Genomic DNA, 57,671 nt, shown 5'->3' with positions numbered 1-57,671 from the left:
TATAGAATTAGGAGCACTTCAAAGAGAAGCCCGAGATTTAAAATTGCCAATAATTGTGCTTTTTGAAGGTTTTGAAGCCGCTGGCAAGGGAACGCTTATAAACAAATTATTGCTTCCACTCGACCCAAGGGGTTATGACGTAATAAAAAGGTTTGAATGTCCGTCTGAAACCGATAACAGACCATATTTTTACAAATTTTGGAAAACTATTCCAAAAAGGGGAGATATAAGTATAGTAAATGAAAGTTGGTATAAAGCTTTGTTGGCAGATAAAGTTTTAAAAAGGACATCGTCTGATGAAGTAGAATACCTTTTAGATGAGACAGTATCCTTTGAAAGTCAACTCGTAGCTGATGGTTATTTAATAGTAAAATTTTTCTTGTATATTTCTAAAGAAGAACAAAATAACAGAATAAAAAAATTGGAAAAAAACAAAGACGAGTCTTGGAGAGTAACCGATGAAGTTCTTAAACTGCACAAAAAATATGAAAAGTTCCTTGATGCAGCTGAAATAGTTTTTGAAAAAACTGATACTGCCTTCGCACCATGGACAATAATTGAAGCTACAGATAAACACTACGCAACAGTTAAAATCTTTAAATCTCTTATTGAAGCAATAAAATTTAAAATTGAAACAGTTAAAAGTGGAAGAAGAGAGCCTATTTTATTTGAAAGCTTTTATCCAACAAATAACTCAAGTGCTCTTTCTAATATAGATCTGAATAAATCTTTAACTTACGAGGAATACATTGCAAAGCTTCACCCCCTTCAAAAGGAAATTCATGATCTTCAATTTAGACTATGGAAGGAAGGAGTTCCTGTAATTGTTGCCTTTGAAGGTTGGGATGCAGCAGGTAAAGGAGGAAGTATAAAAAGACTTACTGAAGCAATGGATCCAAGAGGTTATACGGTGGTGCCAATAGGCGCTCCAAACGATTACGAATTAGCGCACCATTATTTATGGAGATTCTGGCAAAATGTTCCAGAGAAAGGCAATATAACCATATTTGATAGAACATGGTATGGCAGGGTATTGGTTGAAAGGGTAGAAAAACTTTGTAGCGATTTTGATTGGCAAAGAGCTTATAGTGAAATAAAACAAATGGAGAAACAATTTACTAATTTTGGTATAATTTTGCTAAAGTTTTGGCTTCATATAGATAAACAAACCCAACTAGAAAGATTCGAAGAAAGAGAAAAAAACCCCTTTAAACACTGGAAAATAACTGAGGATGACTGGAGAAATAGGAGCAAGTGGGATGACTATCTCCCCGCTGTAGAAGAAATGCTCATTAGAACAAGTACAAAAGAATCCCCCTGGAATATAATAGAAGCAAATGACAAGCACTTTGCTAGAATAAAGGTCCTAGAAACCTTTCTTATCAAGGTAAAAGAAGGCTTAAAATAAATATCTTAACTTATTTCTAAAAACTAAGAAGAGGCTTTTTTATCTTCTTCTATTCCAACCTTTGCGAACTCTTCTAATCTCTTTTCCACATGATAATAAACAGTATTTTCAAGGAAGTTACCATCATTATCTCTTTGATCGACCTCTAATCCTGTAAGAATTTTTAGCCCCTCTTCAACTCTTGAAATCGCAAATATTTTAAACCTTCCATTTTTTACAGCTTCTATAACTTCATCTCTAAGAATAAGGTTGTTTACGTTTCTTTCTGGTATTATTACCATCGCATCGTTTACGTTTCTTGCATTACATAGATCAAAGAAACCCTCTATCTTTTCGTTTACCCCGCCAATCGGCTGAACTTCTCCCCATTGATCCATTGAACCGGTTATAGCGATATTTTGTTTTAACGGTATATTAGCAAGAGCGCTAATCAGAGCATAAAATTCAGCACAAGTTGCGGAGTCCCCCTCAATGCCAGAGTACAATTGCTCAAACGTGATAGACGCAGAAAAGGATAAAGGTCTTTTTTGTCCAAAAAGATGCCCAAGATAACCGGACAAAATAAACACAGCTTTATCGTGAATTTGTCCGCTCATCTTAACTTCTCTTTCTATGTTTAAAACCCCCCTTTTACCTGCATAGACTTGTGCAGTAATTCTGGCCGGTTTACCAAACATATGACCACCCAAAGACATCACAGCTAGACCATTAACCTGGCCGACCATCGCGCCCGAAGTCCTAACAATAATAGTATCTTCCAGAATGGCTTCCTGGATTCTCTCCTCGATTCTTCCATTTCTAAAAACTTTATTCTTTATCGCGTCTTTCACGTGTGCACTGGTAATTTCAGAACTGCCAGACTTAATTGCAAAATAATTTGCTTCTGTAAGGAGATTTCTTATCATACTTGTTCTTAGGGAAAATTTGTTTTTCTGACCAGCAATCCTAGCCGATTCTTTAATTACATAATTAATACCTGACTCGCTTAAGGGCAAAAGACTATCACTCTTTGATATCTCTTTTATTAAAGACACATATTGGGCTAACTTTGAATTAGAATTTATTATGTCATCAAAATCAACCTTAACATTGAAAAGTTCCCTAAATTCATCGTCATATTGACTAAGGATTTCATAAAGAAAGCTTGAACCAATTAGAATTACTTTAAGATCAAGATCTATCGGCTCAGGCCTAAGTGCGCCCGAACTAACTACTCTATATGGCTCCCAAGGATCTTCAATCCTAATTTTCCTTTCTTTAAGAGCTCTTTTAAGGGCATCATAGCTAAATAAATTCTTAAGTAAATCCTGCGCATCCAAGACAAGAAAGCCATGGTTTGCCTTATTTATAGCACCAGGTTTAATTTGAGTAAAATCAGTAACAGCTGCTCCATAAACAAACTTATATTCTATTTTGCCAAAGAGGTTACCATAACTAGCATTAGATAGATAAATAACTGGTGCGCCTTCAATTTCAGAATTATCAACAAAGAGGTTTACTAGATATTTATCAAAAGACGGTTCTGGTGGCCTCATTAAGAAAGGTATATTGGCATTTTGTTCAACACTAGCTCTCAATTCTTGAACCCTGTCTAAAAGATCTGATCTTACTTCTTCTAAATAAAGAAGCACATCTTCTTTGTCAGAAAATTCATCTTTAATAGGTTTTAAGATACTGTCCACAAAGGATGCAGCAAAATTTTTGTCTAGTAATATAGTTTTTTCTCTTAAATTTTTCTCTTCTTCTCTTATTTGGCGTAGTGCTTCATTCATCCTTTCGTTAAGCATTTCACCTGTTGTCTGTATCTTTTCTTTATCTTCATCAGGAAGTGCCCTGTATTCCTCCTCTGTAAAGGGGGCTTTTGTAGTCGGTGAAACCGCAAAAAGTTCTATCACTCCATTTTCAAGAGTTCGAATTGCAAAATTAAACTTTGACACTTCTTCTTCGAATTCATTAAAGATCCGAGCCCTTTTTCTTTGAAACTCTTCTATTAGCTTTCTTCTTGCCACTTCATATTCTTTGGATTCAAATTTTTTGGGGAAATCAGACCTTAGACTTACCACAAAATCGTTCATGTACTTTTTTAAAACTCTGCCCTTTCCAGCTGGCAAATATAAAACCTTTGGCATATCCGGATTCTTGAAATTAAATACATAAACTACGTCATCAGGTTTTTTGAAATCTTTAGCCCTACTCTTTAGTATAGACAGAACCGCATCCCTTTTATTCATTCCTTCATGCCCAACAACAAATATGTTATATCTAAAATCTTTTATAGACAACCCAAAATCAAGCGCCTCAATAGCTCTTTCTTGGCCTAAAAACTTTATGTCTTCAACTCTATCTGAATCAATTAAATCCAATTTAATTTCTGGAACTGTTAAATCCGATGCTGAAAGTTCTCTCATCTTTTATGCCCCTTCGTCAGAAATAGTTCCTATCTTCCAATAGTGATAAACGCTCCCTACAAGATCTGCACCTGGAACTAATGCTTTATCCCCAGGTTTCCAGCTTGCAGGACACACTTCATTATTTTCACGAACATACTGCAAAGCTTGTATCTGTCTAATTATTTCTGAAACGTTTCTTCCTACAACTGATGACAATATGGTTACAGCCTGTATAATATTATCTGGGTCTACTATAAATGCTCCTCTCAAGTTAACTCTGGTATTCTCGTCATAAACCCCAAATTTTTTACCAATAGTTCCATTCTGATCGCTGATCATTGGATATGGGAAGCTAGTATTTATCATTTTACTTAGTTCTGCATCATCCCATGCTTTATGAACATATGGGCTATCAACACTGATAACAAAAACATCAACTCCAAGCTCATCAAAATCACATTTCTTTGATGCTAGCTCAGCAAGTTCGGTAGGACATACAAACGTAAAATCTCCTGGATAAAAGTAAATTAATTTCCAGGGCCTCTTAAAATTTTTTAGATCTATCATTTCTATCTTGCCTTCAAGATAAGCCATTGCAGAAATTTCCGGAGTTGCTGACCCTACAATAGACATTTCAAACCTCCAAGTTATTATTGTTAGAAAATTTTAAATATATAAGATGATTTTAACAAAAAAAAACAAATTTGTAATAAATATAAAATAGGTTTATGTTAGAATAGTTTAGGTTAACTAATTTTTTATAATTTTGAAGGTAAATAAAGGGAGGTTATTTTGAACAAACTTAAGTTGCTAAGTTTTATATTTTTATTAGCAATTCTTCTTATCTTTTTTCCAAGCAATGCATCAGCAAAAAAACTCTTCCCTATACCACCGATAAGAGTAGCAGTCTTGCCTATAATAAACAAAACCGATGAACAGCCGTTTTTTTTAGAATTGGTGAATGAAAGATTTAATGATTTTCTCAAAAATTCAAATGTAGAAATAGTTCCAGAGAAGGAAGTAATAGAATATTTAAAAAAAGGTGGTTATGATCTGAAAAAAAAAGAGTTCCCAAGTAAAGATATTCTAAAATATTTGGCAATAATGACAAACGCAGATGACGTTATTGGACTTTCACTGGAAAGTGTTACCAGACAACCTCCCATACCCCTTGACGTAACTTATAGCTTGTCTGCTCAAGTAAGCGTTAAAACTATAGAGTACGAGAGATATAAAGATGACATACTCATTTACGATTTTACAGAAAAAGGCTTAAGTTCAAACATACCTTACGAAGGGGTTTCAATGAAAAAGGCAATAGTAGATGCTACCAATAAAGTAATGGATGATGCCTTGAAATCATACGTATTCTCAGGATTTTCAAATCTTTGATTATTTAAAAAGTTAATTTATTATTAAATTTTAAAGGGGTCTGAGGGTGGAAAATTTATTTGAAATAATATTAAAATTAACCATAGCAATTGTAGTTGGTGGTATATTCGGCATTGAAAGGGAATTTAGAGGAAGAGCTGCTGGAATTAGAACAAATATCCTTGTCTGTATCTCCGGAACCCTAGTTATGCTCTTGTCATCAGGATACTTTAACAATACAACCGATTTGGCTGTAAGAATCCAGCTAGATCCAGGAAGAATTGCTGCAGGAGCAGTTACAGGTATAGGATTTTTAGGCGCAGGAGTAATTCTTAAAACCAAAGGAGAGGTACAAGGACTTACTACAGCCGCTCTGATTTTTCTCAACATGATCATTGGCCTGTGCATTGGATCGGGGTTATATTATTTGGCTGCTCTAGGCACTATATTTTCTCTTATACCTCTAACCATACTTAGAAAACTAAGTAGCCTAATAAAAAGAGAAATAAGAATTTTACAATTATCTATTAAATCATGCGATAAGGAAGAGACTCAGGCAAAAATTTCCAAGATTCTTGCCGAAAATAAAATTATTGTTCTATCACATGATATATCCTGCAACCTTGAAAAAGAAGAGCTAAAGGTATCACTTCTGATCGAAGCAGTTTCAGAAAAACCATTCTTAAAACTATTCGATGAGCTTAGAGAAATAAAACTTATCAAAACTCTAAGTATTTCATCTAAGGAGTGAAGAAAGTCTTCAGTACAAAGTCAAGGATATACTTTAAAGAAAGAAATAACACAGAAAAAGAAAGTATAAATTTAATTAAGTGTGAGGGAACATGTCTTTGACACCTTGCCCCAAGATAAGTCCCCAAAATACCGCCCAAACCAAATAAAAAACCTAAAAGGATATCTGGCTCTGACCCTGAGCTGCCAAGTGGGTTCAACGAGTAATAAAAGACGCCTAAGATTGAAGTTATCCATGTAGCCAAAAGGGCAGGCCCAGCAACTACATAGACCGGAAGCTTAAAAACTGCCACACAAAATGGAGCTATAATAGATCCTCCACCTATACCGTATGCACCACCTATAATCCCAACAAAAAAAGATAACCAAAACATCCAAAAATTTGAAAAATTATAAGTCTTTTCTTGAAATTCAAAAGAAGATCTGAATATATTTGAGCTAAGAAGTTTCAATTGAAAGCCCTTTGTATAATCATCCTTCTTTGATCTAATTAAACTATGTAATAAACGAAGACCTATATAAAGCAAGACGACGCCTACAAATGCCTTGAAGACGACAGGATCATAAAGATATTTTACCCTTATAAAGTATCCCATGAAAACTCCAGGCAATGTTCCGATTGTAAGAACAGTTGCCAGTGGCAAAAACATTCTGCCCTCTTTGAAGTATCTGTAAACCCCGCCAGGAATTGCAACTACGTTATAAATAAAATTAGTTCCAGACACACCTGGAGAAGTATAGTTTAAAAAACTAACCTGGAATGGCAAAATCAAAAAAGCACCCGAAACGCCTCCCATAGAAGTAAAAAATGATATAACAAAAGCAACCAAAGGTGGCACAAACACATTCACGCTAATACCAGATATGGGGAAATATACGTTCAACATGTTAATCCTCCAAAAAAATAAAAGATGTATAATATTATATTATAAATTATAAACATGCCTTTCATTTTAGGAGGCCATTCATGAAAAAGGAATTATTAGATTCTTTTTTAAAAAGATTAAATGGCTCTATAAAAGTTGTCTTTTGGGATGGGGAAGAAAAAACCTATAACAGCGATCCTAAAATTACTATCAAATTTTTAAAGGAACCCCCAATAGTCTCTTTAGACGATCCCCTCTTAACATTAGGTGATCTTTACATAGAAGAATACTTTGATATTGATGGCACTATTGAAGACCTAATGTATCTAATGGAAACAAATAAAGATATTTTTAGACCTCAGAAAAAGAATCCCTTTATGAGTACTCTTAAATCAACTTTGGGAAGGGGCAATTCAAAGGATAGGGATATAAAAAATATTCAGAGTCACTACGACTTAGGAAATGACTTTTTCTCCTTATGGCTTGACTCGTCAATGTGCTATTCGTGCGCATATTTCAAAACTCCATCAGATTCACTAGAGCAGGCCCAAAAAAACAAGATATCCCATTCTCTTAAGAAATTGAACCTCCAAAAGGGTGAAAAGTTGCTTGACATTGGATGCGGATGGGGCGAGCTGCTTTTTGAAGCTGCAACAAAATATGACGTGCATGCTACGGGAATAACTTTAAGCAAGGAACAATATGAACACATTAAAGAGCAAATAAAGCTCAGAGACCTTGATAATAAAGTAGAAGTAAGGCTAGAAAGTTATGAAGAACTTAATCCAAAAAAGGATTCTTTTGACAAAATCGTAAGCATAGGAATGTTTGAACACGTTGGGCAAAAAAGAATACCTGAATTTATAAAAAAGACATCAAATGTACTAAAAAGATCAGGAATTTTTATGTTACATACAATTACAGGCTTAGAAGAGGGCGGACAGCATTCTTGGATGAACAAGCATATATTTCCAGGTGGCTATATACCAACAGTCAGAGAAATCATAAATGTCTTACCTGATTATGACTTTAGAGTTTTACATGTAGAAAGTTTGAGAAGGCATTATGCGAGAACACTTGAATATTGGTCAAAAAATTACGACGCTCACAAGGATGAAATAGAAAAGAAATTTGGAAGAACTTTCCTTAGAATGTGGGACATATACCTGAAGGGCTGCGCGGCCTCTTTCAAACTTGGATTTATTGACATTCATCAATTTACGCTTTCTTTAGGTATAAATAACGAATATCCTGAAACCTTTGAGTTTTTATACAAGGATTGAAGGCAATAGGTTATTTATTTCAGAAAGATGTTACTTTTAAGCAGCGAGCAAGGATGCTCGCGTTACTATGAAGAGCACTCCACAAGCAAGATGCTTGTGTTACTTTATTATTTAAAGGATGGTATAAGCTTTTTGGCAAGATCTACGACTCTACATGCATAACCGTGCTCATTGTCATACCATGCGAATACTTTGTAGATATCTCCTGTTTTGTTTAACATTAACCCGTCAACGATTGAAGAATAAGATGTGCCAATATAATCTGAAGATACCAATGGGACTTCAGTATACTTTAAAATTCCCTTAAGTGGTTCACAGGATTCAGCTTCTTTATAAGCTGATTTTATCTCATCAATTGAAGGTTGTTTCTCCAAAATTACGCTAAGGTCTACCATTGATCCTGTTGGTACAGGCACTCTAAGGGCTACGCCGTCCATCTTTCCGTTTAGTTCTGGTATAACCTTCCCGATTGATTTTGCTGCTCCAGTGGATGTAGGAACTATATTTATCGCAGCAGAACGTGCTCTTCTAAAATCTTTTTTGTGAGTGCCATCTAAAAGTCTTTGATCCATAGTATAGGCGTGAACTGTAGTCATAAATCCTGAAACTATCCCAAACTTGTCAAACAATACTTTTACAGCTGGGGCAAGACAGTTAGTTGTACATGAAGCAGCAGAAATAATATTGTGCTTTTTTAGATCAAGTATGTGATCATTTACCCCAACAACGATAAAGGCATCTACGTCTTTGCCCGGAGCAGTAATTAGAACTTTTTTGGCTCCTGCTGTTATGTGATTTTCTGCCAACTCTCTTTTTGTAAGCTCACCTGTGGATTCTATTACTAAATCAACATCTAGATCCTTCCATGGAAGTTTTGTTATATCCTTCCTTTCTTCAAGGATTTTTATTTTTTTACCCTCAATTATCAAATGATCTTCATCAAAGCTTACTTCTTTATCCCAAGTTCTATAAGTAGAATCGTATTGAAGAAGATGTGCTAATTGTGGGATCTTTCTAGAACTATTAATTGCAACTATTTCAATTTCTGGTTGTGAGAAAGCAAGCCTAACAAACAAACGCCCGATCCTTCCAAAACCATTAACTGCTACTTTCATGATTTCCCTCCTAAAATTAGATTGTTAATTTTCTTATCTGTCTAAAAACTGAAGAAACCTGATTTTTTGACATCCCAAGATGTTCTCCAATTTCTTTCATAGAGAGCAAAGGATAGTTTTTTTTTAAGTCAATCATTTTTCTCCACTTTATTGGCAGATTATAATAATTTTCTGACTTCTCAAGGATATCTATAGATCTTAAAATCTCCATGGAAGCCTTTATTTGCCTCTTTATATTAGCAGTTTCATAGTTTACTTCTCTGTTTATTTCACTATTTGCCTCCTTTTTTATGGCTTCAGCTTCCAAATGGGCACAAAAATTGTGCACGTGTATATAGGCTAAAAAAGAAGCTATTTCTCTGAAATTTTTTAAAAAGAGACAGTAACTATTTGTTTTTCTTATTTTAAAGTTAAAGCCAATTTCTTCTAGGAGAGTATATAAAAAACCAAATATTTCTTTGTTTGTAATTATTTCTAGATGATAACCATTTTTTGTAATTAAATATCCTGAATTTAAAAATAATCCTCTTAAAAAACTTTGTATAGATTTCTGCGATGGGAAAGTTTCTGGGGGGTTTGGCGTTAAGATCTTTTCTAGTTGTACTATTGTACTCCTTTGATTTTCTTGTGATTTTTTCGTTTTCTTAGGGTTTTCATTGTTGAGCCTAGCGTTTTGAAATAGCTGTGCCTTTATATTTAAGAAATGTGCTAAAGTAATTATTCTCTTTGTGACTTTGAAATCTTTACATTTTACAAGAATAAAGCCTTCTTCTACCTTTGAGTGAGAAAGCATTATCCCTTTTAATTCATATTTTGATGACCTTTTATTTTCAATAGGTAATGAAGCTATTTCACTTCTTATTATTTCGTTTTCATCTATTTTTAATTTCAGCATTTTCTCCACCCATCAAAAATATTATATCATTTACTAAATTCAAAAAGATAAACTTCAATATGTAATGTGCTGGTAAACTTTAAAAATAATCTTTATTTTGTCATCTTAATTTACTGCCCTTACTACCCCTAAAGATGTTGTCGAATATAATTTTTGCTAACTTTTTATGGTCGTGTCTTATATGGTTTTCTTCGTATAGTAGGTCTTCCAAAACAATTTTTAATTTAAATTTTTCAAGTTCAGACAAATCGTTTATTACAATTTCGGAACCCTTTTCTTCATAGTAGTCTATAAGCTTCTCTGGCTTTTTGTTATTTAAAAGAACAATATCAAATGGCAAAAACCCAAGCGTTTCTAAGAAAGCTTTAACGTGATCGGAAGCTTTATATCCTCCTGTTTCTCCCGGTTGGGTCATGATATTACAAACATAAATTTTTATTGCGCTAGAATTTCTTATTGCTTCTAAAAGGTCTTTCATTAGCAAATTAGGTAAGATACTTGTAAATAGACTGCCTGGTCCAATAACTATTGCATCTGCTTCATTTATCTTTCTTATTGCTTCAGGGTAAGCGCTTGGAGGAGTTGGATCTAGGAATATGTTTTCAATGGGATAAATACTCTTTGAGATATTTGATTCTCCTTCAACAATCGAACCATCCTTTAGTTTGGCGCAAAGTTTGGTATTAAAAAGGGTTGAAGGCATAACATGTCCTCTTGCTGAGATTATCTTTTCAACCATATTAATTGCTTTTAAAAAATCTCCTGTTATTTCTGTAGCGGCAGCTAATAATATATTTCCTACAGGATGTCCTTCAAGGCCAGGTATGCCTTTGAATCTATATTGTAAAACAGCTCCAAGCAAGTCTTCTTGAAGTGAAAGTGCAGCCAAACAGTTTCTTATATCACCTGGAGGAAGAAAACCTAATTCTTTCCTTATGAATCCTGAAGATCCACCATCGTCAAAAGGTGTGACTATTGCAGTAAGATTAATTGGATAATATTTTAAGCCCCTAAGTACTGTAGATTGACCTGTTCCACCTCCTATTACTACTACTTGTGGTCTTTTTTTTAATTGTCTTTCTAGCCATAAGAGCTCTACGACATCTCTTCTTGAACCTATTTGCATAGGTTTAACAATTTGTTTTACCAATCCTCTAATAGAATATATTAGAGCTATAAAGCCTATTAAAAATAAAATAAGAGCAATTATCTGAATTGGTATTTTTGACGATATATCATGAATAAAGTAAGATAAACCTTTTATAAAGGCTCTTGTTATTGGAATTGCCTCTAATGATAATATTAAGCTTGTTACTATTAAGAGCAAGGAAAGCGCTCCTAGGAAAATCCATCTTTTTATTTTTAAGCCAGGCGTTAACCATCTAAGCCATTTTAAAGGTCTAAAGCTCATTTTTAGTTGTTTCTCCCAATTTTTAAATCTCTATGCCATTCAAAAATTTTAAAGCCTAAATTTCTATACTTTCTTGCTAATTCTCGGACTATTGTAACTGATCTATGTTCTCCACCCGTGCAACCAATTGCAATCGTTACGTTGCTTTTTCCCTCTTCCATACACTTTGGCAGAAAAAACAAGAGATACTGATCTAAAACCTTAAGAAAATTTTTTGTTACTTCTTGTGAAAGTATAAAATCTTCCACTGGCGCATCCATGCCTGTTAGATTTTTTAGGTGTTCTTCGTAAAATGGATTGGGCAAAAATCTTACATCGATAATCATATCTGCATCCATAGGTATACCATACTTAAATCCAAAAGAAAGCAGGGTTGTGTTAAAAGTTTGTTCTCCTTCAGTAGTAAAATAGGTTCTCAACCTTTCTTTTAACTGATTAACTTTCATATATGAGGTATCTATGACTATATCAGACATTTCTCTAATTGGAGAGAGTAGTTCCCTCTCCTTTATAATTCCAGCAGAAAGATAACCGCCTTCTTGAGATAGAGGATGACGCCTTCTTGTTTCTGAAAATCTTCTAATTAGAACTTCGTCACTAGCTTCGAGAAAGAGTGTAGTAATGTTGATTGGTTGTTCCTTTATCTTTTTCAAAATATTTTGTAGATCTGGAAAGAGGGTCTTCCCTCTGATATCTATAACTACTGCCATGCGAGAAATTGGGAACTTTGGGGAGAAAGAAAATCTTGTAAGTTCAGGCAGTAGAAATGGCGGCAAATTATCTATACAAAAAAAACCAAGGTCTTCTAAAACATGTAATGCTTGAGATTTACCTGCTCCTGATAGACCAGTTAAGATTATGAGCCATGGTCCAGCATTCATAGGGAGACCCTCTCCTTTAAAATTTCACTAATGACGTTAATACTTAGGATTATATCATTTTCATTTATTTCTTCTTTTTTTGGAGAATTTCCCTTTTTGTAACCTAATAAAGCCATCCCTGTTTCTTGGCTTACCAGACTCATCCACCTTGAATTAGAAAGAATTCCGGTGTCAATTGTTATAGGTTTAATATTGTATTTTATAAAGGCTTTCTTTGAAATTTCGATTAATTTATCAGAAAAGATGTGAGGTGAGCTAGACGTTTGATTTAAAATATCTATTTGACAATTTTCTTCTCTAGAAATTTTACCTATAAAGGATTTAAGATTGTTTAGGAGTTCGCTTCTTAGTTTTAGATCTGGCGATCTTAGATCGAGATTAAAATTTATCCTATTTGGGAAGACTCCCATAACTTTTGGTTCCATGTTAACTTCATATATACCCCCGAACAAATTATTTTCTTTCATTATCTTATAAAGCTGATTAGAAATCTTTGTAAAAGCATTTAAAGGCCCCTTTATTAGTTCAAATGGAGTGCAACAGGTATATTGTATTTGGCCTATAATAGATATCTTTAAAATAACTGGACCTTGTTGGTGTTTCACCATGCAAATTGGTATATTGTATTTGCTTAAAAAACCAGAGAAATCGCTCTCAAGTTCTAAAAAGGTATGTATATCATCTCTAAAGAATGTAGGGAAGCTGCTTGAAAGGCCAAGACTTCTTTTTATAATTTCATCCTGTAATAAAACGCCATTTTTGTCGGAAAGATATAAGTCTCTTTCATTTAATTCTCCTACAGCTCCCCTTGAACCAATACAACCTCTAGAAAACCTTGTTGGGGAAGTGCCTCTAAAGATTATTAACCCAACTGTCCTTTTAAGATAAAGGTTCTCCTCGACTAATTTATTAATAGCGCCAATTGCTACTACCATAGGAAGTGAGGAAGAGTATTTACCGCTAAATGGCATGGTGTCAAGATGAATACCAAGCAAAACTTTTTGAGCTAAGGGATCCTGATTATACGTTGCTATGAGATTTCCAATATTATCAGTTTTAACTTCGAAATTCTTTGGAAGTAACTTTAAAACGAAATCGATAGCTTTGTCTTCTTCTTCTGAATATACAGATCGAAAGACTTCATCTTTCTGCGAGCTAATCTCTGAAAATTCTTCAATTATTTTTTTAATGTCTATTGTTCTTGCCTCCTTATATTTTTATTCTTAATTTTAAAAACTTGTTTTAAAGGTAACAAAATAAAACTATATGTGATATATTATTTTTCTTAAATATTCTTGGCATTCTTGATCGCTTAATTTTAGATTGTTTTCCTTTGTAACATAAAATGCATCTTCAGCCCTACCTTCCCAAGTAGAAATTTTTGCAGTTTGAATGTAAAGTCCCAAAGCAGATAAAGTTTGTGTAAGTCTGTATAAAAGTCCATGCCTATCTTCAGCAACTATCTCTATAATTGTCGATTTAGGAGATATATTATTTAAGCAATTGACGTTAAAGAGTTTTACTGGGAATTCTATGTCTTTGTTTTTTTGCTTTAAGAGGTTGTATATATCCCTCTTTAAACTTAAAATATCTTGTAGATCTTTTTGAACAGAATGCGCTAGGAATTCAGGTATTGGTCTATTCTTATAAGTTGCCCAAATTTCGTTAATTACTACAGGAGGGTCAGTTGAGAACTTATATAATTCAGCAGTGTGTATGTCTAGATTGTGCGCGTAAAATACCGCTGCAATTTTCCATAAGAGCCCCTCAATTTCGTATGTAGCGATTGTTGTCTTGGAAAAATCCTTATTGATTGAATCTTCAAAATATACTTGAGGTGATTCGGTTTTTAATTTGGAAATAAGTTCTAGATGAAATGCAATAGTATCTTGTGGTATGTTCATCAAATAAGTGGCTGGTATATTATCAATAAATAAGTTGATTTCTTCTTTGTTAAGAAAGCTCTTTTTTATATTCTTCTTGAATATGTCACCAAAATTTGCTTTTGAAGTTGGCTTTATTAATTTTGATTGACTCTTTTTAAAAAGTTCATTTAGTTGATAAATTGATATTGGACTTGGTTTCTTTTTTGATAAGGAGTATAAATCTGCATAAGAGATAAGGTATAAATTTTTTAGTCTTTCTGCATCTGACACTAATTGGACAAACTCTTCGATGGTTTCGTGCCTGTGAAGATCTCTTAATCTGGAAATTCTGACCATTTGAAGATGATTTGCAATAATGAAAAAGACATTGTTTATGGTATTTTTATCTAATCTAGTCTTTTTTGCCCAATTAACAAATATTTTTGCACTTTCTATTTCATGATTAAGTGAATTTTTCAGTTTTGCTATATCGTGAAATAAAGCTGCTAGATACAAAATAAGAGGATCTGATAGAGAATTAAATATTTCTGCTATTTCCTGTCCAAAATCCCCTTTTTCAAACATTTCTAAAGTTTCAATCATTACCATTGTATGTTCACCGATGGTAAACTCGTGCATAGGATCTTCGGGTAAGGTAAGAAACATCTCTTTTGAATCAGGTATTAGTATTTCAAACAAACCAAGAGATTGTATCTTTCTTAAAATGGAGGCCTTATTTTTTCCGTTTTTTAGAATTTTTAGAAAAATATTCATAGTTTCATCGTTAGGTTTTAATTTATGTCGCTGTTTGATAAGCTCTTCTTCAAGATTTATTGCTAAATCGAGATCGTAGAGAGACTTGTACTCAAATGCCCTAAGAAAATCAAATTTAAAAATTTGAATAGGCGCATCATACTGGTATGTAATATTATTGCCTTTTATCGAAAAACAACTTGAAATTTGAAATCCTTCTTGGAGTATTTTTTTTATTCCCCTACTTGAAATTTCCGATATATTTTCAAGACAATAAATTAACTCTTTCATAAATTCTACAGAATTTTTATAACCTAAAAACTCTGCTAATCTTGGTTGATAAATCTTTGAGAGAAAATCTTGTCTTTTCCTAGCCATTATGTGCAATAGGATTCTTATTTTTCTAAGAAAACGATATGCTAACTCAAGTCTGTTTATGTCGTCTTTTTCCAAAACATACGTGTTTTCAACATCTTGAGCAATTGAACAGTTTGATAAGGCAAACCTACTTTGAAAAATCCATTTAAATGTATGGTAGTCCCTAAGTCCACCCCTACACTCTTTTAAATTAGGATTTAAAAGATATGGATTATCGCCGAACTTTTGGTAGGCTATTTCTCTTTCGGATAATTTTGCAAAAATGAATTCTACTAGATTTAGTCTATTCCAGAAATTTCTTTTAAACTCTTGAAATATATTATTGTTGCCCGATATGAAGTTAGAGTCCAGAAAGCTGGTTCTTGTAATATGATCAATGTGTTTTATCTCTGTAGTTCTAAAACTGTATCCAATTTCTAAGTCTATACCGAAAAATATGTCTGATAACAGTCTATAACCTCTTTTTAAAACGCTGTCTAAGAATGGGCTTTCTTCGTTTGAAGATAAAAATACTAAATCAATATCAGAATAGGGTGCCATTTCACACCTGCCAAAACCCCCAACGGCAGCTATACATATATCCTCTTCTGGTAGGCCTTCTTCTCTTGATTCCATTATGCAGATCTTCAGTATGTCTGAACAAACTTCTCTGTAAAGCTTGTTTAGGTAGTTTTCTACTTCAAGAGGATCAAGAAAGCCAGAAATTGTTCTTTCAAATAATATCTTTCGACCGTATAAAAGTCGGTCGCGTAAATGATATATTACGAAACTTTCTCTCTCTTTTTTATCTTTTTCATAATAAAAATCTAATTCCATTTGTTATATTTTATAATGGATTTAATAAAAAAAGATAGTTTTAAGTAAATCAATGCTAATAATGTTAGATCTTCAAGTTCGTCTTTGTTTTAGGTTGTTATTTGCAAATTTTTTGAACTATTATGAGTGACTAAAGAAATTAGATATAATATAATTAAAATAAAGTTTATAAATAAATTACAAAATTGGAGTTTGGCAAATAGTGAGCTTTGAAGATCAGTTAGAAACCCTTAGAGATGAGACCCAAAGAGAATATGCCAAGCTAGAAGAAGAGCTTGAAGCTTTAGAACTTGAAATTGAAAAGAGTATTGTGAAGCTCTATAATTCTATTTTTGGTGAAGTTGAAGACGATACTTATAATGATTTGTAAGTTTTAAAGAAGAGAATTTTATTTTGATATAATACAGATAATTGTTAAATTATTGTTACGCTCTTTCAAAATTTAAGGAGGTGAACCGTAGTGTTTTATCAAATTGTAGATTCATCTAGTCAAATAGGTAATTATGTCTTTGCTACTGAATTGCTTTCTTCTTTATTGAAAATTTACTACGGTGAACAGGATGGGGTTTTAACCTTTGATCCAGAACTTTTTATGGAAGAGAACAATTTTAGTGTACAAGATTCTGTTTATCTGCAAAATTGCAATGTGTATTCAGCAGATGATTTATCCCATGCTATCGCTAGAACCTCAAGGGTTTTAACTTTTAAGGTTATATATAAACTTTTAAGAGAAATAGAAAAAAATTCTGCTTGAATCTAAAGGAGGCATTATTGTGGCAGATATAAGAGTTTATGCGTTAAGTACGTGTCCGTATTGTAAAAAGGCCAAGGCTCTCTTAAAGGAGCTTGGTGCCAATTTTGAGGCTATTGATGTAGATTTGTTGCCAAAGGATGAACAAAATAAGATACTTGAAACAGTAAAAAAACTTGCTGATAAGTGTAATCCAAAGGTTAATCCTGGTTTTCCTACAATTGTTAAAGGCGAAACAATTATAGTAGGATTTAACGAAACTAAAATTAAAGAATTGGTATAAGTTATGGTACCTGTAACACCAGAAAAGCTTTTTGAAATATTGACAAAGTATGCGCATTCGAAAGGACAGGAGTTAAATAACGATAGAGAACATACTATGTCTATAATAAGGGGAATTTTAGAAAACGAAAAAAGAAACGGTTATAGGGGTTGTCCTTGTAGATTGAACTCTGGTGACAGAGAGAAGGATAAGGACATTATATGTCCATGCGTATATAAAGATAAAGATGTTGAAGAATATGGTTCATGCTATTGCGGCTTGTACGTTAGTCATGAGTGGAACCAAAATCCAGACAAAAGGGTAACTGTGCCAGAAAGGAGACCATTTGATAAACTTTTTGGATAGGAGCTTTATTTTTCTTGCTCTCTTTTTTGAAGGAAATTAAAAAATTCCATTCCTTCATTGATGGCTTCGCCGATTATTTTGTAGATGTCACCCATTAGCTGTTGAAATCTATATTGCGACTCAACTATTCTTCTGCCCTCAGGGATTGCTATTACTAGTTCGTGAAGCCTTTTTAAACTTTCTTTTTTCTCTTTATCCTCTTCTTTACCTGAAAGGATTTCTATTTCTATTTGAGTTCTTAAGGTAAAGAAATTCTTAATCATTTTATAAAGATTTTCGTCTTTTTTAACTAACTCAATTGATTTAAGCAGTTCATTATATTCTTGTGAATCCTTGATTGATTTGGCTAATTCGTGAGCTTTGTCATAAGGGTTTATCATCTTTTTGCCTCCAACTCCAAAAATCTTTCTAGTAATATTTTAGCATCTTTTGCTTGAGTTCCTGGAGTTTCTACTATTACTCTTCCTTTTATAGAATTTTTAATTAGACTCAATAAAAATGGTTCAATTGGTGGTCCAAAACCTTCGTTTAAAGATCTGTGTCTTATCTCTCCCTTGTTGTTGAATTCTATTTGGCTAAAATGTATATGAAATTCCCTATAACTCCTTAATTTTTTAAAAATTTCTGTAAAATTACTTTCGTGCGTAAATCCTCCTCTATTAACAGCGTATAGATGGGCAAAATCTAATGCCGGTAAAAGGACATCAGGGTTTGTTTCACATATTTCTATTATTTCATCAATACTTCCTAAACTAAGTTTTTTACCGTGGGTTTCTGGACAAAGCTTTATATTGTTTATTAGTTTTAAGTTGTTAAGGATAAGTTTTTTTAAGAAATTTTTAGATCTTTCTAATAAGAGCCTTCTTTCTTCACCTTTTGAACTACCTAGATGAAATACTATTCTATCTGCATTCATTAAATTTCCAAATTGTATAGTTTTTAGTAGGTATTCTTCGCTTTTTTTTAATATATCAGGATTACAACTTGCTGTATTTATGTAGTATGGTGCGTGAATACTGAGTTTTATACCCTCTTTTTTAAAGGATTCTCCTATTTTTATTGCTGTTTGTTCTTTTAATCTTATTCCGTGAGTAAGCGGATATTCAAATGCATAAAGTCCCATTTTCGATATATACCTTGCAGAATCTAGGGTTGACCTAAATCCAGATCTATAAAAGAATTCTTCGTTTCCAGCAGGGCCAAAGATTAGATTCATGTTAATTTATCAAATTTTTGTAAAATTACAACTCCTGAAACAATTAAACTTCCGCCAATGATCTGAAGAACGCTTAACCCCTCTTTAAGCCAAAAAAATGCAATGATTGAAGCTATGAACGGTTCCAAACAAGCTGTAATGCCTGCATTTGTAGGTGTTATTATCGAAACTCCTTTGAAGTATAAGAAGTAAGGGATTATTGTTGAAAATATTGAAAAATAGATTAATATAAACCATGTTAAAGTAGTTAGATTAAAAATTTTAGTATCAAATGGAGTAATGATATTAATGAAAACTGCTGCAAAGCCAGTAGAATAAAATATAAGTGTTAAAGGACTATATTTTTTTAAGGATTTTCTTCCATGAACACTTATAAATGCCATGCCTAATGCAGCAAGTATTCCAAAAAAGAATCCCTGAAATTTTAGAGATGTTTCAGTCATATTAACTACAAAACACGCGCCTCCAATTAAAGAAAGAACTATTGCAATTATTTTTGATATTGAAATGGGGTATCTTTCAAAGAAGTATAAATATAAAGCCATTAAAACAGGAGAGGTGTATTGAAGGAATACAGCTGTAGATACATTTGTGTACTTTATTGCTAATAGATAAAACAATTGCATAGTAGACATGCCAAATATACCCAAAATTAGAAAATATGAGATGTCAGATTTGTCTATAAATATATGTTTTTTGTTAAACACAGAAAGATATATAAGAAGCAAAATAAAGGACATTACAAGTCTTATCTTTACAAACAAAAGAGGGTCTATAGAACTATTAAATGCAAATTTTGCAACACAACCGCCAAAGCCCCATAAAGTAGCAGCACCTATGGTTAAGAAATAACCTATCAAATTTTTTTTCTCTAAATTAATTTTCAATTTAATTTTAAAATTTTAGCACAAAAACTATTTTACTAGTCTTTTAAATTAAAGTTATGCGATACGATTGTGTGATTTTTTAAAATAGTTACTTGTATCAAATGATAAATTAACTTTTTTGACAAGAAAATCAATGTATTAAAAATTGATTAATATTGATATATAATTATAGAAACAAAAAAAAACAAGGTGGTGCGGGATGGAAGAAAGTTTAACTAATGATTCTAAATATCAGCAAAGATTTCGTTATTTAGGTTTTTCTGTTGAAGATCTGCAGAGGATGGCAAAGTTTAGGCCTTATTTTGAAAAAAGGGCAGATAGTTTTGTTAAGAAGTTTTATGATCACATAACAAGTTTTTCAAATCTTAAAGAAATAATTGATAAAAATTCAACTATAGAAAGATTAAGTAAAACTATGAAAGATTATTTTATATCTCTTACTAGTCCTGTAATAGATGAAGAGTATTTTCAAAGAAGACTTTTTGTCGGCAAGAGACACCAGCTCATAGGTCTTTACCCTTCATGGTATCTGGGAGCATACAGACTGTATTTTGAGGAGATTTCCTCTATTGTTCATGAGGTAGAGAAAGATGAGGTTGAATTTGTAAAATCTTTTAGTGCATTTGTTAAGAGAATAATACTTGATATTCAATTAATCATCGATAATTATTTTGCTGAGCAGCTTGAACACATAATTAAAACTCAAGAACAGGTAGGAGAGGCAGTAAAAGTTGTAGAAAGCATTGCGGGCAGAACTAATATTCTTTCTTTGAATGCTAGTATTGAAGCAGCTCGAGCAGGTGAGGCTGGAAGAACTTTTGCAGTGGTTGCTAAGGAGGTAAGAAAACTTGCAGAGGATTCTTCAAGGTCTTCAAAAAAGATAATGGAGATGATTGACAAAAATATGCGTGAAATTAGACAAATAAAGTACCAAGAGGAGACGTCTTAGTTAGGGCTCTATTATATAAGTTCCTTTAATGGCTTCTAATATTGAAAACATATTAGATATCTTGCCTACTGCAAGCTTGTCCTTTACGTTGAAGAAATTTAGACAGGTGCCGCATACTAATATTTCAGAGCCCTTTTCATTTAACATTTTAATTTCTTTGAGACATTCAGAGTCTTTTAGAGTTAGGTAAACGCCAGCATTCATAAACGCGATGGTTTTTGGATGATCTTCAAAGTATAAAAGTGCATCAAAAAAGGCATTCATAAGATTTTTACCAAGTTCATCGTTTCCATGCCCTAGTTTGTTTGTCTTTACAAATACGCTCCATGGGACTTTGTCGGTAAGATATTCTAGTTTTGGTTCAGATAGATTTTCAATTTCTTCTTTACTTATTTTGCAGTAATATAAATTGTCTTTCTCTTCTACCTCAAAATGCATATTTTTATCTTTAGCAAGATTTTGAAGATTATCTCTTGAAGTTATGTTGTCAACAATAACAATAAGTTCTTTGTGTTCCTTTAACGCCTGCTTTGTTAAGACTACTGGTTTTGGACAAACCATTCCTCTACAATCGAGTTTAAACATATTTTCTCCTCTTCCTAAAATAATTTCATTTAGTTTATTATATCAAAGATTTTTTATTCAACTAAAGCTAGAATATGCGCCGTCGATCCTAAATTAAGATCTATTGCAAATATTTAAATTTTGTGGTTTAATTCATTTCAAGGGTTTTGGCTAAAACCTGATTGATAAAGAGGGGCAAGCCGCTCCTAATCAAAGATAGTACGGATAGCAAAGTGCAAGATGAGAAAGAAAATCTTGTAGCTTGTAAACAGGAGGACGTGAAAGAGATGTCGGGGTGTGGCGCAGCGGGAGCGCACCTGCTTTGGGAGCAGGGGGTCAGAGGTTCAAATCCTCTCACCCCGACCATGTTTTTTAATCGTAAGGAGATAGTAAAAATGTATTATTTATTGGGGAGGCATTTATGGCAGATATTAGAGTAAGCGCTAACTCAGCCGCAAAGTCTGTGGCAGGGGCTATTGCTGGAGCTATGAGGGAGAAAGGCAGGGTTGAAGTTCAAGCTATTGGCGCGGGTGCTGTAAACCAAGCTATAAAGGCGATAATAATAGCAAGGGGTTATCTTGCGCCAGGAGGAGTTGATGTCATTTGTATTCCATCCTTCACATATGTAAATGTGGATGGTGAGGAAAGAACTGCAATAAAACTAATTGTCGAGCCAAGATATTAGCTATATATTTTGAAAGGACGTGTTAAAAAATAGAACTTTCTAGTAATCAAGTATTGCTTGTAGTTTTGGGTTTTTCGATTTTTAACATAGTTATAATTATTTCGATGTTTATATTTATAAAGAGGTCATTTTCTGAGTTTGCATCCTTTAATCCGGCGGGAAGGACGCTTATTCAAAATAGAATTAAAGAACTGGAAGATAGACTTATGGCTGTTGAAAACAATTATAAGGTTTTAGCTAGTGATATAGAAAAGGCGTTTGTTAAATTAAGACATACCTTTCAGGGTGCAGGAATTGTTCGTTATGATGCCTTTGATAATATTAGTGGTATGTATTCTTTTTCTTTTGCCTTATTGGATGAAAGTAAGAATGGTATTATTATAACTTCTCTAATGGGCAGAGACTTTGCAAGGGTTTATGCCAAAGAGGTAGCAAACGGAAATGTTAATCTTGAGATTTCACCTGAGGAGAGAAAGGCTCTAGAAATAGCTATAAGTAAAATTAGCTAGGCTTTGAGGTGTTATGCCAAGGAGAATAAACGATGAAATTACATTTATGGTGGTACCTCATTCGGGGCATACTCCTTTTTCGTTTAAAATAAAATGGGGGGTTTTAGTTTTTTTTCTAGGCGCATTTTTTTTTAGCATCCTTTTTATAATTATGACTTTCTTTTTTGCTCTAAGCATAAATTCAAGATTATCTGATTATCAAGTTTTAAAAACGCAAAATGCACGTCAATCAGAAGAAATAAGGCAATTGAAGCTTGAATCGGATGCATTAAAAAAGGATCTTAATCGTCTTATTGATGAAGAAAGAGAGCTAAGAAAAAATCTTGGTATACCTGAAGTTCCTGATCAAAATTCAAAATCTAAATCAGATCAGACCTCTTCAGTTGAAGGGGTTAAACGAGAGAGTGCAAATGAACTTGGATTTTTTTTAAACTCACCACTGGATCCAAGATTTGTTAATATAAGAAACGATTTGTCTATGATTAGAACTCAACTTTCTTATAGAGAGAGAAGCTTTAACCAGATTTCTCAAATAGCTAGAAGAAAGCTAAATGAGTATGCTTCCTTCCCTACTGGTTTTCCAGCTGATGGCGTTATAACGTCTTATTTTGGTTATAGACCAGCTTTTGGAGATTTTCACCCTGGAATTGACGTAGCCTGTGCTTACGGTTCTCCTATATATGCTACTGGGGATGGGGTTGTAGTTTTTGCTGGGTGGTACTTATCTGGGTATGGTTTAACAGTAATTATCGATCATGGTAATGGATATGAAACTCTTTATGCTCATGATAGTGCTCTTGCAGTTAATGTTGGACAGAGAGTAAAAAAGGGTCAAGTAATTGCATATATAGGTTTAACGGGTTTTACGACGGGTCCACATGTTCATTATGAAGTACATCATTATGGTAGGGTGATAAATCCTATGTTAGTAATAGGAGCAAACCCTGCAGAGCTTTAAAGGAGGTATTTAATATGCTATTTAAGGTTAAAAAGGGAAGTAGCCCAGTGAGTCCAGATACAATTTTGAGCCATAAGAACGAATTTTCTGGGACTCTTAAAGGGGAGGGGAATGTTAGGATAGATTCACCGTTTGAAGGTGAAATTATTATTGATGGAGAGCTTTTTGTTGGTCAGGATGGAAAGATAAACGCAAACGTAAAAGCAAAAAAGGTTTCTGTTTTTGGAGAGATAAGGGGGAATATTGAAGCTATTGATGGTCTTATAATTCACAATACTGGAAAAGTTTATGGAGATGTTAAAGTTGGGGTATTATTCGTTGATGAGGGGGCTATACTTGAGGGCAAAAGCGAGATGTCAAGAGCCTGAAAGGTAAACTATATTTAATTGGCACTCCAATAGGAAATCTAAAGGATATAACCTACAGAGCCGTAGAAACTTTGAATTCCGTTGGCTCAATTTTTTGTGAGGATACACGAGTAAGCTTAAAACTTTTAAACTATTATGGAATAAAAAAGCCCGTTTATTCTTTTAATTCTCATAATTATCAAAGACAATCCGAAATTGTATTAAAAAAACTCGAAAGCGAATCAGTAGGTCTTATTACCGATGCTGGCATGCCTGGCATTTCCGATCCAGGCTCCTTTTTGGTTGATTTAGTTAGAAAGAATGATTACGAAGTGATTGTTATACCTGGCCCAAGTTCACTTACAGCTTCAATTGCACTATCAGGGTTTAAACCAAATCTATGGATTTTCACAGGTTTTTTCCCAAAGGACAAATCTAAAAGAACACAAATTATTAAAACATATTTATATTCGGGAAGTCATCTCCTTTTTTTTGAGTCTGCAAAAAGACTTTTTGATACGCTCTTGTGGATAAGGACTAACTTTAAAATTAATCCAAGAACGTGCGTGTTCAAAGAGATTACTAAAGTTCACGAAAAGGTTATTTGTTTTGAACTTTCTTCCTTTGAAAATGAAGTTGAACTAACTAATATCAGAGGGGAATTCGTAGTAGCGCTTGAATCAAGTGGCATATTTGTAGATAATGAAAAATTTTACGAATTAGCATTAGAACTAACTAAGATAGGGCTTGAGTCCTCAAGAGTATCTAAACTTCTTTCAAAATATTTGGGAATCAACAAGAACTGGCTTTATGAAAAGCTCTTACATAATTGATGTATGCTTTTATAAAAATAGCTGTAAGGTTATAATATCTATATAATTTAAAGGAGGACTATATGGCAAAATTTTTCTACATTACTACACCAATATATTATGTAAATGATAAGCCGCACATAGGTCATGCATATACTACTGTGGCATGCGACGTACTTGCAAGATTTAGAAGACTACAAGGCTTAGATGTATTTTTTCTAACAGGAACAGACGAACATGGAAAAAAGATACAAAAGGCTGCTGAAGAAAATCTTGCGGATCCAAAATCATACGTAGATCGATTTGCTAGGATCTTTCAAGATGCATGGCTTGCTCTAAATATCTCTAACGATGATTTTATTAGAACGACTCAAGATAGACATTATAAAGCTGTTGCTAAATTTTGGCAGATTGTTAAAAACAATGGTGATATATACAAAGGAAAGTATTCAGGATGGTATTGTGTACCATGTGAAACGTTCTTTTCCGACGAACAACTTGTAAATGGGAAATGTCCTGATTGTGGTAGAGAAGTAGAGTGGATGGAAGAGGAGTCCTACTTTTTTAGGCTCTCAAAATATACGCAACCACTTTTAGATTTATACAACGACAAGAAAAATTTTGTTATGCCAGATTTTAGGAGGAACGAAGTAATCCAATTTGTTAGTCAGGGTTTAAAGGATCTTTCTATATCACGAAGTAAATTCTCATGGGGGATAAAGGTTCCAGATGACCCGAAACATGTGATATACGTTTGGTTTGACGCTTTATTAAACTACCTCACAGCTGCGGGATTTGCTGAAGATGAGGAAAGGTTTAAAAGGATCTGGCCTGCAGACGTTCATGTTGTAGGTAAGGAAATTGTTCGTTTTCATGCAATAATCTGGCCTGCTATGTTAATGAGCGCAAATCTTCCTTTGCCAAAGATGGTTTTTGGTCATGGTTGGTGGACTATGGAAGGGGAAAAGATGTCAAAGTCTAAAGGGAATGTTGTTGATATATGGGCATTATCAAAAGAAGTAGGAGTAGATCCTATGAGATACTTTTTGATGAAAGCTGTGCCATTTGGACAGGATGGAGACTTTTCTTATAAGAATCTGAAAGAGATACTAAATTCTGATTTAGCAAATGACTTTGGTAACCTTCTAAATAGAACGGCATCAATGATTGAAAGGTACAATAACAGTATGTTAACTGAGGCAGATAAATTTTTTGATGGGGAAAATTATGTAAAATTAAGAGCAATATTTGATGGTATGAAAGAAAGAATAGAAAAATATTACGACAACCTATCTTTTAGCTTTGTGCTTGAAGAGATAATGACTTTGGTTAAGGGTGCTAATAAATTTTTGGATGAAACTGCTCCTTGGAGATGCTTTAAGGAGAATGGCTTTAATACACAAGTAGCAAGTGCTTTTTATCATGTTTTTGAAGTAATAAGACTCTGTGCAATTGCTTTATATCCATTTATGCCATCTATTTCAAGTGATGTTTTAAAACGACTTTCTGTAAAAGACAATCCTTCTTGGTCTGAATTTGAATGGGGACTTTTACCTTTACCGTGTAGAATTGAAAAGGGCGAACCTATTTTTAAGAGGCTTGAAAATTAATGTTTTTTGATAGTCACTTACATTTAGAGAGCGATTCCTTTGATCTAGATAGGGAAGCAGTTATAAAGAGGGCTTTTGATGGGCAAATATGTTTGATGGTCAATGTTGGCTCAGATTTAGAAACTTCACTTAAGTCTGTAGAATTATCAAAGAGTTATAGTGGAAGAATTTTTGCTGTAGTAGGATTTCACCCACACGAAGCTAAATTTTTCGATTCAAATTCTTATAAAGCTATAAAAGATTTGACCTCTTTAGAAAGTGTTTTGGCAATTGGTGAAATTGGTTTAGATTATCATTACAATTATTCCCCGAGAGACGTGCAAATTAACTGTTTTAAAAAACAGCTTTTATTAGCAAGAGAATTAGGTCTTCCGGTGGTAATCCACATGAGAGAGGCAACAAAGGATACCATATCTATATTAGAAGAGTTTAATGCTGAATCAATAGGCGGAGTATTTCATTGTTTTTCTGGCTCTGTGGATACGATGAAAAAGGTTGTTTCTATGAACTTTTTTATCTCTTTTGCAGGTCCAATAACCTTCTTAAACTCTCATAAATTGAGAGATGTAGTTAAAGAAACTCCAATTGAACGAATTTTGGTAGAAACCGATTCTCCCTATCTATCTCCTGTCCCATTTAGAGGGAAAAGAAATGAACCATTAAACGTTAGGGAGGTTGTAAAAGCTGTCTCAGAAATAAAAAAGATAGAATTAAATGATCTTAAATCCATTCTATGTACGAATTTGTTAAACGCTTTTCCTAAGTTAAAGCTTTTTAAAAATAATTGTCTTTTTGATTGTCTAAGTTAGTTAATATCGGTGATGTTTTAACATTTAAGGAGGTGTTTAAAGTTGAGACCAGCTTATGTTTCTGGATATTTTTATCCACTTAGAGAAAGCGATCTGTTGAAATTTATGTCTGAAGTAATTTTGGATATCCCAAAAAGAAAGGTAAGGGGAATAGTAGTACCTCACGCTGGGTATAACTTTTCTGGTTCTGTTGCAGGAAAGGTTTATTCTTCAATTGAGTGTCCTGATGTCTTTTTGCTTATTGGGCCAAAGCATTCAATGGACTCAGATGGCTTGTTTTTGTCTCAAACATCCTGGGCTACCCCTCTTGGTGAAGTTATGCCGGATAGAGATTTGGGGGAATCTCTACTTCACCATTGCGAATTCATTCATTTGAATGAGAGAGCCCATGCAAACGAACACTCCCTTGAAGTTCAGGTTCCTTTTATAAAGTATGTTTGTCCTAAGGCAAAAATCCTGCCAATTGTCGTTTCTACAACTTCGGAAGGCATTCTCTCTTCGACAGGTAAGTGTATTGCAAGCGTTTTAAAGGGATACAATAAGTCTGTTGTCTTGGTTATGAGCAGTGATTTAAACCATCATGAACCTCAGGAGATAACTATAGAAAAGGATAAAAAGGTAATTGACAAATTGATATCATTAGATCCAAGGGGACTACTTAAAACGGTTTATGAAGAAGACGTTTCGATGTGCGGAGCATGGTCTTGTTTTCTTGGTTTGACAATATTAAAGGAATTAGGTGTAAATAAAGCAGAACTTTTAGAACATAGGACTTCAGGGGATGTAAACAAAGACTATACTCAAGTAGTAGGCTACACTGGTATTCTGTATGAATAACTAAGAAAGTAAACAACTTAAGATAAATATGACTGATAAGCCCTGTATAGTACTAATAACTGTCCCAGAAAAGGATGCTATCTTTTTAGCAAGAAAACTAATTGAATCCAAGGTTGCTGCGTGTGTAAATATCTGTAGAAACGTAAAATCTATTTACGTTTGGAAGGGCGAAGTGGTAGAGGATTCGGAAGACTTGTTGATTGTAAAGAGTTTTACATCTTTGAAAGATAAATTGAAGGCATTAGTTATGAAAAATCATCCCTATGACACGCCAGAGATAATCTTTTTAAACGTAGAAGACGTTGAGGCGCGTTATTTAAATTGGATGAGAGAGGTCTTGACGACTTAATGGACTATTTTAGTGAATTTTTTTCTGATGTAGGACAATTGTCCTATCTTTTTTTTAGGTCTGTTGTTGCAATTTTAACTGCGAGATTTAGATTTTTTTTGTTTCTAGATCAGTGCTTTATGATAGGAGTCGAGTCAGTACCAATAGTATTTATTACATCTCTTTTTGTAGGAATGGTATTTGCCATTCAAACTGCTAGAGAGTTTGTATTCTACGGAGCAGGATCCGTTGTTGGGGGAGTTGTTGGGATTGCAATAATAAGAGAATTAGGTCCAATGATTACTGCAGTTGTTGTGGCTGGCAGAGTTGGTTCTGCTATGGCTGCTGAAATAGGAACTATGAAAGTTACTGAACAAATTGATGCCCTTTTGTCCATGTCAGTTGACCCAATTTTTTATCTTGTTGCTCCAAGAATTTTTGCATGCATGTTAATGCTTCCTCTTTTAACTGTAATTGCAAATTTAGCAGGGGTAGTAGGGGGATACTTTGTGGCTGTTTATTATGGTGGGGTTGTGCCTTCAACCTTCATTGAATCTATAAGATTTCTTGTTAAGGTTTGGGATATTGAAGCAAGTCTTATAAAGGCTATGATCTTTGGATGCGTTATATCCCTTATTGGAACATTTATAGGGTTAAGAACTAAGGCTGGAGCCAGAGGCGTTGGCAACTCTACAATGTTATCTGTTGTTATTTCTTTAATTTTAATTTTTGTTTTTAATTACTTTCTTTCTATGGTAATGTTTTCGCGATGATCAAATTTTCTAACGTCTCAAAGAGTTTTGGAGGCAAAACTGTTTTAGAGGACGTAAGTTTTTTTATACCAGAAGATAAAATAACAGTAATTATGGGACCATCAGGTTGTGGGAAGAGCACAATTTTAAGGCTTATGATAGGATTAATGAAGCCAGATGCTGGCAAAATTGAGATCATGAATAACGATATTACGAAAATTTCTGATAAAGAATTGTTTGAATTAAGGAAAAATATGGGTATGGTATTTCAAGCGGGAGCTCTTTTTGATTCATTGAACGTGATTGATAATGTGTCCTTTTTTCTTAAAGAACATAAATTAAAGTCTAAAGAGGAAATAAATTCTTTAGCAATTGAAGCATTGAGATTTGTAGGTTTAGAGGATAGTGCATATCTATATCCTTCTGAACTCTCTGGGGGAATGCAACGAAGGGTGGCTATTGCGAGAACAATAGTTTATCGACCGAAAATAGTTTTGTTTGATGAGCCAACTACTGGACTTGATCCTCACACAAGTAGAATTATTGAGGACCTGATAAAAAATCTTAGGGAACAGACAGGGGCTTTAATACTAATTGTTAGTCATGTATTTCAAACTGCATTTAGGTTAGCTGAAAGAATAATTTATTTAGATAACAAGAGGATATTATTTGATGGTAACCCTAGGGATTTCGTAGAACTTGATAATACATTTGTCAATACATTTTTAGGCCCAGAGGGAAAAAATATATTTTTCAATTATAATACTTAATAGAACTCAAACAGTTTTGAAGGGAGAGAGCTTTGGAAAAGGGTAGAGCGATAAAGGTTGGAATATTTGTTCTTGCTACGTTGATTTTGCTTGCTGGCTCTATTTTATGGTTTCAAAGCGATTTTCTAAAGCCTATGTATAAAGTAATTGCATATTTCCCGGATGTGAGTGGCCTTTCTGTTGATGCTCCTGTTTATTATATGGGCGTTAAGGTTGGTAGGATTAAAAGTATTTCTCCTACTTTGTACAAAGGGGTTGAAACTGTAATCTTGATAAATAAAGACGTTTTAATACCAAAGGGTTCGCATTTTTCAATAGGAACCTATGGTTTAGTAGGGGATAAGTTTGTAAGTATAACTCCACCTAAGTCTTTAACCAAGGAATATCTTTCTGATGGTGCTACAGTTATAGGTACCTCTCCACCTACTTACGATCAGATTCTAAATGAAACAAGCCTTTTATTGATAAGGGTTAGTGATCTTACAAAGGATCTTAACGATACCCTCTTAAATCCAGAATCAAAGGAATCGATAAAGAAGACCCTTTTCCTTGCCTCTTCTATTGCAACCAATATTGATAGGCTTACAAGGGTTTTAAGCGATTTGGCCTATAAGAATGAGTCTGATGTAACCGAGACTGTAAAGAATCTGAGAGGGTTTTCTGAATACCTTCTTGCAATCTCAAAGGATATTAACAAGGGAATATCTGATACAGAACTCTTTCCATCCATAAAAAGTGCCCTATTAAGCATTAATGAAGCTTCTAAAAATGTTGCAAACTTAGCTGCTAATTTAAATGACATTATAAAGGATAAAAAAACTAAAGAAGAGATAAAGCAAACAATTTCAAATGCGAGTGAAATTACAGAAAGATCAAAGAGAGTTTTAGATTATCTTGCTAATACAAAGATTGTCCCAGAAGTAAGGGTCTTTAGCGGTCCAGAAGATAAAAGGGAAGGTTCGTTTTTCGTGGATATATACCCACCTGGAGATAGATTTTATAGGCTTGGAGTAAGGGATTCTGGAGGTAAGACAAAGGTTGATGCTCAAGCAGGAGAAAAAATAAATGACAATTTAGACGTTCGCATTGGCTATATGAACTCTCACCTTGGAGCAGGTCTGGACGTTCATTATAATAGATTTGGCGTTGAAACCGAGGTTTACGATCCAAAGCGCACTACCCTTGACAGTATTCTGTCTTATTCTATTACAAAGGACTTAGATCTCTTAATGTATCTCAAGGACCTTACTAGAAGCGACAGAGAGGTTTTGGGTGGAATAAGATATAAATTCGACAACTGATTTTAATTTTTTGACATAAAAAGTCATTATTTAAAGTTAGCTTGAAGGGCGAATTTCATTTAAGTTCGCCTATATACCTAATCAAAGAAGTTAAACTCTTGATTTTGAGGTGATGTAGTGGATAAATTTTACGAAAAGATACCTTGTAGCACCTCAAATTTAGGCGCAGGCTATGATGTGCTTGGCCTTTCTTTGAAGTTGTTTTTAGAGATCGAGGCAAAAATTGGTTCTAGAGGGGTTTCAAACCTTTCAAGTAAACTCGAAAATTCCTTTTTAAATATCGAGTCCAAAGTTCACAAGATACTTTCAATAACAAAACCAATAGGTTTAAATTGGAGTATAAATAGCGATATTCCAATAGGCAAGGGTCTTGGTTCAAGTGCCTCTTTAATAGTTGGCATATTAAAGATCGTCTCAAGCGTTCACTCTATTAAGCTTAGCGATCAAGAATTAATTACTCTAGCATCCTCAATAGAGGGACATCCTGATAATGTATCTCCGACAATATTAGGGGGATTGACGATATCGTTCACAGATCCTGATGGCAATTTTAAAGCAGTAAAAACAACGATCAAAGATTTTCCTCAAGTTGTTGTGTTTGTTCCAGATTTTTCGCTTAAGACGGAAAAAGCAAGACAAGTTGTTCCCAACGAGGTAAAAATTTCAGATGCGATAAAAAATATTTCTCAAACTAACATTATATTAGAATCTTTATACAGTAAAAGATATGATATCATGCAGTATGCCATATATGATAGACTTCATGAGAATTATCGTGCCCACTTAATTCCTGGTTATGTAGATGTAAAGGAGAAAATTATGAACGATGGCGCTTATTTTGCTTCTTTATCTGGTGCAGGTCCATCTATATTCTCTTTTGTTCCAGCAAACTTTGATCCTGAAGGCCCCATTTTTAAATGGAAAGAATTTGGAATAAATGCAAAATATTATTTTTTAGATGTACATCTGGGATAAAAAATCTTTAGTGATATAATATATTATTTTATTTTTGGAGGTGGATGAGCTATTGCTAGTTGTTAAGAAGTTTGGAGGTACTTCTGTTGGAAGTCCAGAAAGGGTTAAACACGTTGCAGATATTATTAGAAGTTCTGTTCAAAAAGGCGACAAAGTAGTTGTAGTGGTTTCAGCGATGGGCGATTCCACCGATCAGCTTGTTTCTCTGGCAAGTAAGATTACAAGCAATCCTTCTCCGAGGGAGATGGATGTTTTGCTTTCTACTGGAGAACAGGTCTCTATAGCAATAATGGTAATGGCCCTCAACGAGATAGGCATAGATGCCATATCCTTTACCGGATGGCAAGCGAATATAAAGACAACTTGCGTGCACGAAAAAGCAAGAGTTTTATCAATAGATCCCAAGGCATTAATAGATGCTTTGGATAAGGGCAAAGTGCCTGTTATAGCAGGTTTTCAAGGTATTGCAGATGATAACTCTATAACTACTCTTGGTAGAGGTGGTTCAGATACAACGGCAGTTGCAGTTGCGGCTGCAATAAAAGCTGATCTGTGTGAGATATATACTGACGTAAAAGGGGTTTTTACAACAGATCCAAGAGTGGTAAAGGAAGCTAAGCAGATAATGACAGTTACATATGATGAAATGATGGAGCTTGCTATTTTGGGAGCAAAGGTTTTACACCCTAGATCTGTAGAACTTGCGAAGCACTATGGCGTAGTATTAAAAGTTCTTTCAAGTTTTGATGATTGTCCTGGTACAGAAATTAGGGAGGTTACTGATATGGAAAATAGGAACGTGGTAACGGGAATTGCTTTTGATGAAGATGTAGCAAAGGTTGGAATATTAAAGGTCCCTGATAGACCTGGGATAGCATATAAAATATTTGGCAGTCTTGCAAAGGAGAACATCAACGTTGATGTTATAGTACAATCTATTTCACCTGATACAAATTTTACTGAAATGGCATTTACTTTATCTTTAAAAGATTTACCTAAGGCCTTAAAAATTTTAGAGGGTGTTTCTAAGGAAATTGGTGCTCAAGGAGTTGTTTACGATGATAAAGTGGCAAAGGTTTCTATTGTTGGCGCTGGGATGGGTGATAGACCCGGAGTTGCTGCAACAATGTTTAAGGCATTGTTTGATGTGAATGTTAACCTACAAATGGTTTCGACTTCAGAAATCAAAATATCTTGCATAATTGCAAGAGAAGACGTTAAAAAGGCTGTTCAGTCCATCCACGATGCCTTTAACCTTGGAAAGGAGGGCTTAGCTTGTGAGTAAAACGATTGAAGAAATTAATGAAAAAATAGAAAAAAATGAGGTTGTAGTATTAACTGCCAAAGAGGCTTACGATCTTGTTAAGGAAGAGGGGGTAAAAAAAGCTGCAGAGAAGGTGGATATCGTTACTACTGGTACTTTTGGTGCTATGTGTTCCTCTGGAGTTTTTCTAAATTTTGGACATACTGAGCCTCCCTTAAAAATGGAGACTGTAAGCTTGAATTCTGTCCCAGCATATGGTTATATTGCTGCAGTTGACGCCTATCTCGGTGCCACAGCAAGGTCATCTGAGAATCCGGAATATGGTGGAGGACATGTGATCGAAGATCTTTTGTCTGGGAAGAGGATTAGACTTGAAGCTACAGGGGCAGGCACGGATTGTTATCCTAAAAAAGATATAGATACCAAGATAACTCTTGATCAAATAAATGAAGCTATAATGTTTAATCCAAGAAATTGTTACCAAAATTATGCCGCAGCGACCAATTCTTCTAGTACTAGACTATACACCTATATGGGGGCGCTTTTGCCTAGATATGGCAACGTTAATTACGCTACATGTGGAATGTGGTCACCTTTGCTGAAAGATCCAGAATATAGGACAATAGGTATTGGAACGAGGATATTTTTTGGCGGTGCGATAGGCTATATAGCGTGGCATGGAACTCAGCACAATTCTGCAAGGACAAGAGACGATAACAAGTTGCCTATTGGGCCTGCAGGGACTCTGGCGTTGATAGGTGATTTAAAATCTATGAACAAAAGATATGTGCGTGGGGCATACTTTGAGGGTTATGGGGTATCTTTGATGTTGGGGATTGGCATACCCATTCCTGTAATAGATGAAGATATGATGCACCAGTTATCTCTTGGAAATGAGGATATTAAAACTGTAATTGTAGATTATTCGGTTGCTTCACGTTCTAGACCGATTGTTAGAGAGGTTAGCTATCAGGAATTAAGAAGTGGTTTTGTTGAAATACATGGGAAAATGGTTCCAACAGGCTCGACCTCTTCTTGGGCATTGGCAAGGGAGATAGCTACGAATTTGAAGCAGATGATTTTGGGAAAAAGATTTTTCTTAAGTGAGCCAGTAGAAAAACTTCCTAGAGATAGGATAGTTAAACCATTGGAGGTTAGGAGAAAATGAGCTCAGAAAAGGTTAAAAAGAAATTAATATTAAGCTTTTCTCCTGAACTTGCTGAATTGCCAATTACTTATCACCTTGTAAAGGACTTCGATCTTGTAGTTAATATTCTTAGAGCGCAGATATCTCCGGAAAAAGAAGGCAGATTGATGCTTGAGATTGAGGGTGAAAGAGGAAAGCTCGAAAGAGGTATAAGTTATCTACAGAGCAACAAAATTAGAGTAGATTCTCTTGAGAAAGAACTCTTTCACGATAAAGAGCTTTGTGTAAATTGTGGACTTTGCGTTGGAGTATGCGCAAGTAGGGCACTGATATTAGATGAGAATGATGAGCTTAGATTTATAAAAGAAAAGTGTGTAATGTGCGGGATATGTGTTAAAGTATGTCCAAGAAGGGCTTTTAAAATTGAGTTGTAATTATTTATTGAACTTATCTTTAAAAATTCGATAAATTTTGTTATAATTTAATATCTTTAAAAGTCGACACTCTCTTAAAAGTTTGGGGAGTAGCCAAGCGGTAAGGCACTGGCCTTTGGAGCCAGCATTCGGTGGTTCGAATCCACCCTCCCCAGCCACCCATTTTAAATATAAAATAGAAAATTCAAGGGGGAAAAAATGATTTACACAGTAACCTTAAATCCAGCTCTTGACAGACAAATATGGGTTGAGGATATAAAATATGATGAATCAAATAGAATTATAAAAGAGGCTACCTACGCTGGCGGGAAAGGCATAGATGTTTCAAGAGTGCTTGCAAATTTTGGAGCCGATAACGTTGCTTTAGGTTTTGTTGGTGGTTTTTCGGGAGAGGAGCTTGAAGGTAGACTGCTTAACGATGGAGTAAGGTGTAATTTTACTTATATTTCTGCTAATACAAGAACCAATATAATCCTGAATGACGAAAAAACCAAATCACAAACTCTCTTTAACGCTATAGGGCCGGAGGTACAGCCACAAGATTTGATGAGGCTTATAAAACAGATCCAAAATTTACCTAATCCTGAATATATTATAATCAGCGGTAGCTTACCGGTTGGGGTTCAACCAGCTTTTTATAACAAGCTGATAGATACATCTAAAGAAGTTGGCGCTATAGTAGTTTTTGATACCGATGGCAGAGCTATGAAAGTCGGTCTTTCAAGTAAACCTCATATAATAAAACCAAATATTCACGAATTAGAAAGATTGGTTGATAAAAAACTTAAAGACATAAATGAAATTGCTCAAGAAGCAAGAGCTATCTGTAATAGAGGAATCAATATAGTGTTAGTATCTATGGGGGCAAAGGGGATGTTATGCGTTAGTTCTAAGGAAGAATATTGGGCATGTCCACCTCCAGTTGAGGTGCAAAACACTATAGGTGCAGGCGATTCATCGGTTGCGGGTTTCGTTTTGGCATTAAAGGAAGGTAAAAGCCTAAAGGATGCTCTTGCTTTTGCTGTTGCAGCTGGTACGGCTACCACTACTAGACCAGGTACTGCTGTTTGTCTGCCTGAAGATGTTGAGCTTATTTACAAGAATGTAACCTTTAGGGACATTGCTTAGGCTTGATAAATAATATTCATTAAATACTACTATGTTAAAATATCTTGTGGGAGAGTATGTGTCCTGGTGGATGCCGTGGCCTTCAAAGCCATTGTGGAGCCTAAAAACTCCTGGTGGGTTCGATTCCCTCACTCTCCCGCCAAAAATTAGATGCGAGTGGTGAATTGCGAGATTTTATTTTAGGAACTGCTGGACATATAGATCACGGCAAAACTGAATTAATTGCCAGATTGACAGGCAGAAGGACTGAACGTTTTCCTGAAGAAAGAATCAGGGGCATGACTATTGATATTGGTTTTTCAAGCTTAAAACTACCAAGCGGAAAAATATTGGGGATAGTTGATGTTCCAGGTCATGAGCGCTTTATTGAGAATATGCTTGTTGGTTCTGCAGGTATTGACCTTGCCCTTTTGGTAATTGCAGCTGATGAGGGTATAAAGGAGCAAACAATAGAACATTTTGAAATATTAAGGCTTTTAGAAATCAAAGACGGATTGATAGTCATTACTAAAAAGGATTTAGTTGATAATGAGCTTTTGGAATATCTCAAGGAAGAAGTAAAAGATTTTGTAAAGGATAGTTTTCTTGAAGACAAACCTATAATTTGTGCGTCTTCTGTAACTGGAGAAGGACTAGAAGAAATAATCAAGATTTTAAATGAGAAAGTGGAGGCGCTTTATTCAAAATATTATGATGATATCGACAAGCCGTTCAGACTTTTTATAGACAGAAAGTTTAAAATTAAAGGATTCGGACTTGTTTTGACCGGTACTGTTTACTCAGGGAGTGTGAGGATAGGGGACTCATTAGAAATTTTACCCTTTAAAGAACCTGTGCGAGTAAAAAATCTTGAAAGTCATTTCCAAAGAGTAGAAGAAGGCCATGCTGGAATGAGATTGGCAGTAAATATTAATACTGCAATTGACGAAAACTTTATAACAAGAGGCAAAGTACTGGTTGAAAGAAATTACTATTCAGAGTCAACTAAATTCGTAGGTTTCTTAAGAGTTTTGGATTCGTATAAGAATTTAAAAAATAATAAAAGAGTTCACCTGTATGTAGGATCTTCTTCAAGTGTTTGTAGACTCTCCTTTGACGAGGAGTTTTTGAAAAGTGAAAATAAAGATTCATATATTGTAAAACTTTCTTGTGAAACTCCAATTTGTGCCGTTAGAGGAGACAAATTTATTTTAAGAGATCCTTCGGCTAAAAGGACGCTTGGGGGAGGAATCATACTGGATAATGAACAAGTTAGGTTGAAAGATCTATCTAAATACGTTAACGATAAAATAATTTTTGATAAAGGCGATTTGAGATTAAGCATTGCCCAGATAGTAGAAAGGAAAGGTATTATAGAACTTTCTGAACTTGCAAGAAAGATAAACTATAAAGTTGAACTCGTTAAAAAGTTTGCCTCTGAAAGCGTTTTAAATGTGTTTGAAAACGAAGGAAGGATATATTTCTTTAGTAATAGTTATCAAAGAGATTTACTTGAAAAGCTAAAGGGTATTATATTTGAAATAGAATCTAAGAATCCATTTCAAACTCAAATACCAAAGGAAGAAATACTAAAAAAGTTAGATTCTCCGATTGCTCAAAATATTATTGAAAGATATGCTGGTGAGAAAGGATATATAATTGACAAAACATATTTAATTAAAGAAAGAATTTCCGATGAGGTTCTCTCTTTGGTTGATCAAGTTGAAAAAGATATTAAAAATTTGGGATTTTTAGTTTTACCTCTTGATGAGTTAAGTCAGAAATATGAAGATAAAAAAGCTTTTAATAGCGCAATAGCGACTCTTAAGAGATCACAAAAGATCGTATCTATTTCTATTTCTCCAGAAATATATATACACTCTTCAAATTTAGAAAGATTAGTCAATTTATTACAAGAGTTTTTTCAAAAGAAAAGTGAGTTAAGCGTTTCAGATTTTAAAGACCTTACTAATACTACAAGAAAGTTTTCTATACCTCTCTTAGAGTTTTGTGACAGGATGAACTTTACCAAGAGAATAGGAAATATTAGACAAAAGGGAAAGAAACTATAGGTGTTAAACAATCTTGATTTAGATATCGAAAGACTGCACAGATCTTTTTGGGCTCTTTTAAAACGATTTAGAAGATTACTATTTGTGTCAGCCTTTCTAATAGGTCTTGGAGCTGTAATAACCTACTTTTTTATACCTTACTTTATGGAATACATCTCTAAACCTGTAGGCAAGCTTATATTTCTAACTCCTATAGAAGCATTTATGACTCAAATGAAAATATGTTTGATTGGCGGAATATATCTAGCTTGGCCTTATATAATTTTTTATTTTGCAAAAAACTTTATATTGCCTACAAAGATTATTTCAAAAAGGATGTTGTGGCTTGGAATTACGAGCGCTGTTTTGTTATTTTATACAGGTTCTTGTTTTGCTTTTTTTGTCATTTTCCCTGTTGGAATTAGATTTCTCTTAAGTTTTGGCGCACCAGAAATTCAGCCGTTGTTTTCTATAGGGAAATACGTTTCTTTTGTTACTATGTTTGTGTTTGTTTTTGGTTTGCTTTTTGAAATGCCGATAGTGCTTTTGTCTTTGGTCAGACTTGGTATAATAAATTCAAAACAACTAGCTTCTCAAAGAAAAAGGGCAATACTAGGCTTTTTTATACTTGCAATGTTGGTTAGCCCAAGCACTGATGTTTTTACGCAATGTACTATGGCAATTCCTCTTATTGTACTTTATGAAATAAGTATTTGGATAGCAAGGTTATGGAAAAGATAGATTTATCCATAGCTATTTTGTCCGGCGGTAAAAGTTCTAGAATGGGCCAAGAGAAATCTCTAATTGAACTTGAAGGTAAAACTATGATTGAGAGAATTATTGAAGAATTTTTTGCCATCTCTGATGATATCTTTTTAGTTACTAACAGACAAGAACTTTATTCTTTTTTAGATGTTAAAAAATTTCCGGATATATATAAAGGCTTTGGCCCATTAGGTGGAATTCATAGCGCTCTTAAACATTCAAAAAATCAAAAAGTTCTTGTTTTAAGTTGTGATATGCCATTTGTAAAAAGGGATTTTGCTTTATATTTATTTAAGAAATCAGACAACTATGACGTTACTGTTCCTATTTATAGAGGTTCTTATGAGCCACTTTTTGCTATATATGATAAAAAGATCGTCAACATTATAGAAGGTTACCTTAAAAGAAATGAACGAAAGATAATTTCTTTCTATCCTGATGTGAAAGTAAATGAAGTAATAGAAGAAGAAATTTCAAATAATTTCAACTGTGAAATCTTATTTTTTAATGTGAATACTCCATCTGATTTTGAATATGCTAAGCAACTTTTGAAGCTTAGACTAAGTATTTCGCCCTTAGAGAGAATTGATATCATTAGCTATAGGGACGGTGTAATTGAAAAATCAAAAATATTTGTTCCATGTGAAGAAGAGATAAACATTTACGTTAATAACGACTTTTTTATCTCTTCAAGACTGTCTTCAACTCACTTATATGAATATATAAAGGGTTTTTTGTTTAGTGAAGGCGTGGTGTCCTCTAAGGATGATATAAAAGACATCAAAATAATAAATAATGATATTTTTGTAGAGTTAGCATATCCTTTTAAAAAACAAGATATGGTTTTAACATCGGGTTGTTTTGGTGGTAAATCTTTTAGAAAAATGAAGAAACAAAACTTGCCCATTGTGAAAAGCGACCTTAAGGTAAGTTTGGAGACGATCTTTAAGAGATTAAGAGACTTTTTGCATACAAATAACCTTTACAGAATAAGTGGAGGAATACACGCCGCTGCTTTATCAACAAAGGATTCCCTTTTATTTCTTTGCGAGGATATAGGCAGACACAATGCTGTTGACAAGGCAATTGGTTGGGCGTTGGATAAAGGTATTTGTGATATCTTTTTGATTGTAACTGGTAGGGTTTCTTCTGAAATGGCTATGAAGGCTATCTATTTTGGTATTCCTATTATTGTTTCTATGACTGCTGCCTCAAACGTAGCAGTGGACTTTTGCAATTTTTCTAATGTTACTCTAATTGGTTATGCTAAAATGAATAGTTGTAAAATATATACAAATAGAGAAAGAATTTTGGAGGTGTTTTAGATGATTGGTACCCAGGAGTTAGTTATCGTTTTGGTAATAGCCCTAATTTTGTTTGGGCCAAGTAGATTACCAGAATTAGGCAATTCTGTAGGTAAGGCTATAAAGTCATTTAAAGAAGGGATGGACGAGGTTACTCAAGAGCCCAAGAAAGAAGAGAAGAAAGAAGCTACAGAAATTAGCGCAAAGGTTGAAGAGAACGAAAAGAAATAAAAGTATACTAATGCAATCTTAAAACAAAGTTAATTGCAAATGCTATAGCTATAATTAATGAAACAAGGTTTATATCGCTAAACTTACCTGTAAGGATTTTTATTGAAATATAGGATATAAAACCAGCTGCAAGTCCGTTTGCGATTGAGAAGGAAAGAGGCATAAGTATAATTGTCATAAATGCAGGGAAACTTTCTGTCAAATCTGAAAAATCTATCCTGTGAATTTCTGAAAACATTAATGTGCCTACCATTATTAATGCTGGTGATGTAGCAATCGCTGGTACAATCCCTATAAGGGGAGTAAAGATAGTAGCAAGGGCGAAGCACAATGCAACAACTAACGCTGTAAGACCTGTTCGTCCACCCTCTGCTATGCCAGCAGCGCTTTCTATATAAGAAGTAACTGTAGATGTGCCAAGCATGGCGCTTATCATGGTTCCGGTTGAATCTGAGACAAGTGCCTTATTCAGGTTAGGTATATTACCATCTTGATCTATTATTTTGCCCTTTGTAGTAAGCCCTATTAACGTTCCCATATTATCAAAGAGTTCTACTATTGAAAACGTAAATATAATTCCTATTATTCCGTAATGAATTGCACCTATCAAGTTCATCTTTAATAAGGTATTTGATATGTTCGGGATTGAAAAAGAAATTAGGTCGGTGGGTGAGGTTGGTATTTTCGTAATACCGAATAACATTGATAAAACGGTTGTAAAAAGAATTCCGATTAAAATTGCACCTTTTATTCCTCTGCTCATAAGAGCTGCGGTAATTATGAGTCCAAACGAAGCGATAAGAACTTCTGGAGACACTAAATGTCCGAAGGATACAAGCGTATCTTTGTTTTCTACTATTATGCCTGCATTCTTGAAACCTATAAGGGCAATGAAGAGCCCTATACCAACTGCTATAGAAGTTCTTAGAACTGAAGGAATCCCCATAAATATTGCTTTTCTAATATTTGTGACGCTTAGTATGAAAAAAAATACTCCTGAGATGAAGACTGCTCCAAGAGCTGTTTCCCAGGGAAGTCCCATTCCAATAACTACAGTGTAAGTAAAGAAGGCGTTTAGTCCCATTCCCGGAGCTACAGCAATAGGTAAGTTTGCCCATAACCCCATTAGTACAGTCGCAATTATTGTGGAATAGATAGTAGCTCCTATTGCGGCTTCCTTTGGTATTCCCGCTTGAGAAAGTATAGAGGGGTTTACAAATATAATGTAAGAAAGTGTGACAAAGGTAGTAAGCCCAGCAACAATTTCAGTTCTAACGTTTGTTTTTCTTGAATTTAGATGAAATACCTTTTCAAGTATCTTTGATAACAACTCACACCTCGAAACAAAAGTTTTTTTAATTTTTTATATTTTAAATATATTATCATAAAATATAGAGTTGTATTATTATTTATTATGATTATTTGCTTTAGTGAAATACAATTTTACCCTAGTACTTTATGAAAGGTTTGGAGGTATGCTAATTTGCTAAGAAACGATATAAGAAATGTTGCGATAATAGCGCATGTAGATCACGGTAAAACTACTTTAGTTGATGCGATGTTAAAACAAAGCGGGATTTTTAGGGCTAACGAGATTGTCGGTGAAAGAATTCTTGATTCAAACGAACTTGAAAGGGAGAGAGGAATAACAATATTATCTAAAAATACGTCAATTTTTTATAATGGGGTAAAGATAAACATCGTAGATACTCCAGGGCATGCTGATTTTGGAGCTGAAGTTGAAAGAATTTTGAATATGGTGGACGGGGTTTTACTTCTAGTTGATGCTTTCGAGGGGCCAATGCCTCAAACTAAATATGTATTAAGAAAAGCATTAGAACAAAATTTAAAACCTATAGTTGTAATAAATAAAATAGACAGGCCAGATCAGAGAGTTAATGAAGTATTAGATGAGGTTCTTGAACTCTTTATAGACTTAAATGCTCCAGAAGCGTTTTTGGATTTTCCAGTTGTTTATACTTCAGCAAAGCAAGGAATTGCAAAGTTATCAATGGACGAAGATAGTTCGAACTTAGTCCCTCTCTTTGATACTCTTCTTAAAGAGATACCCATGCCAGAAGGTGACAATAATGCGCCCTTTCAAGTACTCGTAACTACCTTAGATCATGATGAGTATATTGGTAGAATTGCTATTGGTAGGGTAATGAGAGGAAAGATATTAAATAAACAAAACGTTTTGGTTTTAAATGGGCATGAAGAAAGGAAGGCTAAAATTAGTAAATTATTTACTTACAATGGTCTTAAAAGAATGGAAATTCAAGAGGCAATGTTTGGTGATATTATTGCAGTTTGTGGTATTGATGATATTAAAATAGGTGAAACAATTGCCGATCCTAATGAGCCTGAGATTTTGCCCGGTATTTATATTGATGAACCAACTGTTTCTATGATCTTTTCGGTTAACAATAGTCCTTTTGCTGGAAAAGAAGGTGAGTTCGTAACTTCTCGGCATCTAAAAGAAAGGCTTTTTAAAGAACTTCAAACCAATCTTAGTTTGAGAGTAAATCTAACCGATTCTACCGATTCGTTTGAGGTGTGCGGTAGAGGAGAGCTTCATCTTTCTATATTAATAGAAACAATGAGGAGGGAGGGCTATGAATTCCAAGTTGAAAGGCCAAAGGTAATAGATAAGATAATTAACAATGAAAAGTGTGAGCCGATGGAATTTCTAACTGTTGATGTGCCCAGAGAATATATGGGAACAGTTATGGATATTCTGGGAAGAAGAAGGGCAGAACTAACTAACATGATAGAATTAGCAGGTTATATAAGACTTGAATTTGTTGTGCCATCTAGAGGACTTATCGGATTTAGATCAATGTTTTTAACTAGCACAAAGGGCACAGGAATTATGCATCACGTTTTTCATGGTTACGCACCTTACAAGGGAGATGTTTTACAAAGACAAAATGGCGTTTTGGTTTCTATGGAGACTGGTCAAGTTACTTCGTATGCATTGTCAAATCTAGAAGATAGAGGGATCTTGTTCGTTCTTCCAGGTACAGAGGTGTACAAGGGGATGATTATCGGAGAAAATTCTAAAGAAGTGGATTTGTGGGTAAATCCATGCAAAAGGAAGCATCTTACTAATATTCGTTCGGCTACCAGCGAGGAAGCTATTAGACTTGATACGCCAAAAATTTTTAGTTTGGAGCAAGCCTTAGAATATATTAATGATGATGAATTAGTAGAAATAACTCCAAAAAGTATTAGATTGAGAAAAAAGTTTCTTAATAGAAACCCGAGAATGAATTAATTTATTTGTTTTTAGGGAGAGATTACAAATGAAACCATGGTTAGAGATTGATCTAGATGCAATTTTATCAAATTACAGGATAATAAAGAATTATGTGAAAAAGGATCTGATACCGGTTATAAAAAGCAATGCATATGGAATGGGACTTATACCTGTTGCCAATGCTTTAAAAGACGTCACAAATCTAATTGCTATAGGTGACGTAGAAGAGGCTCAAACGCTTAGACGTTCTGGGTTTAAGGGAGATCTGCTTTTAATAGTACCCATTTTTTCTCGAGAAGAAGCAGAGCTTTGTGTCCAATATGACATTTTTGCTGCTGTGGATTCATTTGAAATGGTTTCGCTATTATCTGATATAGCAAAAAAAAGTGCTAAAACTGTTGGAATTCATGTTAAGGTTGATATAGGGATGCATAGGTTTGGGGTTAAACCAGAGGAATTAGATAGTTTCATAGAAGAGATCAGCTATTTGCCAAATATAAAGCTAATGGGTATTTTTTCTCATTTTCCACTTGGATTAAATCTTATTACCGAAGAACAACTCATTTTATTTGATAGGATCTCTTCGAAATATAAGGATTTAATTATTCATTTGCCAAATTCTCAAAATACTGTTGAAAATTTTGAGTCTACAAAGTTTATTTCAAGATGTGGCCTACTAATTTATGGAGCTCTACCTTCAGATGTAAAAAATATTACTTTAAAAAATATTCTAAAATTAAAAGCTAACATTGTAAAAATTCATGATATAAGTGCTGGGCAAAGTTGGTCTTATGGATACTCTTATACGGCACACAAAGATTCAAAAATTGCAGTTATTTCAATTGGTTATGCTGATGGTTTAAAAAGGGCGCTCTCAAACAAATGGAACGCAAAGGTAAAGGGAAATATATGCCCTTTAAGAGGGACTATTAATATGAATTTTTCCTTTGTTGATATTACTGGTGTTAGCAATGCTCAGGTTGGTGATGAGGTTATTTTGCTTGACGAAGATTTGAAAATAGAGGATATGGCTAAAGCAGTTGATACAGTGCCGCATGAAATCCTTGTGTCTTTTAGGGAAAGCATGAAGCGAATTTATGTCTAAATAGAAACTATATTTGAATTACTTATTTCTATTTTCTCATAAAAAGAACTCATATAAAGTAGTTGACATAATGGGAATATAATTATAAAATTTCGATAATTTTAAGTTAGAGAGGAAGGGGTGTGCTATAGTGAAGAGGTTTGGATTTTATGGTTTGTTTTTCGTTCTGATTGTGGTTGGCGCTTTTTTAATTGCGGGGTGTGCAGGACAGCAAAATAAACCTGCAGGTGAATCTAACGTTATTAAGATTGGTTTTGCAGCTCCTCTAAGTGGTTCTCAGGCTGAAATGGGAACCTATCTTAAAAATGGTGCGCTTATGGCCATTGATAAGATAAACGCTAAGGGGGGCATCAATGGCAAAAAGCTTGAATTAGTTGCGATGGATGATAAGGCTGATCCTAAGGAGGCAGTTTCTGTTGCACAAAAATTTGCTGCAGATCCATCAATAGTAGCGGTTATTGGCCATCTTAATTCTGGGGCTTCTATTCCTGCTTCTGCAATTTACCATCAAGCAGGTTTAGTTATGGTTTCTCCATCTTCAACCAATCCTAAACTTACTGAACAAGGATTTAATAACGTATTTAGAGTTTGTACTACTGATGCCATGCAAGGTCCATTTGCTGCAAAATTTGTAAAGGATAAACTGAAGAAGGATACAGCAGTTGTTTTGGATGATAAAACTGCATACGGACAGGGATTGGCTGATGAATTTGCTAAGGCCTTTCAAGCTGATGGCGGAAAGGTATTGATGAGAGAAGGTATAAACCAGGGAGACAAAGATTTTACTGCACTTTTGACAAAAATAAAATCTGTTAATCCGCAAGTTATTTATTTTGGTGGGATGTATCCTGAAGCAGGTCAAATGGTTAAGCAGATGAAGTCTTTGGGTATGAATAAAATAGATTTTGTGAGCGGTGACGGTGTAGAGGATCCAGCTTTTATAAAAATTGCAGGCGCAGATGCTAATGGCACTTATGCGAGTAACGTTGGCCCTGCAATTGAAAAAGTTCCTGGATCAAAGGAATTTATTGATGAGTATACGAAAAAGTTCGGAAATCCTCCTGGACCATATGCCCTTTTTGGTTACGATGCAGCACTTGCAGTGATTACTGCTCTTGAAAAGGCACCAAAACCGGATAGAGCAGATGTTTTGAAAGTTATGCCCACTGTAAGCTTTGAGGGAATGCTTGGAAAGACCTCTTTTGACAGTAAGGGAGATACCACAAATAAGATTCTTACGATGTTTGTTGTTAAGGATGAAAAGTGGCAACCTGTTGATTAGAAGAACTAGTTAATTTTTTAAAAGATGGCGAATTGATTCGCCATCTTTTTTTTTACTTAAAAAATAGTTAGAATTAGGTAAAAACTTATTGCAGCAGGTGAAATTAATATTGATTAGAATTGATGTAAATAGACTTAATGAAGGTCAAAAATTAAGTTCTCCAGTGCTTGATTCAAGAGGAAGGTTACTCATTGGCGAGGGCGTTCCTTTAGATTCTCGTATGATCAAGCACCTCAGAGAACTGGGTTTGCAATTTGTTCCTATTGCAGTTCCTGGATATGAAGATATAACTCCACTTGAAGCGATATCTAGAAAAGTTGAAATGTTTATGAAAAAGGAGGCTAATGAAATAATTAGAGCTGCAAGAAAAACTGCTATTATAAATCCTGAAAGGATTATAAATGCAGTTGACTATGTCATAAACGATATGCTTGCAAAGAGTAAGACTGGGATAGTTGTTGATGATCTTAGAACTAATAAAGAGTTTATATTCAATCACCTTACAAGGGTTTGTATCTATGCTGGCATATTAGGAACTGCTTTAGGCTTAAATGACTTAAGGCTTAGAACACTTATGATTATTGCATACTTGCATGATGTAGGGTTGGCACTAATTGATGATGAAAACGTATTAAATGGAAGTTATATTACAGATATCCCAAGTTATAAAATTAAAGAACATCCAAAACTTGGAAGAGATTTGTGCAATAGAGCAGGATTTCCTTTTATTGTTAACCAATCAATTTATCAGCATCATGAAAGACTTGATGGTAAAGGTTATCCGCGAGGAATATCCGGTAAAGATATAACGTTTTACGCAAAAATAGTTTCTGTTGTAGATGTCTATGATATACTTACCTCACCTTTACCGAACAGAAAACCCTTTTTGCCTAACGAAGCAATAGAATTTGTTATGGCATTAAGCGATAGCGCTTTTGATAAAGATGTATTAAGGGTTTTTTTAAAAAAGGTGGTTCCATATCCACCAGGAACACTTGTTTTACTTTCAGACAATCAAATCTGCGTGGTAAAGGAATGCAATAACAATTTACCATTAAGGCCAATTTTAAAAACTTATGCATATCTTGACAACAAACAGGTGAAGTATGTTGAAGAACCAAGAGTGATAGATCTAAAAGAACATCTAAATCTTACAATTGTAGGACTTATCGATAGCTCAGGGAAAATTATTGATTATGAGGCTTCAAATATTTCAAACAAATTAAGGGATTATGATGAATTTTCAACTGAGAATAATGAATCTGATAAAAAAAATCAAAAGAAAAAGATTTTAAGGTTCAAAAGAAGCATAAAGTTAATTGATAAAAATAAACGTTGACTGGATATTTTTTAATTTTACTAGAAATGTTTCTAAAAATTTATAAACATAAATTTATTTATCCTTAGAATTGATCCGACTTATAATTAAAGATGTTATAATTCAATATAAAATATATAATATAAATAATACTTATGAGTTATAAAAAAAATATATAAGGTGATAAATTTGACATATGACAAAAGGATATATCCAGTTGTTTTATGTGCTGGCCTAGGGAAAAGAATGAAATCTAATTTTCCAAAGGTTATGCATTATGTTCTAGACAAACCTATGTTGTGGTGGGTTATAAGGTCCTTTAAGGGTTTACTGGATAACGTGCCTATAGTTGTAATTGGGAAGAATAAAGACGTTATTTCAGGTTATTTTTCAGACAAAGAGATAAACTATGTAATTCAGGCTGAACCGCTTGGCACTGCGCACGCTGTTCTTTGTGCATATGAAAGTATAAAAACACTTTCTAGCCAAGATTTTTTGCTCGTGTTGCCTGGCGATATGCCGTTAATAAAGAGAGAAACTATACAGAACTTGTGTAAGATGTCTGAACTAGACCAGGATATTACTTTTATTACTTGTAAAGTTGAAAACCCCTCTGGGTACGGGCGAATTATTAGAGACCTAGATAATAACTTTGTAAGAATTGTTGAAGAAAAGGATGCAACAGATGTTGAGAAAGATATAAAAGAAATAAATGCTGGCATATATCTTATTAAGGCAACTTTGTTAAAGTTACTTTATGATATTAAGAATGCTAACTCTCAAGGCGAATACTATCTTACTGATTTATTAGAACTTGCTATAAAAAATGGATATAAGGTTAATACCATGGAGGTTTTTGATCAAAAAGAGATTCTGGGCGTGAATTCACAAATGGATCTTATACAAGCTCAGGAAGAAGCTAGAAATTTTATAATTAAAAATCATTTGGAAAATGGCGTTCAGATATTTGATATAAATTCAACCTGGATTGGGCCTGAAGTATCAATAAGTTCTGGAGCAAGAATTATGCCATCTTCAATTTTATATGGACATAGTAAAATTGGGGTCTCCACAATAGGTCCGTTTTCTAATATAGAGGATTCAACGATAGGAGATAATTGTAGCGTTTTTTATAGCGTAGTAAGAAAATCTACAGTAGGAAACAATGTGACTATTGGGCCTTTTTCTCATATAAGAGAGAGAACGATCCTAAAAGATAATATTAGGATAGGCAATTTTGTAGAACTTAAGAAAACAGAGATTGAAAGTAATTCTAAGGCTTCACACTTATCGTATTTGGGCGATACCTATGTGGGTTCGAACGTGAATGTTGGGGCGGGTACTATTACGTGTAACTATGATGGATTTGATAAACATAAAACTATTATTGAAGACAACGTTTTTGTGGGTAGCGATTCAATTTTGGTTGCACCAGTAAAACTTTCAAAAGGATCTATGGTTGCGGCAGGATCTGTTATAACTAGGGATGTGCCAGAAGACTCTCTTGGCATTGCTAGGGCACAACAAGTGAATAAAGCTGGATGGGTAAAAACTTTCAAAAAAACAAAGAATAGGAAGAAAGATGATCAAGCATAAGGCTTTAATTTAACTAAGTGAAAGGAGCATGTTTTAGTGGATAACTCTTCTTATGCTATCTTTTCTGGTTCTTCAAATGTGGCTTTGAGCAAAGAGGTTGCTAGCTTTTTGGGAAGAAATCTAGGGGCTGTAAATATAACTCGTTTTAGCGATGGTGAAATTTACGTCAGGATTGAAGAATCAGTTAGAGGAAAAGATATATTCCTAATTCAGTCAACTTCTAGTCCTGTAAATGAGAGACTTATGGAACTTTTAATAATGGTTGATGCATTCAAGAGGGCATCTGTTTCTTCTATTAACGTTATTATTCCATATTTTTGTTATGCCAGACAGGATAGGAAGGTTAGGGGTAGAGAACCAATTTCTGCAAAATTGGTTGCAAATCTTATTGAACGTGCAGGCGTTGATAGAGTTATTGGCATAGATTTTCATACGGGACAAATTCAAGGTTTTTTTGATATATTGGTTGACCATCTTACTGCTATACCAGTTTTTGATGCATATCTAAAGTCAAATTTTGAGCTGGACAACCTTGTAATCGTTTCCCCGGATATAGGTGGTGTCAGCAGAGCAAGAATTTTGGCAGAAAGAATTGGAGTTCCACTCGCAGTTGTGGATAAGAGAAGACCTCTTCCTAATCAGGCTGAGGCTGTCAATATAATTGGTGATGTGGAAGGTAAGAGATGCGTTGTTATTGACGATATAGTTGATACTGGCGGTACAATGGTTGAGGCGGCTCACATATTGAAGAAAAGTGGTGCGAAGGAAGTACTTGGAGTTGCAACTCACGGTATTTTGTCTGGACCAGCTGTTGAAAGAATAACAAAATCTGATTTTTCACACTTTATAGTTACTAATACTATTTATCACCCAGATGAATTCTATGGTTATAAGATCAAAGTTATTTCAGTTGCAAGGCTTATTGCTGAATCTATTAAGAGAATTGCTCTTTCAGAATCAGTTAGCGAGCTATTTAGATGAAATGTTTTTTAAGTTAAATTAGCTTTGAATGAAAAATTTGAGTTATATAGTGTATTATGTAAAAATAAATAATAAATAATAAATAAACTCTAAAAGGAGGATACCTTGTATTTAAGACAATTCAAGGTTTTTTTAGTAGCAGCTGAAAGAGAGAGTTTTACCCAGGCCGCTAAAGAGCTTTATTTAACTCAACCTGCTGTTTCATTTCAAATTCAAGCGCTAGAGGATTTTTTTGGAGCTAAGTTATTTAAAAGGACAGGGAGAAAGGTAGAGCTTACAGACGCAGGAGATGCGCTTTTGCCATATGCAAGGAAAATTATTGAGGCTATGGAAGAATCCAAAAAAGCAATAGAACAGGTTGGCGCAGCCAAAACTGGTAAACTGGTAGTTGGAGCTAGTACAACTATAGGTATTTATATACTTCCACCGCTTATAGCTATATATAGATCTAAATATCCTCAAACTATAATTTCTATCAGAGTTGAAAACACCGAAGGTATAGAAGAGGCACTGTTAAGAAAAGACATAGATTTTGGTTTAATAGAAGGGTTTGTTAAAAGTTCTTACGTTAAGAGGGAAAAATTTAGAGACGATGAACTTGTTTTAATTGTTCCTGCTCATCATCCTTGGCCAGATGTCATAGAGTTGTCCGATCTTATGATAGAGCCGCTCATATTAAGGGAAGAGGGATCGGGTACCAGAATGGTTTTGGAAGGAGCTTTGATGGAAAAAAGCCTTTCTATATCTGATTTGAACGTAAATATGGTTTTAGGAAATACAGAAGCAATCAAACATGCAGTTGCGGCTGGTCTTGGAGTTTCTTTTGTTTCAAAGTGTACGATTGGCAAAGAACTTGCTTTAGGACTTTTAAGGATTGTGAGAGTGAGAGGTTTTAATGTTATGCGTGAGCTTTTTATAATAAGAAGGGAGAACGAAGAGCTGTCTCCTTATGCTGAAAGGATTTTGAGATTTTTAAACAAACCGACGCCTATTGAGACACCATTTTCTTCTACAGAATAACTATGGAAGTATTGTATAGAAAATATAGACCGACTACATTTGACGATATGATTGGGCAGGATGCCGTGAAGACTGTTCTAGAAAATGCTTCAAAGCTTGATGATCCTCCGCACGTTTATCTCTTTGCTGGTATAAGAGGAACAGGAAAAACTACAGCTGCAAGAATATTTGCAAAAGCGCTTAATTGCACTTCTAAAGACAAGAAACCCTGCTTGAACTGTGAATCTTGTAAAAAATTCCTAGAGAATTCGCTTGATTATGTTGAAATGGACGCCGCAACGCATAGCAGTGTGGAGGATGCAAGGGCATTAAGAGAGATGGCTTTGATTGCGCCTATGTCTGCGAAGTACAGAATATTTGTAATTGATGAGGTGCATCGCTTAAGTCCTTCTGCTTTTGATGCCTTGTTGAAGATAATTGAAGAACCACCCCCTTTTTCAATTTTTATATTTGCAACAACCGAACCTTACAAAGTTCCAAAAACTATTCTTTCTAGGGTTTTAAGATTAGATTTTTCTCCTGTTAATCCTGAACTTTTAGCATCTTATCTTGAAAAGATAGCCAACCTTGAAGGGTATAAACTTGAGAAAAATTTGCTTATGGCTATCGCAAGAAGAGCAGAAGGATCCGTTAGAGATTCATTAACTTATTTACAACAAATTTTTATGCTTTTTGAAAAGAAAAGTCTTTCAACTGAAGATATTTATTCTGTACTTGGCATACCTGATGATAAGATCATTTCAGATATAATGAGATTTTTATATGAAGGTGATCTTAATGAGCTTGTTAATCTTATGGATTCCTTAAGAACATCTTCTATAAGTCCGTTTGCAATTGTTGATTCTTGGATATATTTTGTTTTGTCAAGAATTAACGTTGATACAAAAGCTCTAAAATTTATTGACAGACTTATTAGTCTGAAAAACGATTTGAAGTATGATTCTAATCCTTTTATGAGACTTGAGCTGGAAGTTTATGCTATATTTTCTCTTTTAAATAGTAGTGTAGAAATAAATAGTGAAAGCAATTTGCAATCCCTAAGTAGTGTAGAAAAAAGAGATATTAAAGATATTAAAGATGTTGATCTTAATAACGCTAAAGAGCACAGCGCAGATCTAACTATTGATCAGATTAATAAGGCTTATTTAAAAGTACTCGAACAAATCAAGAGCACCAACCAACTGCTGCATGCGAAGTATGTTGCAGCTAAACCTATTAAGTTTGAAAACAACAAAGTTATCTTTGGTTTTTCAAAAAAGGAATCAAGATGGCATAAAGAACAATTTGACAACAATAAAGAAGAAAGAGAGATGATAAGAAAGCAACTTTCTAAAGAATTGGGAGTTGAAGTTCAAGTTGCAAGCGAATTCATCGAAAAAGAAACTAAAAGGGAATCAAAAGTCAAATCTTCTGGTTTAACTTTTCCTGATATTCTTCAACACTTTAATGCAAAAGAGATCAAAAACGATTAAAATTGAGAAAGGCAACTTTGATATAAATTAATTTTAGGGAGGTTGTGTTTATGATACCTGGAATGAAAAAGGCTCAACAGATGTTGGAAAAATTTCAAGCAGAACTTGCTAATTTGGAGGTAGAGGCTAAGGCAGGCGGAGACCTTGTTAAGGTGGTTGTTACGGGCGATCAAAAGATAAAGTCTATAACCCTTGATCCCTCTCTTAAAGAAGAAGATTTACAAACTTTAGCGGATCTTATAATGGTAGCAGTCAATAATGCACTTGATGAAGTAAAGGAAGCGGGAATGAAAAAAATGCAAAAAATGGGGCTCCCTGGTTTGTTCTAATGAAATATCCCAAACCCTTAAGCGATCTGTCTTATGAATTGTCTTTACTTCCTGGAATTGGGCCAAAGATGGCCTTAAGGTTGGCTTTCTTTATTTCTCAAAGAGGTAGTGATAAGAATCTTTCTCTAATTAAAGCGTTGCATAATTTGAAAAATTTAAAAAAATGCTCTCAGTGCAACGCTTTGTCTGAAGAAGATCCTTGTGATATATGTTCGGATTTATCTAGGAGCGATGAAATTTTATGTGTTGTTGCAGATGTAAGGGATATGTGGAAGATAGAATCGACTAAATCGTATTACGGCAGATACTTTGTGTTAAACAGCTTAATCGTGCCTTTGGAAGGAATTGATCCTGAAAAGGCGGGTATGAGGGAATTATTTGATTTGATTTGTGCTAAAAGGCCTAAAGAAATTGTGGTTGCATTTGATTTCAGTATTGAAGGTCAAACCACCTCGTTGTATATAAAAGAAAGACTTTCAAGTCTACAGGATAAGTTAGGATTTATGCCTGAATTAACTAGACTTGCTGTAGGACTTTCAATGGGTGACAATCTAGAGACCACGGATGAATTTACGATTTCACAAGCAATGCTTTATAGACAGAAAATATAACTTTTAAATCTGATGGTAAAAAAATGATACTCAATACCTATACTTTAAGTGAAGAAGTATTTTATTGTTATAAAGCATTAACATTATATTTGTCTGATGTTTAAGATCATTAGTGAACAATACAAAGATTACTTCTTATCAATAGGAGCAAGCTTAATTCTCGTTCCTCAGGAAAATGTAGGCAAAATTATTTATTTACAAGGCAATATAGATCATATTGAGTGTGTGAGAAACTTTAAAAAGCATCCCTTTTCCAAAGAAAAGTTGATAGAATATATAGTTTTTTTGAATGATAGGTCATCGTTTCGGGCTATTTCTGATGAAGAAACCTTTTTAAAACTTCACCAGTTGGCAAAATATACTAAGTGCGAAAGGCCTGAAGGCATATCGTACAAAAATGTCTTTTCAAAAAAGTATTTTTCTTCCCTTTTGTCTAGGGCTCCAATTATAATCTTAATTTTGTCGATTTTATTTGCGATCTGTGTTTTTGCAGGTAAATTTTATAATAAGCCTAGTAGGATTTTTTATGGTGAGCCTAGTATTAACATTATTTATCCCCAAGGAGACTCAATACAGCTTAAAGATATTGAAAATGGCCTCTTTTTAGAAGTTCAATCAACTGGTTTTAACCCGAAAGAAATTGAAATTCTTGTAGATGGTAGCTTGGTTTACAAGAAAGAAAATTCAAAAGATCTCTATTATCAATGGTTTCCTCCAGGGCCAGGTATATATAAAATTGTGGCGCGTTCTTTCTATGATGGAAACTATATTTCTTCTAAAACCTTAACAGTTTACGCACAAGTTTCTGAAAATAGGAATGCTACACAATTTAATAATGAATCAGCTTCGGTTTATAGAGCTGAAAAGATTGTAATAGGGAATCCGACTATAATGTATTCTGATCCTAGTGAGTCTAAAGTTGTTGGAATGATAAAGCAAGGCACGAAGGTTGAAGTTATTGAAAAGGCTATTAGTAAAAGTTCAAAGCTTTACAGATTAAAAAGGGCTCTTAGCTTATATACTGATGGTTCTTTTATAAATTTTAAAGAAGGCGAATTGCTAAGGCTATATGACGCATCAGGAGATGTACTCACTTTGATGTATAAAAAGGATGATTCAATTGGTTTGCTAAGGCTTCAAGGCTCTTATCTACAAAAAGTTGAAAGTGAAGAATGGTATAAGGTAGTTTATAATGGCAAGGAAGGATGGATAAGTTCTTTCTTTACAGCGAGGTGACCTTATGAAGATAGCTATGATAGCACCTATAGCATGGAGGACGCCTCCAAGGCACTATGGACCTTGGGAACAAGTTACTTCACTTTTAACTGAAGGCCTTGTAGAAAACGGTTTGGATGTAACCTTATTTGCGACTGCAGATTCTATTACTTCTGCTAGACTTGTTTCTGTTGTGCCAAGAGGTTATGAAGAGGATGAAGATGCCGATCCAAAGGTTTTGGAGTATCTTCATATTTCTAACGTTTTTGAAATGGCAAATGACTTTGATATAATACACAATCAGTTTGACTTTATGCCTCTTTGTTTTTCTAGGTTTACAAAAACTCCGATGGTTACAACTATACATGGATTTTCATCTGAAAAAATATTGCCTATTTATAAAAAGTATAATAAGCACGTAAGCTACGTATCTATTTCAAATTCAGATAGACATCCAGATCTTGACTACATTTCAACTATTTATCATGGGATCGATATAAAAAATTTCCCATTCAATCCACATCCTAAGGATTATCTTTTATTTTTCGGGAGGATGCATCCTGATAAAGGTGCTCATGATGCTATTAAAATAGCAATGGCTCTTAAAATGAAGCTTTTTTTAGCAGGTCCTATACAAGATAAGTCTTATTTTAGGGAGAAAGTAGAGCCTTATTTGTCAAAGGATATCGAGTATTTGGGCAGTGTTGGCCCTGATAAAAGAGGTGAGCTGCTTGCCAACGCTGTAAGCCTTCTTCATCCAATATATTTTAATGAGCCATTTGGTTTAAGCGTAGTTGAGTCACTAGCCTGTGGGACTCCTGTGTTGGCTTATAATAGGGGTAGTATGAGAGAGATAATTAATGAATCAGTTGGGGTGTTGGTTGATTCTCTCGAAGAGGCTATAGAAAAATTTAGCCTTATTTATAACATTAAACGAAGAGATTGCAGAAAACACGTAGAGGAAAGATTTACATCTCAAAGAATGGTAAATGAATATATTAGTGTCTATAAAAAAATATTAAGTAAATAATAAAGGGAGGACGAAAGCTGTGAATCTTGATTTGTATAAAGGTTCGGGGGTAGTGAAAAGATATATATTCAATCCGATTCTTACAAAAGATGATATACCTTATGAGGTGTCAACTGTTTACAATCCTGCTATTGCGATTTATCAGGATAAATACATATTAATCTTTAGAGCAGCAAAACTTAACGGTAGATCGATTTTGGGTAAGGCTATTTCTAAAGACGGTTTTAATTTTGAAGTTGAAAAAGAACCTTTTATGGTGCCTGAAAGAGAAGGCTATTTTGCCAAATATGAAAGTGCAGGAATAGAGGATCCGCGAATCACAAAAATTGATAATGTATATTACATTACATATAGTGCGTACTCAGAATATGGCGTTAGAATTGGTTTGGCGAAAACAACAGACTTTGAAAGAGTTGAAAGAGTTGCCCTTATTACAAGTGCAGACCATAGGAATATAGTGATTTTTCCAGAAAAGTTTGGTGATGATTACGTAAGATTAGATAGACCACATTCTGATATAATTCCTTGGTCTATTTGGATATCCTACTCAAAGGATCTCGTGCATTGGGGGAGATCTGACATATTGATAAAACCGAAGTCTTATCACTGGGATGAGTTAAAGGTTGGTCCTGGGGCTCCTCCGATCAAGACTAAAGAGGGATGGCTTAGTATTATTCACGGGGTTTATATGACTATGAGCGGTTCGGTATACAGATTAGGTGTAGCTTTACACGATCTAGAAGATCCGTCTAAAATCCTGGGGGTCTCTGATGAATGGATTCTTGAGCCTGAAGATGAGTGGGAAAGAGTTGGATATGTGCCCAATGTGGTATTTTGTTCGGCAGCTCTAATGGAACAAGACTATATCAGACTTTGGTGGGGTGCAGCAGACAGCGTAATTTGTACTGGCATTGCAAAAGTAGAGGATCTTGTGAACAAGTGCTTAAGTAGCAAGAGAAGTGCACTGTAAAATTAGCTTTAGATAGGTTTACTCATCTATGATATTGTAAAAGGCATCCCTTTGTGCTGGTTCGAAATTTGCTGATCTTATGATGTTTTCAAGCTCTTGTGTGCTTTGGGGTTTATGCTGTTGTCCCATGGCTGATGCTACTACGTTTTCTTCAAGCATTACGGAACCTAAATCGTTTGCACCACAAAGAAGGGCTATTTGTGCTACGTCCTTCCCAACAGTTAACCACGATGCGCCTATATTTGGTATATTGTCAAAAAATATTCTAGATAAAGCTAAAGTTTTTAGGTAATCTATTTTGTTTTCCCATTTTGTTTTGTTTTTTGATTTAAATATCCATGGGATAAATGCTATGAACCCTCCTGTTTCATCCTGTAGACTCCTTACCTTTTTGAAATGTTCAAGTCTATCGTCAAGTGTTTCTCCAAAACCTATAACCATAGTAGCTGTGCTCATCAGTCCAGAATAGTGAGCGATTCGGTGTATGTGTAGCCATGTGGAAGATGAGATCTTCTTTGGACTAATTGAGTGTCTTATCTTATCTACCAATATTTCAGCACCTGCGCCGGGGAGTCCTTGAAGTCCTGCCTCCTTTAATTTTTCTATTACCTCTTTATAGGAGATTTGCTCAATCTTTGAAAAGTGATCTATTTCTGCAGCTGATAAAGAATGAAGTACTATATTAGGATATTTTCTCTTAATGTGTTTAAAAATTTCAACGATATCCTTAAGCCTAAACTCTGGATCAAGACCGCCTTGAAGCATAATTTGAGTAGCTTTCTGTGCTACTGCTTCATCAACTCGTTTATAAATTTCTTCTTTTGAAAGCCTAATTGAATTTTTACTTCCAACTGGCACGCTAAAATAGCAAAATTTACAGTTCGAAGTACATACGTTGCTATAATTTATATTTCTATCTATGATGTATGTTACCTTCCTGTGACCAAACTCCGCTCTTACCTTGTCAGCTAATTTTGCAAGAGTAAAAAGCGGAAGGTCAAAAAGTTTTTTTGCTTCGTGTACACTTATTCGTTTTCTTATCATAAGCACTCCTTAATACTTCCCGAGCAAGATGCTCGGTTTACTCTAAGAACTCATTAATACTTCCCGAGCAAGATGCTCGGTTTACTCTAAGAACTCATTAACACTTCCCGAGCAAGATGCTCGGTTTACTCTAAGAACTCCTTAATACCTCCCGAGCAAGATGCTCGGTTTACTCTAAGAACTCATTAATACCTCCCGAGCAAGATGCTCGGGTTACTCTAAGAACTCCTTAACACCTCCCGAGCAAGATGCTCGGGTTACTATGA

At 34.3% G+C, this 57,671-nt stretch carries 58 protein-coding genes and 3 tRNA genes (1 of these 61 running past the window's edge); 46 read left to right on the top strand and 15 right to left on the bottom strand.

Annotated features, from left to right (window positions below; translation table 11 throughout):
* On the top strand, positions 1-1,408 hold the 3' portion of the coding sequence (gene pap / locus ACWIUX_RS01750; RefSeq protein WP_448589002.1) for a polyphosphate:AMP phosphotransferase. The gene continues 71 nt to the left of window position 1, outside the view; 1,408 of the gene's 1,479 nt are visible here — the last part of the coding sequence; its start codon lies beyond the left edge, outside the window; its stop codon occupies positions 1,406-1,408.
* A gap of 23 nt (positions 1,409-1,431) precedes the next feature.
* Here pap and ACWIUX_RS01745 read toward each other — a convergent pair whose 3' ends face one another.
* On the bottom strand, positions 1,432-3,816 hold the full coding sequence (locus ACWIUX_RS01745; RefSeq protein WP_448589001.1) for a Lon protease family protein: 2,385 nt from the start codon (positions 3,814-3,816) through the stop codon (positions 1,432-1,434).
* A gap of 3 nt (positions 3,817-3,819) precedes the next feature.
* A complete protein-coding gene (locus ACWIUX_RS01740) occupies positions 3,820-4,431 on the bottom strand; it encodes a redoxin domain-containing protein (protein ID WP_448589000.1) in 612 nt (203 codons plus the stop codon).
* A gap of 159 nt (positions 4,432-4,590) precedes the next feature.
* Between ACWIUX_RS01740 and ACWIUX_RS01735 the strand changes: the two genes are divergently transcribed.
* Together ACWIUX_RS01735 and ACWIUX_RS01730 are read left to right on the top strand one after the other, a co-directional pair.
* The gene (locus tag ACWIUX_RS01735) at positions 4,591-5,190 is read left to right on the top strand and encodes a hypothetical protein (protein WP_448588999.1); all 600 of its coding nucleotides are present in this window, start codon (positions 4,591-4,593) and stop codon (positions 5,188-5,190) included.
* A gap of 46 nt (positions 5,191-5,236) precedes the next feature.
* Entirely contained in the window at positions 5,237-5,920 is a 684-nt protein-coding gene (locus ACWIUX_RS01730; RefSeq protein ID WP_448588998.1) for an MgtC/SapB family protein, read from the top strand.
* Here ACWIUX_RS01730 and ACWIUX_RS01725 read toward each other — a convergent pair.
* Positions 5,910-6,806, bottom strand: a complete 897-nt coding sequence (locus ACWIUX_RS01725) for a sulfite exporter TauE/SafE family protein (RefSeq protein ID WP_448588997.1) — start codon at positions 6,804-6,806, stop codon at positions 5,910-5,912. The two genes, ACWIUX_RS01730 and ACWIUX_RS01725, sit on opposite strands and share 11 nt — an antisense overlap.
* A gap of 80 nt (positions 6,807-6,886) precedes the next feature.
* On the opposite strand from ACWIUX_RS01725, the gene ACWIUX_RS01720 reads away from it, so the two are divergent.
* Positions 6,887-8,068 carry a class I SAM-dependent methyltransferase gene (locus ACWIUX_RS01720; RefSeq protein WP_448588996.1) on the top strand — a complete coding sequence of 394 codons (1,182 nt, stop codon included), beginning with the start codon at positions 6,887-6,889 and terminating at the stop codon, positions 8,066-8,068.
* Between the two features lie 107 nt (positions 8,069-8,175).
* Here ACWIUX_RS01720 and gap read toward each other — a convergent pair whose 3' ends face one another.
* The 6 genes from gap to ACWIUX_RS01690 form a co-directional block, all read right to left on the bottom strand.
* A complete protein-coding gene (gene gap, locus ACWIUX_RS01715) occupies positions 8,176-9,183 on the bottom strand; it encodes a type I glyceraldehyde-3-phosphate dehydrogenase (RefSeq protein WP_448588995.1) in 1,008 nt (335 codons plus the stop codon).
* A 16-nt stretch (positions 9,184-9,199) separates the two neighbouring features.
* Positions 9,200-10,078: a DNA-binding protein WhiA gene (gene whiA, locus ACWIUX_RS01710; protein ID WP_448588994.1), complete on the bottom strand. Its 879-nt coding sequence runs from the start codon at positions 10,076-10,078 to the stop codon at positions 9,200-9,202.
* 100 nt (positions 10,079-10,178) lie between these two features.
* Positions 10,179-11,489, bottom strand: coding sequence for a gluconeogenesis factor YvcK family protein (locus ACWIUX_RS01705; protein ID WP_448588993.1), 1,311 nt, complete (start codon positions 11,487-11,489; stop codon positions 10,179-10,181).
* Positions 11,490-11,491: 2 nt separating this feature from the next.
* Complete coding sequence (rapZ, locus tag ACWIUX_RS01700) at positions 11,492-12,370, bottom strand: RNase adapter RapZ (protein WP_448588992.1); 879 nt, start codon at positions 12,368-12,370, stop codon at positions 11,492-11,494.
* Positions 12,367-13,365, bottom strand: coding sequence for a hypothetical protein (locus tag ACWIUX_RS01695; RefSeq protein ID WP_448588991.1), 999 nt, complete (start codon positions 13,363-13,365; stop codon positions 12,367-12,369). Before ACWIUX_RS01695 ends, rapZ begins: the two co-directional genes overlap by 4 nt.
* Before the next feature lie 267 nt (positions 13,366-13,632).
* Positions 13,633-16,182, bottom strand: a complete 2,550-nt coding sequence (locus ACWIUX_RS01690) for a [protein-PII] uridylyltransferase family protein (RefSeq protein WP_448588990.1) — start codon at positions 16,180-16,182, stop codon at positions 13,633-13,635.
* Positions 16,183-16,384: 202 nt separating this feature from the next.
* Here ACWIUX_RS01690 and ACWIUX_RS01685 point away from each other — a divergent pair, with 202 nt between their 5' ends.
* From ACWIUX_RS01685 to ACWIUX_RS01670, 4 genes are all read left to right on the top strand, one after another.
* The gene (locus tag ACWIUX_RS01685) at positions 16,385-16,552 is read left to right on the top strand and encodes a hypothetical protein (protein ID WP_448588989.1); all 168 of its coding nucleotides are present in this window, start codon (positions 16,385-16,387) and stop codon (positions 16,550-16,552) included.
* Positions 16,553-16,642: 90 nt separating this feature from the next.
* On the top strand, positions 16,643-16,936 hold the full coding sequence (locus ACWIUX_RS01680) for a hypothetical protein (RefSeq protein ID WP_448588988.1): 294 nt from the start codon (positions 16,643-16,645) through the stop codon (positions 16,934-16,936).
* 19 nt (positions 16,937-16,955) lie between these two features.
* Complete coding sequence (locus ACWIUX_RS01675) at positions 16,956-17,216, top strand: glutaredoxin family protein (protein WP_448588987.1); 261 nt, start codon at positions 16,956-16,958, stop codon at positions 17,214-17,216.
* Between the two features lie 3 nt (positions 17,217-17,219).
* Complete coding sequence (locus ACWIUX_RS01670; RefSeq protein ID WP_448588986.1) at positions 17,220-17,561, top strand: ferredoxin-thioredoxin reductase catalytic domain-containing protein; 342 nt, start codon at positions 17,220-17,222, stop codon at positions 17,559-17,561.
* A 5-nt stretch (positions 17,562-17,566) separates the two neighbouring features.
* On the opposite strand, the gene ACWIUX_RS01665 is transcribed toward ACWIUX_RS01670, so the two are convergent.
* From ACWIUX_RS01665 to ACWIUX_RS01655, 3 genes are read right to left on the bottom strand one after another with little or no spacing between them, the layout of a single operon-like run.
* On the bottom strand, positions 17,567-17,941 hold the full coding sequence (locus ACWIUX_RS01665; RefSeq protein WP_448588985.1) for a YlbF family regulator: 375 nt from the start codon (positions 17,939-17,941) through the stop codon (positions 17,567-17,569).
* The gene (locus ACWIUX_RS01660; RefSeq protein ID WP_448588984.1) at positions 17,938-18,777 is read right to left on the bottom strand and encodes a TIM barrel protein; all 840 of its coding nucleotides are present in this window, start codon (positions 18,775-18,777) and stop codon (positions 17,938-17,940) included. The genes ACWIUX_RS01665 and ACWIUX_RS01660 overlap by 4 nt, the downstream gene beginning before the upstream one ends.
* Positions 18,774-19,637: a DMT family transporter gene (locus tag ACWIUX_RS01655; RefSeq protein ID WP_448588983.1), complete on the bottom strand. Its 864-nt coding sequence runs from the start codon at positions 19,635-19,637 to the stop codon at positions 18,774-18,776. Before ACWIUX_RS01655 ends, ACWIUX_RS01660 begins: the two co-directional genes overlap by 4 nt.
* A 226-nt stretch (positions 19,638-19,863) precedes the next feature.
* Between ACWIUX_RS01655 and ACWIUX_RS01650 the strand changes: the two genes are divergently transcribed.
* Entirely contained in the window at positions 19,864-20,613 is a 750-nt protein-coding gene (locus tag ACWIUX_RS01650; protein ID WP_448588982.1) for a protoglobin domain-containing protein, read from the top strand.
* On the opposite strand, the gene yedF is transcribed toward ACWIUX_RS01650, so the two are convergent.
* Positions 20,614-21,198 carry a sulfurtransferase-like selenium metabolism protein YedF gene (yedF, locus tag ACWIUX_RS01645; RefSeq protein ID WP_448588981.1) on the bottom strand — a complete coding sequence of 195 codons (585 nt, stop codon included), beginning with the start codon at positions 21,196-21,198 and terminating at the stop codon, positions 20,614-20,616.
* 270 nt (positions 21,199-21,468) lie between these two features.
* Here yedF and ACWIUX_RS01640 point away from each other — a divergent pair.
* The 24 genes from ACWIUX_RS01640 (at position 21,469) to ACWIUX_RS01525 (ending at position 40,173) form a co-directional block, all read left to right on the top strand.
* Positions 21,469-21,543: transfer RNA gene (locus ACWIUX_RS01640), tRNA-Pro, on the top strand.
* A gap of 55 nt (positions 21,544-21,598) precedes the next feature.
* On the top strand, positions 21,599-21,862 hold the full coding sequence (locus ACWIUX_RS01635) for a stage V sporulation protein S (protein WP_448588980.1): 264 nt from the start codon (positions 21,599-21,601) through the stop codon (positions 21,860-21,862).
* Positions 21,863-21,915: 53 nt separating this feature from the next.
* Complete coding sequence (locus ACWIUX_RS01630; RefSeq protein WP_448588979.1) at positions 21,916-22,371, top strand: DUF4446 family protein; 456 nt, start codon at positions 21,916-21,918, stop codon at positions 22,369-22,371.
* 13 nt (positions 22,372-22,384) lie between these two features.
* Positions 22,385-23,329 carry a M23 family metallopeptidase gene (locus tag ACWIUX_RS01625; RefSeq protein WP_448588978.1) on the top strand — a complete coding sequence of 315 codons (945 nt, stop codon included), beginning with the start codon at positions 22,385-22,387 and terminating at the stop codon, positions 23,327-23,329.
* A 14-nt stretch (positions 23,330-23,343) separates the two neighbouring features.
* A complete protein-coding gene (locus ACWIUX_RS01620; RefSeq protein ID WP_448588977.1) occupies positions 23,344-23,697 on the top strand; it encodes a bactofilin family protein in 354 nt (117 codons plus the stop codon).
* On the top strand, positions 23,694-24,509 hold the full coding sequence (gene rsmI, locus ACWIUX_RS01615) for a 16S rRNA (cytidine(1402)-2'-O)-methyltransferase (protein WP_448589005.1): 816 nt from the start codon (positions 23,694-23,696) through the stop codon (positions 24,507-24,509). The genes ACWIUX_RS01620 and rsmI overlap by 4 nt, the downstream gene beginning before the upstream one ends.
* A gap of 62 nt (positions 24,510-24,571) precedes the next feature.
* Entirely contained in the window at positions 24,572-26,098 is a 1,527-nt protein-coding gene (metG, locus tag ACWIUX_RS01610) for a methionine--tRNA ligase (protein WP_448588976.1), read from the top strand.
* The gene (locus tag ACWIUX_RS01605; RefSeq protein WP_448588975.1) at positions 26,098-26,907 is read left to right on the top strand and encodes a TatD family hydrolase; all 810 of its coding nucleotides are present in this window, start codon (positions 26,098-26,100) and stop codon (positions 26,905-26,907) included. The genes metG and ACWIUX_RS01605 overlap by 1 nt, the downstream gene beginning before the upstream one ends.
* A 42-nt stretch (positions 26,908-26,949) precedes the next feature.
* The gene (amrB, locus tag ACWIUX_RS01600) at positions 26,950-27,744 is read left to right on the top strand and encodes an AmmeMemoRadiSam system protein B (protein WP_448588974.1); all 795 of its coding nucleotides are present in this window, start codon (positions 26,950-26,952) and stop codon (positions 27,742-27,744) included.
* A gap of 28 nt (positions 27,745-27,772) precedes the next feature.
* Complete coding sequence (gene cutA / locus ACWIUX_RS01595) at positions 27,773-28,093, top strand: divalent-cation tolerance protein CutA (RefSeq protein ID WP_448588973.1); 321 nt, start codon at positions 27,773-27,775, stop codon at positions 28,091-28,093.
* On the top strand, positions 28,093-28,845 hold the full coding sequence (locus ACWIUX_RS01590) for an MlaE family ABC transporter permease (protein ID WP_448588972.1): 753 nt from the start codon (positions 28,093-28,095) through the stop codon (positions 28,843-28,845). The genes cutA and ACWIUX_RS01590 overlap by 1 nt, the downstream gene beginning before the upstream one ends.
* Positions 28,842-29,594, top strand: coding sequence for an ABC transporter ATP-binding protein (locus ACWIUX_RS01585; protein WP_448588971.1), 753 nt, complete (start codon positions 28,842-28,844; stop codon positions 29,592-29,594). Before ACWIUX_RS01590 ends, ACWIUX_RS01585 begins: the two co-directional genes overlap by 4 nt.
* A 32-nt stretch (positions 29,595-29,626) precedes the next feature.
* The gene (locus ACWIUX_RS01580; protein WP_448588970.1) at positions 29,627-30,895 is read left to right on the top strand and encodes an MlaD family protein; all 1,269 of its coding nucleotides are present in this window, start codon (positions 29,627-29,629) and stop codon (positions 30,893-30,895) included.
* A 117-nt stretch (positions 30,896-31,012) separates the two neighbouring features.
* Complete coding sequence (thrB, locus tag ACWIUX_RS01575) at positions 31,013-31,870, top strand: homoserine kinase (protein WP_448588969.1); 858 nt, start codon at positions 31,013-31,015, stop codon at positions 31,868-31,870.
* Positions 31,871-31,922: 52 nt separating this feature from the next.
* Entirely contained in the window at positions 31,923-33,155 is a 1,233-nt protein-coding gene (locus tag ACWIUX_RS01570) for an aspartate kinase (protein ID WP_448588968.1), read from the top strand.
* On the top strand, positions 33,148-34,302 hold the full coding sequence (locus ACWIUX_RS01565; protein ID WP_448588967.1) for a homocysteine biosynthesis protein: 1,155 nt from the start codon (positions 33,148-33,150) through the stop codon (positions 34,300-34,302). Before ACWIUX_RS01570 ends, ACWIUX_RS01565 begins: the two co-directional genes overlap by 8 nt.
* On the top strand, positions 34,299-34,715 hold the full coding sequence (locus tag ACWIUX_RS01560; protein ID WP_448588966.1) for an NIL domain-containing protein: 417 nt from the start codon (positions 34,299-34,301) through the stop codon (positions 34,713-34,715). The genes ACWIUX_RS01565 and ACWIUX_RS01560 overlap by 4 nt, the downstream gene beginning before the upstream one ends.
* A gap of 83 nt (positions 34,716-34,798) precedes the next feature.
* Positions 34,799-34,873, top strand: a tRNA-Gln gene (locus ACWIUX_RS01555).
* Between the two features lie 40 nt (positions 34,874-34,913).
* Positions 34,914-35,843, top strand: a complete 930-nt coding sequence (gene pfkB / locus ACWIUX_RS01550) for a 1-phosphofructokinase (protein WP_448588965.1) — start codon at positions 34,914-34,916, stop codon at positions 35,841-35,843.
* 48 nt (positions 35,844-35,891) lie between these two features.
* Positions 35,892-35,985: transfer RNA gene (locus ACWIUX_RS01545), tRNA-Sec, on the top strand.
* On the top strand, positions 35,957-37,894 hold the full coding sequence (selB, locus tag ACWIUX_RS01540) for a selenocysteine-specific translation elongation factor (protein ID WP_448588964.1): 1,938 nt from the start codon (positions 35,957-35,959) through the stop codon (positions 37,892-37,894). The genes ACWIUX_RS01545 and selB overlap by 29 nt, the downstream gene beginning before the upstream one ends.
* Positions 37,895-38,614: a twin-arginine translocase subunit TatC gene (gene tatC / locus ACWIUX_RS01535; protein WP_448588963.1), complete on the top strand. Its 720-nt coding sequence runs from the start codon at positions 37,895-37,897 to the stop codon at positions 38,612-38,614.
* Positions 38,602-39,963 carry a formate dehydrogenase accessory sulfurtransferase FdhD gene (gene fdhD, locus ACWIUX_RS01530; protein ID WP_448588962.1) on the top strand — a complete coding sequence of 454 codons (1,362 nt, stop codon included), beginning with the start codon at positions 38,602-38,604 and terminating at the stop codon, positions 39,961-39,963. Before tatC ends, fdhD begins: the two co-directional genes overlap by 13 nt.
* Entirely contained in the window at positions 39,964-40,173 is a 210-nt protein-coding gene (locus ACWIUX_RS01525) for a Sec-independent protein translocase subunit TatA/TatB (protein WP_448588961.1), read from the top strand. It abuts the gene before it with no gap.
* Positions 40,174-40,180: 7 nt separating this feature from the next.
* On the opposite strand, the gene ACWIUX_RS01520 is transcribed toward ACWIUX_RS01525, so the two are convergent.
* The gene (locus ACWIUX_RS01520) at positions 40,181-41,503 is read right to left on the bottom strand and encodes an NCS2 family permease (RefSeq protein WP_448588960.1); all 1,323 of its coding nucleotides are present in this window, start codon (positions 41,501-41,503) and stop codon (positions 40,181-40,183) included.
* A 153-nt stretch (positions 41,504-41,656) separates the two neighbouring features.
* Here ACWIUX_RS01520 and typA point away from each other — a divergent pair, with 153 nt between their 5' ends.
* The 13 genes from typA to ACWIUX_RS01455 all read left to right on the top strand — a co-directional run bounded on the left by typA (position 41,657) and on the right by ACWIUX_RS01455 (position 56,361).
* Positions 41,657-43,450 carry a translational GTPase TypA gene (gene typA / locus ACWIUX_RS01515; protein ID WP_448588959.1) on the top strand — a complete coding sequence of 598 codons (1,794 nt, stop codon included), beginning with the start codon at positions 41,657-41,659 and terminating at the stop codon, positions 43,448-43,450.
* A 28-nt stretch (positions 43,451-43,478) separates the two neighbouring features.
* Complete coding sequence (alr, locus tag ACWIUX_RS01510; protein ID WP_448588958.1) at positions 43,479-44,537, top strand: alanine racemase; 1,059 nt, start codon at positions 43,479-43,481, stop codon at positions 44,535-44,537.
* A 130-nt stretch (positions 44,538-44,667) separates the two neighbouring features.
* Positions 44,668-45,819, top strand: coding sequence for a branched-chain amino acid ABC transporter substrate-binding protein (locus ACWIUX_RS01505; protein ID WP_448588957.1), 1,152 nt, complete (start codon positions 44,668-44,670; stop codon positions 45,817-45,819).
* Between the two features lie 109 nt (positions 45,820-45,928).
* Entirely contained in the window at positions 45,929-47,158 is a 1,230-nt protein-coding gene (locus tag ACWIUX_RS01500) for an HD-GYP domain-containing protein (RefSeq protein WP_448588956.1), read from the top strand.
* Between the two features lie 168 nt (positions 47,159-47,326).
* Positions 47,327-48,733, top strand: coding sequence for a bifunctional UDP-N-acetylglucosamine diphosphorylase/glucosamine-1-phosphate N-acetyltransferase GlmU (gene glmU / locus ACWIUX_RS01495; RefSeq protein ID WP_448588955.1), 1,407 nt, complete (start codon positions 47,327-47,329; stop codon positions 48,731-48,733).
* Positions 48,734-48,769: 36 nt separating this feature from the next.
* The gene (locus tag ACWIUX_RS01490) at positions 48,770-49,714 is read left to right on the top strand and encodes a ribose-phosphate diphosphokinase (protein ID WP_448588954.1); all 945 of its coding nucleotides are present in this window, start codon (positions 48,770-48,772) and stop codon (positions 49,712-49,714) included.
* A 105-nt stretch (positions 49,715-49,819) separates the two neighbouring features.
* Positions 49,820-50,734 carry a selenium metabolism-associated LysR family transcriptional regulator gene (locus tag ACWIUX_RS01485; RefSeq protein WP_448588953.1) on the top strand — a complete coding sequence of 305 codons (915 nt, stop codon included), beginning with the start codon at positions 49,820-49,822 and terminating at the stop codon, positions 50,732-50,734.
* 2 nt (positions 50,735-50,736) lie between these two features.
* On the top strand, positions 50,737-52,206 hold the full coding sequence (dnaX, locus tag ACWIUX_RS01480) for a DNA polymerase III subunit gamma/tau (RefSeq protein WP_448588952.1): 1,470 nt from the start codon (positions 50,737-50,739) through the stop codon (positions 52,204-52,206).
* A 50-nt stretch (positions 52,207-52,256) separates the two neighbouring features.
* The gene (locus ACWIUX_RS01475) at positions 52,257-52,535 is read left to right on the top strand and encodes a YbaB/EbfC family nucleoid-associated protein (protein WP_448588951.1); all 279 of its coding nucleotides are present in this window, start codon (positions 52,257-52,259) and stop codon (positions 52,533-52,535) included.
* Positions 52,535-53,146, top strand: coding sequence for a recombination mediator RecR (gene recR, locus ACWIUX_RS01470; RefSeq protein WP_448588950.1), 612 nt, complete (start codon positions 52,535-52,537; stop codon positions 53,144-53,146). Before ACWIUX_RS01475 ends, recR begins: the two co-directional genes overlap by 1 nt.
* 96 nt (positions 53,147-53,242) lie before the next feature.
* Positions 53,243-54,382, top strand: coding sequence for a hypothetical protein (locus ACWIUX_RS01465; RefSeq protein WP_448588949.1), 1,140 nt, complete (start codon positions 53,243-53,245; stop codon positions 54,380-54,382).
* Positions 54,383-54,386: 4 nt separating this feature from the next.
* Positions 54,387-55,391, top strand: coding sequence for a glycosyltransferase family 4 protein (locus ACWIUX_RS01460; protein ID WP_448588948.1), 1,005 nt, complete (start codon positions 54,387-54,389; stop codon positions 55,389-55,391).
* A gap of 19 nt (positions 55,392-55,410) precedes the next feature.
* Complete coding sequence (locus ACWIUX_RS01455; protein ID WP_448588947.1) at positions 55,411-56,361, top strand: glycoside hydrolase family 130 protein; 951 nt, start codon at positions 55,411-55,413, stop codon at positions 56,359-56,361.
* An 18-nt stretch (positions 56,362-56,379) separates the two neighbouring features.
* Here ACWIUX_RS01455 and ACWIUX_RS01450 read toward each other — a convergent pair whose 3' ends face one another.
* Entirely contained in the window at positions 56,380-57,405 is a 1,026-nt protein-coding gene (locus ACWIUX_RS01450; protein ID WP_448588946.1) for a CofH family radical SAM protein, read from the bottom strand.
* Positions 57,406-57,671 lie beyond the last annotated feature (266 nt).

This window comes from Thermodesulfobium sp., from assembly GCF_053498235.1.
The sequence above is the reverse complement of the archived record's forward strand: the minus strand, read 5'-3'. Positions and strand labels throughout refer to the sequence as shown.

Bases quoted from the DNA above. Each gene is read 5' to 3' on its own strand.
- ACWIUX_RS01745 (WP_448589001.1), bottom strand. From the start codon at position 3,816: ATGAGAGAACTTTCAGCATCGGATTTAACAGTTCCAGAAATTAAATTG.
- ACWIUX_RS01720 (WP_448588996.1), top strand. From the start codon at position 6,887: ATGAAAAAGGAATTATTAGATTCTTTTTTAAAAAGATTAAATGGCTCT.
- whiA (WP_448588994.1), bottom strand. From the start codon at position 10,078: ATGCTGAAATTAAAAATAGATGAAAACGAAATAATAAGAAGTGAAATA.
- ACWIUX_RS01740 (WP_448589000.1), bottom strand. From the start codon at position 4,431: ATGTCTATTGTAGGGTCAGCAACTCCGGAAATTTCTGCAATGGCTTAT.
- pfkB (WP_448588965.1), top strand. From the start codon at position 34,914: ATGATTTACACAGTAACCTTAAATCCAGCTCTTGACAGACAAATATGG.
- ACWIUX_RS01725 (WP_448588997.1), bottom strand. From the start codon at position 6,806: ATGTTGAACGTATATTTCCCCATATCTGGTATTAGCGTGAATGTGTTT.
- ACWIUX_RS01670 (WP_448588986.1), top strand. From the start codon at position 17,220: ATGGTACCTGTAACACCAGAAAAGCTTTTTGAAATATTGACAAAGTAT.
- ACWIUX_RS01620 (WP_448588977.1), top strand. From the start codon at position 23,344: ATGCTATTTAAGGTTAAAAAGGGAAGTAGCCCAGTGAGTCCAGATACA.
- ACWIUX_RS01460 (WP_448588948.1), top strand. From the start codon at position 54,387: ATGAAGATAGCTATGATAGCACCTATAGCATGGAGGACGCCTCCAAGG.
- fdhD (WP_448588962.1), top strand. From the start codon at position 38,602: ATGGAAAAGATAGATTTATCCATAGCTATTTTGTCCGGCGGTAAAAGT.
- dnaX (WP_448588952.1), top strand. From the start codon at position 50,737: ATGGAAGTATTGTATAGAAAATATAGACCGACTACATTTGACGATATG.
- gap (WP_448588995.1), bottom strand. From the start codon at position 9,183: ATGAAAGTAGCAGTTAATGGTTTTGGAAGGATCGGGCGTTTGTTTGTT.
- ACWIUX_RS01665 (WP_448588985.1), bottom strand. From the start codon at position 17,941: ATGATAAACCCTTATGACAAAGCTCACGAATTAGCCAAATCAATCAAG.
- ACWIUX_RS01590 (WP_448588972.1), top strand. From the start codon at position 28,093: ATGGACTATTTTAGTGAATTTTTTTCTGATGTAGGACAATTGTCCTAT.
- yedF (WP_448588981.1), bottom strand. From the start codon at position 21,198: ATGTTTAAACTCGATTGTAGAGGAATGGTTTGTCCAAAACCAGTAGTC.
- rapZ (WP_448588992.1), bottom strand. From the start codon at position 12,370: ATGAATGCTGGACCATGGCTCATAATCTTAACTGGTCTATCAGGAGCA.
- ACWIUX_RS01475 (WP_448588951.1), top strand. From the start codon at position 52,257: ATGATACCTGGAATGAAAAAGGCTCAACAGATGTTGGAAAAATTTCAA.
- alr (WP_448588958.1), top strand. From the start codon at position 43,479: ATGAAACCATGGTTAGAGATTGATCTAGATGCAATTTTATCAAATTAC.
- cutA (WP_448588973.1), top strand. From the start codon at position 27,773: ATGACTGATAAGCCCTGTATAGTACTAATAACTGTCCCAGAAAAGGAT.
- ACWIUX_RS01525 (WP_448588961.1), top strand. From the start codon at position 39,964: ATGATTGGTACCCAGGAGTTAGTTATCGTTTTGGTAATAGCCCTAATT.
- ACWIUX_RS01705 (WP_448588993.1), bottom strand. From the start codon at position 11,489: ATGAGCTTTAGACCTTTAAAATGGCTTAGATGGTTAACGCCTGGCTTA.
- ACWIUX_RS01465 (WP_448588949.1), top strand. From the start codon at position 53,243: ATGTTTAAGATCATTAGTGAACAATACAAAGATTACTTCTTATCAATA.
- recR (WP_448588950.1), top strand. From the start codon at position 52,535: ATGAAATATCCCAAACCCTTAAGCGATCTGTCTTATGAATTGTCTTTA.
- ACWIUX_RS01605 (WP_448588975.1), top strand. From the start codon at position 26,098: ATGTTTTTTGATAGTCACTTACATTTAGAGAGCGATTCCTTTGATCTA.
- metG (WP_448588976.1), top strand. From the start codon at position 24,572: ATGGCAAAATTTTTCTACATTACTACACCAATATATTATGTAAATGAT.
- ACWIUX_RS01635 (WP_448588980.1), top strand. From the start codon at position 21,599: ATGGCAGATATTAGAGTAAGCGCTAACTCAGCCGCAAAGTCTGTGGCA.
- ACWIUX_RS01660 (WP_448588984.1), bottom strand. From the start codon at position 18,777: ATGAATCTAATCTTTGGCCCTGCTGGAAACGAAGAATTCTTTTATAGA.
- ACWIUX_RS01650 (WP_448588982.1), top strand. From the start codon at position 19,864: ATGGAAGAAAGTTTAACTAATGATTCTAAATATCAGCAAAGATTTCGT.
- ACWIUX_RS01585 (WP_448588971.1), top strand. From the start codon at position 28,842: ATGATCAAATTTTCTAACGTCTCAAAGAGTTTTGGAGGCAAAACTGTT.
- ACWIUX_RS01450 (WP_448588946.1), bottom strand. From the start codon at position 57,405: ATGATAAGAAAACGAATAAGTGTACACGAAGCAAAAAAACTTTTTGAC.
- ACWIUX_RS01625 (WP_448588978.1), top strand. From the start codon at position 22,385: ATGCCAAGGAGAATAAACGATGAAATTACATTTATGGTGGTACCTCAT.
- ACWIUX_RS01690 (WP_448588990.1), bottom strand. From the start codon at position 16,182: ATGGAATTAGATTTTTATTATGAAAAAGATAAAAAAGAGAGAGAAAGT.
- ACWIUX_RS01560 (WP_448588966.1), top strand. From the start codon at position 34,299: ATGAGCTCAGAAAAGGTTAAAAAGAAATTAATATTAAGCTTTTCTCCT.